This window comes from Rhodococcus sp. NPDC019647, assembly GCF_044389235.1.
GTDB lineage: Bacteria > Actinomycetota > Actinomycetes > Mycobacteriales > Mycobacteriaceae > Rhodococcus_F > Rhodococcus_F oxybenzonivorans.
The window spans coordinates 113,109-170,510 of sequence record NZ_JBIRXS010000013.1; the positions used below are offsets into that span (position 1 = coordinate 113,109).

At 66.7% G+C, this 57,402-nt stretch carries 52 protein-coding genes and 3 tRNA genes (1 of these 55 cut by a window edge); 30 read left to right on the plus strand and 25 right to left on the minus strand.

Annotation, left to right across the window (positions count from 1 at the left end):
* The 10 genes from ACH49N_RS22565 to ACH49N_RS22610 form a co-directional block, all read left to right on the plus strand.
* Positions 1 to 2,395, plus strand: the 3' portion of a protein-coding gene (locus tag ACH49N_RS22565) for an ATP-binding protein (protein ID WP_358274682.1). It extends 473 nt beyond the left edge of the window; 2,395 of the gene's 2,868 nt are visible here — the last part of the coding sequence; its start codon lies off the left edge, out of view; its stop codon occupies positions 2,393 to 2,395.
* On the plus strand, positions 2,392 to 2,808 hold the full coding sequence (locus ACH49N_RS22570; protein ID WP_109325319.1) for a roadblock/LC7 domain-containing protein: 417 nt from the start codon (positions 2,392 to 2,394) through the stop codon (positions 2,806 to 2,808). Before ACH49N_RS22565 ends, ACH49N_RS22570 begins: the two co-directional genes overlap by 4 nt.
* 7 nt (positions 2,809 to 2,815) lie before the next feature.
* Entirely contained in the window at positions 2,816 to 3,190 is a 375-nt protein-coding gene (locus ACH49N_RS22575) for a DUF742 domain-containing protein (protein ID WP_159918452.1), read from the plus strand.
* A gap of 13 nt (positions 3,191 to 3,203) precedes the next feature.
* Positions 3,204 to 3,755, plus strand: coding sequence for an ATP/GTP-binding protein (locus tag ACH49N_RS22580; RefSeq protein ID WP_109334763.1), 552 nt, complete (start codon positions 3,204 to 3,206; stop codon positions 3,753 to 3,755).
* Between the two features lie 11 nt (positions 3,756 to 3,766).
* Entirely contained in the window at positions 3,767 to 4,609 is an 843-nt protein-coding gene (locus ACH49N_RS22585; protein ID WP_358274679.1) for an MHYT domain-containing protein, read from the plus strand.
* A 149-nt stretch (positions 4,610 to 4,758) separates the two neighbouring features.
* Positions 4,759 to 7,281, plus strand: coding sequence for a DNA gyrase subunit A (gene gyrA, locus ACH49N_RS22590; protein WP_109325324.1), 2,523 nt, complete (start codon positions 4,759 to 4,761; stop codon positions 7,279 to 7,281).
* A gap of 248 nt (positions 7,282 to 7,529) precedes the next feature.
* Complete coding sequence (locus tag ACH49N_RS22595; RefSeq protein ID WP_397504776.1) at positions 7,530 to 8,630, plus strand: DUF3566 domain-containing protein; 1,101 nt, start codon at positions 7,530 to 7,532, stop codon at positions 8,628 to 8,630.
* Between the two features lie 108 nt (positions 8,631 to 8,738).
* Positions 8,739 to 8,812: transfer RNA gene (locus tag ACH49N_RS22600), tRNA-Ile, on the plus strand.
* Between the two features lie 120 nt (positions 8,813 to 8,932).
* Positions 8,933 to 9,005 (plus strand) — tRNA-Ala (locus ACH49N_RS22605).
* 152 nt (positions 9,006 to 9,157) lie between these two features.
* Complete coding sequence (locus ACH49N_RS22610; RefSeq protein ID WP_358274805.1) at positions 9,158 to 11,734, plus strand: AMP-binding protein; 2,577 nt, start codon at positions 9,158 to 9,160, stop codon at positions 11,732 to 11,734.
* Between the two features lie 15 nt (positions 11,735 to 11,749).
* Here ACH49N_RS22610 and ACH49N_RS22615 read toward each other — a convergent pair whose 3' ends face one another.
* The 5 genes from ACH49N_RS22615 to ACH49N_RS22635 form a co-directional block, all read right to left on the minus strand.
* The gene (locus ACH49N_RS22615; RefSeq protein ID WP_358274676.1) at positions 11,750 to 12,790 is read right to left on the minus strand and encodes an ABC transporter ATP-binding protein; all 1,041 of its coding nucleotides are present in this window, start codon (positions 12,788 to 12,790) and stop codon (positions 11,750 to 11,752) included.
* Positions 12,787 to 14,295 (minus strand): iron ABC transporter permease, encoded by a 1,509-nt coding sequence (locus ACH49N_RS22620; protein ID WP_358274803.1) that lies wholly within the window; start codon positions 14,293 to 14,295, stop codon positions 12,787 to 12,789. Before ACH49N_RS22620 ends, ACH49N_RS22615 begins: the two co-directional genes overlap by 4 nt.
* A gap of 80 nt (positions 14,296 to 14,375) precedes the next feature.
* Positions 14,376 to 15,407 carry an iron ABC transporter substrate-binding protein gene (locus tag ACH49N_RS22625; RefSeq protein ID WP_358274674.1) on the minus strand — a complete coding sequence of 344 codons (1,032 nt, stop codon included), beginning with the start codon at positions 15,405 to 15,407 and terminating at the stop codon, positions 14,376 to 14,378.
* Positions 15,408 to 15,880: 473 nt separating this feature from the next.
* Entirely contained in the window at positions 15,881 to 16,345 is a 465-nt protein-coding gene (locus ACH49N_RS22630; protein ID WP_109325329.1) for a hypothetical protein, read from the minus strand.
* Positions 16,346 to 16,502: 157 nt separating this feature from the next.
* Positions 16,503 to 16,940 (minus strand): hypothetical protein, encoded by a 438-nt coding sequence (locus tag ACH49N_RS22635; RefSeq protein ID WP_358274673.1) that lies wholly within the window; start codon positions 16,938 to 16,940, stop codon positions 16,503 to 16,505.
* A 102-nt stretch (positions 16,941 to 17,042) separates the two neighbouring features.
* On the opposite strand from ACH49N_RS22635, the gene ACH49N_RS22640 reads away from it, so the two are divergent.
* Positions 17,043 to 17,570: a peptidylprolyl isomerase gene (locus tag ACH49N_RS22640; RefSeq protein ID WP_159918460.1), complete on the plus strand. Its 528-nt coding sequence runs from the start codon at positions 17,043 to 17,045 to the stop codon at positions 17,568 to 17,570.
* A 12-nt stretch (positions 17,571 to 17,582) separates the two neighbouring features.
* Entirely contained in the window at positions 17,583 to 18,524 is a 942-nt protein-coding gene (locus ACH49N_RS22645; protein WP_358274672.1) for a rhomboid family intramembrane serine protease, read from the plus strand.
* Here ACH49N_RS22645 and ACH49N_RS22650 read toward each other — a convergent pair.
* A complete protein-coding gene (locus tag ACH49N_RS22650) occupies positions 18,518 to 18,973 on the minus strand; it encodes a PH domain-containing protein (RefSeq protein WP_159918462.1) in 456 nt (151 codons plus the stop codon). The genes ACH49N_RS22645 and ACH49N_RS22650 overlap by 7 nt on opposite strands.
* A gap of 73 nt (positions 18,974 to 19,046) precedes the next feature.
* On the minus strand, positions 19,047 to 19,310 hold the full coding sequence (gene crgA, locus ACH49N_RS22655; RefSeq protein WP_109325346.1) for a cell division protein CrgA: 264 nt from the start codon (positions 19,308 to 19,310) through the stop codon (positions 19,047 to 19,049).
* Between the two features lie 120 nt (positions 19,311 to 19,430).
* Between crgA and ACH49N_RS22660 the strand changes: the two genes are divergently transcribed.
* Complete coding sequence (locus tag ACH49N_RS22660) at positions 19,431 to 20,132, plus strand: DUF881 domain-containing protein (RefSeq protein WP_358274671.1); 702 nt, start codon at positions 19,431 to 19,433, stop codon at positions 20,130 to 20,132.
* Positions 20,133 to 20,186: 54 nt separating this feature from the next.
* On the plus strand, positions 20,187 to 20,840 hold the full coding sequence (locus ACH49N_RS22665; RefSeq protein WP_159918464.1) for an aminodeoxychorismate/anthranilate synthase component II: 654 nt from the start codon (positions 20,187 to 20,189) through the stop codon (positions 20,838 to 20,840).
* A gap of 60 nt (positions 20,841 to 20,900) precedes the next feature.
* Here the strand turns inward: ACH49N_RS22665 and pknB are convergent, their stop codons facing one another.
* The 7 genes from pknB to ACH49N_RS22700 form a co-directional block, all read right to left on the minus strand.
* Positions 20,901 to 22,820, minus strand: coding sequence for a Stk1 family PASTA domain-containing Ser/Thr kinase (gene pknB, locus ACH49N_RS22670; protein WP_109325350.1), 1,920 nt, complete (start codon positions 22,818 to 22,820; stop codon positions 20,901 to 20,903).
* The gene (locus tag ACH49N_RS22675; protein WP_358274670.1) at positions 22,817 to 24,193 is read right to left on the minus strand and encodes a serine/threonine-protein kinase; all 1,377 of its coding nucleotides are present in this window, start codon (positions 24,191 to 24,193) and stop codon (positions 22,817 to 22,819) included. Before ACH49N_RS22675 ends, pknB begins: the two co-directional genes overlap by 4 nt.
* Before the next feature lie 2 nt (positions 24,194 to 24,195).
* Positions 24,196 to 25,683: a penicillin-binding protein 2 gene (locus ACH49N_RS22680; RefSeq protein WP_358274668.1), complete on the minus strand. Its 1,488-nt coding sequence runs from the start codon at positions 25,681 to 25,683 to the stop codon at positions 24,196 to 24,198.
* Positions 25,680 to 27,134: an FtsW/RodA/SpoVE family cell cycle protein gene (locus tag ACH49N_RS22685; protein ID WP_159918467.1), complete on the minus strand. Its 1,455-nt coding sequence runs from the start codon at positions 27,132 to 27,134 to the stop codon at positions 25,680 to 25,682. The genes ACH49N_RS22680 and ACH49N_RS22685 overlap by 4 nt, the downstream gene beginning before the upstream one ends.
* Entirely contained in the window at positions 27,134 to 28,585 is a 1,452-nt protein-coding gene (locus ACH49N_RS22690) for a PP2C family serine/threonine-protein phosphatase (protein WP_358274666.1), read from the minus strand. The genes ACH49N_RS22685 and ACH49N_RS22690 overlap by 1 nt, the downstream gene beginning before the upstream one ends.
* Positions 28,582 to 29,046: an FHA domain-containing protein gene (locus tag ACH49N_RS22695; RefSeq protein ID WP_358274664.1), complete on the minus strand. Its 465-nt coding sequence runs from the start codon at positions 29,044 to 29,046 to the stop codon at positions 28,582 to 28,584. Before ACH49N_RS22695 ends, ACH49N_RS22690 begins: the two co-directional genes overlap by 4 nt.
* Positions 29,047 to 29,371: 325 nt before the next feature.
* Positions 29,372 to 30,661 carry an FhaA domain-containing protein gene (locus ACH49N_RS22700; RefSeq protein WP_159918470.1) on the minus strand — a complete coding sequence of 430 codons (1,290 nt, stop codon included), beginning with the start codon at positions 30,659 to 30,661 and terminating at the stop codon, positions 29,372 to 29,374.
* A gap of 256 nt (positions 30,662 to 30,917) precedes the next feature.
* Here ACH49N_RS22700 and ACH49N_RS22705 point away from each other — a divergent pair.
* From ACH49N_RS22705 to ACH49N_RS22715, 3 genes are all read left to right on the plus strand, one after another.
* Positions 30,918 to 31,003: transfer RNA gene (locus tag ACH49N_RS22705), tRNA-Leu, on the plus strand.
* Between the two features lie 235 nt (positions 31,004 to 31,238).
* On the plus strand, positions 31,239 to 31,679 hold the full coding sequence (locus ACH49N_RS22710; protein WP_358274663.1) for a DUF6292 family protein: 441 nt from the start codon (positions 31,239 to 31,241) through the stop codon (positions 31,677 to 31,679).
* Positions 31,680 to 31,711: 32 nt separating this feature from the next.
* Positions 31,712 to 32,392, plus strand: a complete 681-nt coding sequence (locus tag ACH49N_RS22715) for a helix-turn-helix domain-containing protein (protein WP_358274662.1) — start codon at positions 31,712 to 31,714, stop codon at positions 32,390 to 32,392.
* Here the strand turns inward: ACH49N_RS22715 and ACH49N_RS22720 are convergent.
* On the minus strand, positions 32,379 to 32,780 hold the full coding sequence (locus ACH49N_RS22720; RefSeq protein ID WP_358274661.1) for a VOC family protein: 402 nt from the start codon (positions 32,778 to 32,780) through the stop codon (positions 32,379 to 32,381). The genes ACH49N_RS22715 and ACH49N_RS22720 overlap by 14 nt on opposite strands.
* A gap of 109 nt (positions 32,781 to 32,889) precedes the next feature.
* Between ACH49N_RS22720 and ACH49N_RS22725 the strand changes: the two genes are divergently transcribed.
* The 3 genes from ACH49N_RS22725 to ACH49N_RS22735 are packed head-to-tail and all read left to right on the plus strand — an operon-like array spanning position 32,890 to position 34,321.
* Positions 32,890 to 33,285 (plus strand): SRPBCC family protein, encoded by a 396-nt coding sequence (locus ACH49N_RS22725; protein WP_250774132.1) that lies wholly within the window; start codon positions 32,890 to 32,892, stop codon positions 33,283 to 33,285.
* Between the two features lie 56 nt (positions 33,286 to 33,341).
* Positions 33,342 to 33,716, plus strand: coding sequence for a metalloregulator ArsR/SmtB family transcription factor (locus ACH49N_RS22730; protein ID WP_358274659.1), 375 nt, complete (start codon positions 33,342 to 33,344; stop codon positions 33,714 to 33,716).
* Complete coding sequence (locus ACH49N_RS22735) at positions 33,713 to 34,321, plus strand: SRPBCC family protein (protein WP_358274657.1); 609 nt, start codon at positions 33,713 to 33,715, stop codon at positions 34,319 to 34,321. The genes ACH49N_RS22730 and ACH49N_RS22735 overlap by 4 nt, the downstream gene beginning before the upstream one ends.
* Positions 34,322 to 34,451: 130 nt before the next feature.
* On the opposite strand, the gene ACH49N_RS22740 is transcribed toward ACH49N_RS22735, so the two are convergent.
* The 4 genes from ACH49N_RS22740 to ACH49N_RS22755 form a co-directional block, all read right to left on the minus strand.
* Positions 34,452 to 35,246 carry a hypothetical protein gene (locus ACH49N_RS22740; protein WP_358274656.1) on the minus strand — a complete coding sequence of 265 codons (795 nt, stop codon included), beginning with the start codon at positions 35,244 to 35,246 and terminating at the stop codon, positions 34,452 to 34,454.
* Positions 35,243 to 35,965 carry a hypothetical protein gene (locus tag ACH49N_RS22745; RefSeq protein WP_358274654.1) on the minus strand — a complete coding sequence of 241 codons (723 nt, stop codon included), beginning with the start codon at positions 35,963 to 35,965 and terminating at the stop codon, positions 35,243 to 35,245. The genes ACH49N_RS22740 and ACH49N_RS22745 overlap by 4 nt, the downstream gene beginning before the upstream one ends.
* A gap of 73 nt (positions 35,966 to 36,038) precedes the next feature.
* On the minus strand, positions 36,039 to 36,884 hold the full coding sequence (locus ACH49N_RS22750; protein WP_397504777.1) for a glycoprotein: 846 nt from the start codon (positions 36,882 to 36,884) through the stop codon (positions 36,039 to 36,041).
* A gap of 326 nt (positions 36,885 to 37,210) precedes the next feature.
* A complete protein-coding gene (locus tag ACH49N_RS22755; protein ID WP_159918477.1) occupies positions 37,211 to 38,233 on the minus strand; it encodes an FAD-dependent monooxygenase in 1,023 nt (340 codons plus the stop codon).
* 55 nt (positions 38,234 to 38,288) lie between these two features.
* On the opposite strand from ACH49N_RS22755, the gene ACH49N_RS22760 reads away from it, so the two are divergent.
* From ACH49N_RS22760 to ACH49N_RS22780, 5 genes are all read left to right on the plus strand, one after another.
* Positions 38,289 to 38,837, plus strand: a complete 549-nt coding sequence (locus tag ACH49N_RS22760; protein ID WP_159918478.1) for a TetR/AcrR family transcriptional regulator — start codon at positions 38,289 to 38,291, stop codon at positions 38,835 to 38,837.
* Between the two features lie 306 nt (positions 38,838 to 39,143).
* Positions 39,144 to 43,742 (plus strand): glutamate synthase large subunit, encoded by a 4,599-nt coding sequence (gene gltB / locus ACH49N_RS22765; RefSeq protein ID WP_358274650.1) that lies wholly within the window; start codon positions 39,144 to 39,146, stop codon positions 43,740 to 43,742.
* On the plus strand, positions 43,735 to 45,186 hold the full coding sequence (locus tag ACH49N_RS22770) for a glutamate synthase subunit beta (protein WP_159918480.1): 1,452 nt from the start codon (positions 43,735 to 43,737) through the stop codon (positions 45,184 to 45,186). The genes gltB and ACH49N_RS22770 overlap by 8 nt, the downstream gene beginning before the upstream one ends.
* 184 nt (positions 45,187 to 45,370) lie before the next feature.
* Positions 45,371 to 46,285 carry a cutinase family protein gene (locus ACH49N_RS22775; protein ID WP_358274801.1) on the plus strand — a complete coding sequence of 305 codons (915 nt, stop codon included), beginning with the start codon at positions 45,371 to 45,373 and terminating at the stop codon, positions 46,283 to 46,285.
* Between the two features lie 33 nt (positions 46,286 to 46,318).
* Positions 46,319 to 46,753 (plus strand): thioesterase family protein, encoded by a 435-nt coding sequence (locus ACH49N_RS22780; RefSeq protein ID WP_358274648.1) that lies wholly within the window; start codon positions 46,319 to 46,321, stop codon positions 46,751 to 46,753.
* Between the two features lie 73 nt (positions 46,754 to 46,826).
* Here ACH49N_RS22780 and ACH49N_RS22785 read toward each other — a convergent pair whose 3' ends face one another.
* The gene (locus tag ACH49N_RS22785) at positions 46,827 to 47,735 is read right to left on the minus strand and encodes an SDR family NAD(P)-dependent oxidoreductase (RefSeq protein WP_358274647.1); all 909 of its coding nucleotides are present in this window, start codon (positions 47,733 to 47,735) and stop codon (positions 46,827 to 46,829) included.
* 31 nt (positions 47,736 to 47,766) lie between these two features.
* On the opposite strand from ACH49N_RS22785, the gene ACH49N_RS22790 reads away from it, so the two are divergent.
* The 3 genes from ACH49N_RS22790 (at position 47,767) to ACH49N_RS22800 (ending at position 49,328) form a co-directional block, all read left to right on the plus strand.
* The gene (locus ACH49N_RS22790; RefSeq protein ID WP_358274645.1) at positions 47,767 to 48,264 is read left to right on the plus strand and encodes a hypothetical protein; all 498 of its coding nucleotides are present in this window, start codon (positions 47,767 to 47,769) and stop codon (positions 48,262 to 48,264) included.
* Between the two features lie 61 nt (positions 48,265 to 48,325).
* Positions 48,326 to 48,619 carry a putative quinol monooxygenase gene (locus ACH49N_RS22795; protein WP_358274644.1) on the plus strand — a complete coding sequence of 98 codons (294 nt, stop codon included), beginning with the start codon at positions 48,326 to 48,328 and terminating at the stop codon, positions 48,617 to 48,619.
* Between the two features lie 10 nt (positions 48,620 to 48,629).
* Positions 48,630 to 49,328 carry a dienelactone hydrolase family protein gene (locus ACH49N_RS22800; protein WP_358274642.1) on the plus strand — a complete coding sequence of 233 codons (699 nt, stop codon included), beginning with the start codon at positions 48,630 to 48,632 and terminating at the stop codon, positions 49,326 to 49,328.
* Here the strand turns inward: ACH49N_RS22800 and ACH49N_RS22805 are convergent.
* Positions 49,306 to 49,875, minus strand: a complete 570-nt coding sequence (locus ACH49N_RS22805) for a dihydrofolate reductase family protein (protein WP_358274799.1) — start codon at positions 49,873 to 49,875, stop codon at positions 49,306 to 49,308. The two genes, ACH49N_RS22800 and ACH49N_RS22805, sit on opposite strands and share 23 nt — an antisense overlap.
* 37 nt (positions 49,876 to 49,912) lie before the next feature.
* Between ACH49N_RS22805 and ACH49N_RS22810 the strand changes: the two genes are divergently transcribed.
* Both ACH49N_RS22810 and ACH49N_RS22815 read left to right on the plus strand, forming a co-directional pair.
* Positions 49,913 to 50,437 carry a class I SAM-dependent methyltransferase gene (locus ACH49N_RS22810; RefSeq protein ID WP_358274640.1) on the plus strand — a complete coding sequence of 175 codons (525 nt, stop codon included), beginning with the start codon at positions 49,913 to 49,915 and terminating at the stop codon, positions 50,435 to 50,437.
* A 58-nt stretch (positions 50,438 to 50,495) separates the two neighbouring features.
* Positions 50,496 to 51,857 (plus strand): Hsp70 family protein, encoded by a 1,362-nt coding sequence (locus ACH49N_RS22815; RefSeq protein ID WP_159918485.1) that lies wholly within the window; start codon positions 50,496 to 50,498, stop codon positions 51,855 to 51,857.
* 38 nt (positions 51,858 to 51,895) lie between these two features.
* On the opposite strand, the gene ACH49N_RS22820 is transcribed toward ACH49N_RS22815, so the two are convergent.
* From ACH49N_RS22820 to lysX, 4 genes are read right to left on the minus strand one after another with little or no spacing between them, the layout of a single operon-like run.
* The gene (locus ACH49N_RS22820; protein ID WP_358274637.1) at positions 51,896 to 52,495 is read right to left on the minus strand and encodes a histidine phosphatase family protein; all 600 of its coding nucleotides are present in this window, start codon (positions 52,493 to 52,495) and stop codon (positions 51,896 to 51,898) included.
* Between the two features lie 5 nt (positions 52,496 to 52,500).
* Entirely contained in the window at positions 52,501 to 53,337 is an 837-nt protein-coding gene (locus ACH49N_RS22825) for an alpha/beta fold hydrolase (protein WP_397504772.1), read from the minus strand.
* The gene (locus tag ACH49N_RS22830; protein WP_358274635.1) at positions 53,334 to 54,014 is read right to left on the minus strand and encodes a DUF998 domain-containing protein; all 681 of its coding nucleotides are present in this window, start codon (positions 54,012 to 54,014) and stop codon (positions 53,334 to 53,336) included. The genes ACH49N_RS22825 and ACH49N_RS22830 overlap by 4 nt, the downstream gene beginning before the upstream one ends.
* Positions 54,011 to 57,346: a bifunctional lysylphosphatidylglycerol synthetase/lysine--tRNA ligase LysX gene (gene lysX, locus ACH49N_RS22835; protein WP_358274634.1), complete on the minus strand. Its 3,336-nt coding sequence runs from the start codon at positions 57,344 to 57,346 to the stop codon at positions 54,011 to 54,013. The genes ACH49N_RS22830 and lysX overlap by 4 nt, the downstream gene beginning before the upstream one ends.
* Between the last annotated feature and the right edge of the window lie 56 nt (positions 57,347 to 57,402).

The following is a 57,402-nucleotide window of genomic DNA, read 5'->3' on the forward strand; positions in this document are numbered from 1 at the left end:
CGTCCGCCCCATCGACGACAGCGAAGTGGTCGACAAGGGATACCTGCTCAGTAACGCCTGGCAGGCGCAGCGCCGGCTGTTCGACCAGGCCATGGGGCTCGTCGCCGTCAAGGACGTCTACGCCACCCCTCAGGGTCGGGAAAAGGCCCGGACCGGTGACATTCCCACGTCGGCCGTCGTCGCCGCGGCGGGTGCCGAATCGAGCCTTCTCGACGTCCTGAACCGGTACTACCCGGAGGGTGATGCTCGGCTCACGACCTTGCGTGACAACATCGCCGCCCGCAACGCGCTCATCGATCAGGGTCTCGCCGACGCAGCGCGCGGCGGGGTACTCCCCATCCTGCAGTTGCGTTCCTCGCTGATCGGCAGCCGTGACGTCTACCAGGAGCTGACGAGCGAGGTCGCGCAGGACATCGCCGCCACGGTGCAGACGCGGGCAGCAGAAACTCGGTCCGCCGCGCTGCGTGATACGGCCATCGTCCTCGGCACACTGCTCGCCGCTCTCGTCCTGGCACTGTTGGTATCGCGGTCGCTGATCGGTCCGATTCGACGACTGCGGTACGGCGCCCTGAAGGCGGCCCGCCGCGACCTGCCGGAGGCGATCGAGCAGATCAAGTCGAGCGACGATCCGAGAGACCTGTCATTCGATCCGGTGGCCGTCCACTCGACGGAGGAGATCGGGCAGCTCGCCCGCGCCGTCGACGACATCCACGGTCAGGCCCTCAAACTCGCCGGTGAGCAGGCGCAACTGCGCCTCCAGATCAATGACATGTTCGAAACTCTCGCCCGCCGAAGCAAGTCGCTGGTCGACCAGCAGCTCGGACTCATCGAAAACCTCGAGTTCGAGGAAAAGGACCCGAAGAGACTCGAGAGCCTCTTCCGGCTCGACCACCTGGCCGCGCGTATGCGCCGAAACGGTGAGAACCTCCTCATCCTGGCCGGTACCCGGGTGCGTCGTTCCCAGGCGGCGCCCATTGCTCTCGGTGACGTTCTGCGCGCCGCGATCTCCGAGGTGGAGGACTATCAGCGCGTCCAGATGGGAGCAACGCCGGAAGGTGCCCTCAGCGGTGCCGTCGTCACCGACGTCGTCCACCTTCTTGCCGAACTCGTCGACAACTCGCTGCGGGCCTCACCACCCGACACGGTGGTCACGTTCAGCTTCGCCCGGGCGGTCGACGGCGGAGTGCTCCTCGAGATCGCCGACCGCGGCATCGGTATCCCGGCCGACGACATGCGGGACATCAACGAGCGGCTCGCATCCGGCGGCGAGGTCGGTCCGGAGACGGCACGCCACATGGGCCTCTTCGTGGTGAGCCGCCTCGCCAAGCGGCACGGTCTCACCGTGCGGCTGCGGTCCACTTTCGACACCGCACGCAACCCCGGCGTGACCGTGAGTATTCACATTCCCAACGCACTGATCGTGTCGCAGGCGGCTCGCCAGGACACCGGCTCGCAGCGCAAGATCAACCAGGCGCCCGTCCGAGCGGCCATCCCGGCGCCCGCGCCTCGGCGGGACGACGCGCAGCAGCCCTCTACCCGGGGCGCTCTGCCGACCCGCACGCCGCAATCTCGGCCGGACCCGACGCCCACCGCCGCACCCGCCGTCACCACTGCGTCGGGGACGAGCCTGCCTCGTCGTCAGCCCGGCGCGAGCGGTATCGCCCGCGACCCAGGTACGACGGCCGCGGCACCGAACGGTCAGTCGCCGGAAACCGTGAACGTCCGCGGAACCGGCGCCATGCCGAAGCTGCCCGTGCGACGACCGCAGGCGGCTACCCCGACAACGCCGGCTACCCCCACAACGCCGGCTGCCGGACCTCGGTTGCCGCAGCTCCCGCGGCGCGAAGACCGGCCCGTGCCGGATCGCTCGGCGTCTACGACGACGCCGCCCCCCGCATCCGGGGATCAGGCACCCGTGCGGCACCGCTACCGCACCGACCCGGCCAAGACGGCGTCGTTCTTCCAGTCCCGGATCGACCCGCCTCCGGCGGAGGCAGTGCAGCGGCCCGGCGGTGGTACTCCGATCTTCGCCGACATGGTGTCCGACTGGCTCACCGATCCGACGGGAGACGAAGGCGCTCCCGGTGTCTGGCAGTCCGCCGGTGACGCGGGCTGGTCCGCCGTCGAGCGGGTCACGTCGGCCCCCGTCGAGGTGGACCCCGAGATCGGCCTGCCGAAACGTCGGCCCGGCGAACGCCTGCTTCCCGGCACGGTCGAGGGCGCGCACAATACGGGGACGCTGCGACGCGTGCGCGATCCTGAGACAATTCGCGCGAATCTCAGCCGTCACCAGCAGGGCGTCCGAAACGGCAGGGCCACGAGGCTCGCGCAACGCAACAGCCTCGCGGAACGCAACAGCCTCGCGGAACGCAACAGCATTGAAGGAGACCGATGAACACCGCTCATGGATCCGACGTCACGCGACCTCTCGACTGGTTGGTGTCCAACTTCGCCAGCGACGTACCCGGCGTCTCCCATGCCGTGCTCGTGTCGGCGGACGGCCTCCTCATGGCGGCCAGCGCCCACCTGCCGATCGACCGGGCCGAGCAGCTCGCTGCGGTGACCTCCGGGCTCGCCAGCCTGTCGGCGGGGGTGTCACGCCTTTTCGAAGGTGGTGGAGTGCTCCAGTCGGTGGTGGAGATGCAGCACGGCTACCTGCTGTTGATGAGCGTCGGTGACGGATCTCATCTCGCCACCCTCACGGATGCCGAATGCGACATCGGGCAGGTCGGGTACGAGATGGCCATCCTCGTCGATCGCGTCGGCGCGTCGGTCGAGGCGACGCCGCGCACTCCGCAGGGCCTCTGACTTCGAGATGGCCATGGACGACCAGCACTTCGAGCATCCGGGACCGAATATCGTTCGCCCGTACTCGCTGACGTCGGGGCGAACCCGGCCGGCGGTCGAGCTCGCTCTCGAAGCTTTGATCCAGGCGTTGCCGCAGTCGGTGGACCGGCAATGGGAACTCGACGACGTCAACGCGGCCATCGTCGCGTTGTGTCAGCAGTCGCCGTCGGTCGCCGAGATCGCCGCCCGGGTCGGGGTGCCCTTGGGGGTGGCCCGCGTTCTGGTGGCCGACCTCGTCGAGGCTGGTCATCTGAAGATCCTGGCAACCCTGAAGGAAGATTCGACCGACTCCGAACGTCGTGAACTCATCGAAAGGGTCCTCAGTGGACTTCGCGAAATCTGAACCCCGCAACCGGGTGACCTCGACCAAGATCGTGATCGCCGGTGGGTTCGGCGTCGGCAAGACCACGCTGGTCGGTGCTGTCTCCGAGATCGTCCCCCTGCGGACCGAGGCGCTCGTCACCAACGCGAGCGACGGCGTCGACAACCTGGCTGCCACCCCGCAGAAGGGCACGACCACGGTCGCGATGGACTTCGGTCGCATCAGCCTGGCCGACGACCTGGTCCTGTACCTATTCGGAACGCCGGGTCAGCACCGGTTCTGGTTCATGTGGGACGACCTCATCCGCGGCGCGATCGGGGCGATCGTCCTGATCGACACCCGCCGGCTGGACGAGAGCTTCGCGGCGGTCGATTTCTTCGAGGCTCGTCGCCTGCCGTTCCTGGTCGCGATCAACGAGTTCGACGACGCGCCGCGTTATCCGATCGAGGACATCCGGGCGGCGCTCGCGATTTCCGAGGATGTGCCGATCATTCCCATCGATGCCCGCGATCGGGAGTCGGCGAAGCAGGCGCTCGTGGCGATCACCGAATATGCACTGACCAAGCTTCACACGGCCGTGTACTGAGGATTCGAACAATGTCGGACGAGTTACAGCAGTTCTCCATGGGCACGTGGGTGGTCGGTCTTGCCGTGGTCACGGCGTTCATCGGCCTCTTCGTCGGTATCGCCAGTGGCCGCAAGGCGAAGACGGCGACGAGTCCGCGCCAGCGCTACCTCTGGCTGGCGTGGGGTGCAGTGTCGATCGGTGGCATCGGGGCGTGGCTGCCGCACTACATCGCAATGGTCGGGTTCGAGGTCGCGGGCAGCACCCTGCGTTACGACGCCGTGTGGATCGTGGTGTCGTTCGCGGTACCGGTGCTCGCAGCCGGCGTGGCGTTGCTGATCGTCAGTCCGCCGCCGAGTAAGCATCGGCGGCCGACCACCTCGGTCGAGATCAGCAGGCTGGCCGCAGCTGCCGTGATCCTCGGTGTCGGTCTCGCCGGCATGCACCTCGCCATCGTCTCCTCGCTCGTGATCCAGGGATCCGTGAGCTTCGACCCGGTGCTGACAGGCGCCGCCGCGGTAGTCGGCCTGGTCATCGGTGCCGCGATCATGTGGTCGATCTCGATACTCGACTCCCGGGCGCTGCGTCTGGTTGCGTCGCTGGTACTGGCGGCCGCCCTGGTGGCCATGCACTACACGGGCGTGTTCGGGCTGAGCGTGACGGTCGATCCGGAGGCGCCACGCCCCGACGGTCTCGAGGTGTTCTCCATCCTGTTCCCCGTCTTCGTGCTGGGCATGCTGGCAGTGACGATCCCGATCACGGCGCTGCTGATGGCGCCCGACCGGGTGGCCGCCGAACTCGAACTCGAGGCCGACATGCTGGCCGCCGAATCGCTCGCGGCCGAAAGCCGTGGTAGGGATTTGGAACTCCGGTAGCGGACACGCGGAACCCGCCCTGTTCAAGAGTGCATCCGAGTCCTTCACCGTTCCAGCTGACCTGCACCTATAGACTCGGGTGGTTGCGTGACGTCGTGCAGGACCACTCGTCCGCGAGGAGACGTCAAGCCGAGTAGAAGAAGGAGCTCATGACTGACACAACGTTGCCGCCGGAGGGACCGGGGCACGACCGCATCGAGCCCGTCGACATTCAGCAGGAGATGCAGAGCAGCTACATCGATTACGCCATGAGCGTGATCGTGGGCCGTGCGCTGCCCGACGTGCGGGACGGCCTCAAGCCGGTGCACCGGCGTGTCCTGTACGCAATGTACGACAACGGTTACCGGCCCGACCGCGGTTATGTGAAGTCTGCGCGACCGGTGGCCGAGACCATGGGTAACTACCACCCCCACGGTGACGCTTCCATCTACGACACCCTCGTGCGCATGGCGCAGCCGTGGTCGCTGCGCTACCCGCTCGTCGACGGTCAGGGCAACTTCGGTTCCCGCGGTAACGACGGCGCCGCAGCCATGCGGTACACGGAGTGCCGCCTGACTCCGCTGGCCATGGAAATGCTGCGCGAGATCGACCACGAGACGGTCGATTTTGCTCCGAACTACGACGGCCGGACGCAAGAGCCGACAGTTCTCCCCAGCCGTATCCCCAACCTGTTGATCAATGGTTCCGGTGGCATCGCCGTCGGTATGGCTACCAACATCCCGCCGCACAACCTGCGCGAGGTGGCCGAGGCGATCTACTGGGCTCTGGAGAACTGGGAAGCCGACGAGGAGTCCACCCTCACGGCCGTCATGGAACGGGTCAAGGGACCCGACTTCCCGACACACGGCCTGATCGTCGGTGGTCAGGGCATCCACGACGCGTACACCACGGGTCGCGGATCGGTGCGGATGCGCGGTGTGGTGGAGATCGAGGAAGACGCCAAGGGGCGCACCACGATCGTCATTACCGAACTGCCGTTCCAGGTCAACCCGGACAACCTGATCACGTCGATCGCCGAACAGGTCCGCGATGCCAAGATCGCCGGCATCTCCGACATTCACGACGAGTCCTCGGACCGTGCGGGTATGCGCATCGTCGTCACCGTCAAGCGTGACGCGGTCGCGAAGGTCGTCCTCAACAACCTGTACAAGCACACTCAGCTGCAGACCAGCTTCGGGTGCAACATGCTGTCCATCGTCGACGGTGTGCCCCGCACGCTGCGCCTGGACCAGATGATCCGGCACTACGTCGTCCACCAGGTCGAGGTCATCCGCCGTCGTACCGAGTACCTGCTCCGCAAGGCCGAAGAACGCGCGCACATCCTGCGCGGACTCGTCAAGGCGCTCGACGCCCTCGACGAGGTCATCGCCCTGATCCGCGCCTCGCAGACGGTCGACATCGCGCGCGCCGGCCTGATGGAACTCCTCGACGTCGACGAGATCCAGGCCGATGCGATCCTGGCCATGCAGCTGCGTCGTCTCGCGGCTCTGGAGCGGCAGAAGATCGTCGACGAACTCGCCGAGATCGAACGCGAGATCGCCGACCTGCAGGACATCCTCGCCAAGCCCGAACGCCAGCGTGCGATCGTGCGGGACGAGCTGAAGGAGATCGTCGACAAGCACGGCGACGATCGACGCACCCGCATCGTCGCGGCCGACGGTGACGTGGCCGACGAAGACCTCATCGCCCGCGAAGACGTCGTCGTCACCATCACCGAGACCGGCTACGCCAAGCGCACCAAGACCGACCTGTACCGCTCGCAGAAGCGTGGCGGCAAGGGTGTGCAGGGCGCCGGCCTCAAGCAGGACGACATCGTGTCGCACTTCTTCGTCAGCTCCACGCACGACTGGCTGTTGTTCTTCACGACGAAGGGCCGCGTGTACCGGGCCAAGGCCTACGAGCTTCCGGAAGCGAGCCGCACGGCGCGCGGCCAGCACGTGGCCAACTTGCTGGCCTTCCAGCCGGACGAGCGGATCCAGAGCGTCATCAAGATCAAGACATACGAGGACGCGCCGTATCTCGTCCTCGCCACCCGCAACGGCCTGGTCAAGAAGTCGAAGCTCACCGATTTCGACTCCAACCGGTCCGGCGGCATCGTCGCCGTCAACCTGCGCGGTGAGGACGAACTCGTGGGCGCCGTGCTGTGTTCCGCCAACGAAGACCTTCTGCTGGTGTCGGCGAAGGGGCAGTCGATCCGTTTCTCGGCCACCGACGAGGTGCTGCGCCCGATGGGCCGCGCCACGTCCGGTGTCCAGGGCATGCGGTTCAACGAGGACGACGAGCTGCTGTCGCTCAACGTCGTGCGCGAAGGCACCTATCTGCTGGTCGCGACGTCGGGCGGGTACAGCAAGCGCACCCCGATCGAGGATTACGTGCCACAGGGACGGGGCGGAAAGGGCGTACTCACGATCCAGTACGACCCGAAACGTGGCACCCTGGTCGGAGCGCTCATCGTGAACGATGACGACGAGCTCTACGCGATCACCTCGGGCGGTGGCGTCATCCGCACCGCCGCCAAGCAAGTCCGCAGGGCCGGTCGGCAGACCAAGGGCGTTCGGTTGATGAACCTCGGGGAAGGCGACACCCTGCTCGCGATCGCGCGCAACGCCGACGAACCCGACGAGCCCGAAGACAACGCCGAGAGCAGCGGCAAAGGAGCTAAGGAGTCCTAGTGAGCACTCCCAACCAGCCAGGCGGTGACAAGCCGAGCGCGGGTTCTGCCGGGTCGGCGGCCTCCGAGCAGCACGCCACCCGCACGCCCGAGAACGGCTCTGCCCGGTCGAACCCCACCTCGGGTTCGACCCCCGGTCAGGCGCCTGCGGGTCGTGGGCCCGGCCCCGCGGCAGGTCCCGCTGCCCGGCCCGGTGCCGCGCCGCCGCAACATCAGGGGCCTCGTACGCAAGCCCAGCAGGGTCGGCCCTTGCCGCCTCAGCAGGGACGGCCCGCTGCGGGTGCTCCCGGCCGTCAGGGACCGCCCCAACAGGCGCCTGCCGACCGTGCCGCCGGCAACCAGGCGCCCGCCCGCAGCCAACCGCCCGGCAACCCTGCTCCCGGTAATACGGCTCCAGCCGATCCGGCCGGCAACCGGGCACCCTCGTCCGGCGCTCCCGTCGACGGTGCACAGCCCGTTCGGGGAAGTCAGGCACCGCCGTGGCAGCGGGGGATGCAACGAGAGCCGCAGACCAACCTGAAGCGGCCGCTGCAGGGACAGCCGGGGCAGCCCGGTTCCCAGCAGCGCCCGCGTCCCGACTCCCCGTCGTCCGCTGCGGCTGGTGCGGGCACCGCTGCTGCCGCAGCAGGGGCGCCGGGTGCGCAGAAGCCGTCCACCACGCCGCCGGGGGCGCCGACTCAGGCCGTTCCAGTACAGAAGGGACCCCCGGCCGCGCCGAAGGGGCAGCCCGCTCCCACCCAGGGGCGGCCGACCGGCGCTGCTGCCGCCGCCGCCGGAGGTATCACCGGTACCGCTGCTGCGGCCGCGGTGTCGCAGCGGGAATCGGCCAAGGCCAAGGCGTCCGCGATCGACGGGCCCACCCGGCACATCAATCGTGACGTGCTCCCCAAGGACATGCCCGACCTCTCCGAGGCGAAGCACCCGCTGCCTGCGGCAGCGGCCACCGGGCAGCAGCCGAAGGTGGCCGCCGCCCCCCAGCGCGTCGAAGAGGGCGAGGCTCTGCGGGCGACGGTGCAGATCCGCAAGGTCGACCCGTGGTCGACGCTGAAGATCTCCTCGGTCATCTCGGTGTCGCTGTTCTTCGTGTGGATGGTCGCGGTCGGCCTGCTGTACGTCGTGCTGGACGGTATGGGCGTCTGGGACCGGCTGAACAACGCGTTTACCGACATCGTGGCGGAGTCGAGCTCCGAGGGGCTCGTGACGGCCGGCCAGGTCTTCGGTTATGCCGCGGTCATCGGACTCGCGAACATGGTGTTGTTTACGGCGCTCGCCACCATCGGGGCGTTCATCTACAACCTCTGTTCCGACCTCGTCGGCGGTGTCGAAGTGACGCTCGCCGATCGAGACTGAACTGGGAAAAGGCCGTCTCACCGGACCGGTTTTGGTATCTGCCGGTCCGGTGGGGTAATCTTCCGACTCGGTTCAGGGAACTGCGCAAGACTGGTTTCCAGACTTCAGGGGCCTATAGCTCAGGCGGTTAGAGCGCTTCGCTGATAACGAAGAGGTCGGAGGTTCAAGTCCTCCTAGGCCCACTCCTGGTGCCGGTGAAAGGTCATTCGCATGAAGGTCCTCCTGTACGTGGGAGCCGGAGTGCTGGTGACGATAGGACTCACCAAGTTGCTGCGCAGCAACGAGGTGTGGCACGAGGTAACGGGGCCTTAGCTCAGTTGGTAGAGCGCTGCCTTTGCAAGGCAGATGTCAGGAGTTCGAATCTCCTAGGCTCCACAGAAGAATGCACGTAAAGCCACCTCCCGAATCCGGGTAGGTGGCTTTCGTGCTTCACTGACCTGCACCGGGTCCCGCCTGCCGTGTACCTCGTCACGGGTGAGGCAGGGCCGCGCTTCTACACTGGGTCGGTGCCGCGTCCGTTCGACCGTATGGAACGTCCCGGCGTGCCCTTCGCGCGTCGTCTGGACGAGTATGGCGACGCCCCGGCACTGATCACGCCGGACGGTACGGTGACGTACAGCGAGCTCGCCGCGCGGGTCGAAGCTCAGGCTCGTCAGCTTGGCGGCATCCGGCGCCTGGTGTTGATCTGCGGTGTCAACGACGTCGAAACGATTGCCACCTACCTGGCGGCCTTGGCAGCGGGCCATCCCGTCCTGCTCGCGCCGGGCGACAAAGCGGCCGGCGCCGACGCGTTGATCGCCGCCTACCGGCCCGACGTCGTCGTACGCAGGGACTGCAGCGGTCGGATGGCTGTCGAGGAACTGCATGCTGGGTCCGCGCACGTGCTGCACCCCGACCTCGCGTTGTTGCTGAGCACCTCCGGTTCGACCGGGTCGCCGAAACTCGTCCGCCTTTCCCATAGCAATGTGCAGAGCAATGCGGAGTCGATCGCCGAGTATCTCGACATCAGGTCGAGCGATCGGGCGGCGACAACCCTTCCCATGCACTATTGCTACGGCCTGTCGGTCATTCACAGTCATCTGCTGAGCGGTGCCGCCCTGCTATTGACGTCGCTGTCGGTGGCCGACGCCGATTTCTGGGAGCTGTTCCGCGCACATGGCGGCACGAGTTTCGCGGGCGTGCCCTACACGTTCGACCTCCTCGACCGTGTCGGGTTCGACGCGATGGATCTGCCCGGCCTGCGATATGTGACGCAGGCCGGTGGACGCCTCGCGCCGGACCGCGTGCGGAAGTACGCCGAATTGGGTCGGCGCCGCGGCTGGAAGTTCTTCGTCATGTACGGGCAGACGGAGGCGACTGCCCGGATGGCGTATCTGCCGCCGGAGCTCGCCACGTCCCACCCGCACACCATAGGCCGGGCGATCCCCGGCGGATCCTTTCGGATCGAGGCCGTCACCGACGCGCCCGAAGACACCGGCGAGCTGGTCTATTCGGGCCCCAACGTGATGCTCGGCTATGCCGAGGGGTGTGAGGACTTACGTCTCGGTGACGTTCTGGGTGGCGAACTGCGCACGGGTGACCTTGCCCGCTGTCGCCGAGACGGGTTGTACGAGGTGGTCGGGCGACGCAGCCGCTTCGCCAAGGTCTACGGGCTGCGGATCGATCTTGCGTTGGTCGAGTCGACACTGATTGAGCACGGCCACCGCTCGTGCTGTGTCGGCGGGGCGGAAGAACTGATCGCGGCCGTTGAATTCGGTAGTGATCTGGACGGCGCGAGGCAGGTCGCTGCGCGGTCCGCCGGGCTGCCGGTCGGAGCGGTTCGCGTGTGCGCCGTGGACGAGCTGCCGCGGACCGCCACGGGCAAGCCCGACTATTCGGCGGTGACCGCGCTCGCGCGGCGGCCGGAGCCGACCCAGAGTGCCTGCCCGGATGGGCGCGCCGATGCGGACGCACTGCGCGCGCTGTATGCCGAAGTCCTCGGCTCCCCGAAGGTCACGGATGACAGCTCGTTCGTCAGCTTGGGTGGAGACTCGCTCTCCTACGTCCGCATGTCGTTGCGGCTCGAGCAGTTGCTCGGCTACCTCCCGGAGAACTGGCACACCACACCGATTCGCGACTTCACACCGCGCCGCGGACGCCGACGACCGTCAGTGGAGACCAATGTTCTGCTCCGCGCGGTCGCGATCGTTCTCATCGCCGGCTCACACATTCATCTGTTCACGCTTCTCGGTGGGGCGCACGTGCTCCTTGGCGTTGCCGGTTACAACTTCGCCCGGTTCCACCTGAGTTCGGCGGGGCGTAACGAGCGGCTACGCCATACTCTCGTGAGTGTCGGCCGGATCGCCGTTCCGAGCATGGTGTGGCTCGGGTGTGTCATAGCCCTGACCGGGGAATACAGCATCACCAGCGCATTTTTGCTCAATGGAATTCTCGGTCCGCCCGGCTGGACGATCGAGTGGCGATACTGGTTCGTCGAGGCGATTGTGTACATCCTCCTCGCCGTCGTCGTGCTGCTCTGTATTCCGGTGGTGGACCGCACCGAGCGCACCTATCCGTTCCTCTTTCCGATGGGACTCGTCGCGGTCGGCCTGCTCACTAGGTATGGGGTGATCGACATCGACGACACCCGCAACCGCATCCTCACCGCTTCGGTCGTTTTCTGGTTCTTCGCGCTGGGCTGGGCTGCCGCCAAGGCGACAACCATGTGGCACCGCATCTGCGTCACCGCGGCGATCGTGGCAACGGTGCCCGGATTCTTCTTCGGCGACACCAGGCGCGAGATCATCGTCATCGGTGGGCTGTGCCTGCTGGTGTGGCTACGGTCTGTGCGCTGCCCGACAGTGCTGAGCCGAGTGGCCGGGGTCCTGGCGAGCGCCTCCCTCTACATCTACGTGACGCATTTCCAGGTGTACCTCCCGCTTCGCGACGACCACCCCTGGCCGGCGCTGGCGCTCTCGCTGCTCGTCGGCGTCCTGTACTGGCAGGCGGTCACCTTCGTGCTTCAGCGGGACCGCCGCGCCGCCCTCCGGTCGGCAGCACGTCGGGTACTGCGATGGGAGAGACCACCGATTCCGACGATGTCGACGCCGGATACGGCTCGATAGAAGGCTCGGCCATTTTCACTGCTGGTAGGCCACTCCCGTACCGAGAACCCGTATTCCGACGCGCTCGCCGGGCGTGAGTGCGGTGGCACCGAAGCGGCGCACCGTGACCCGTTCGGAGACGACGCCGTCCGCGGTGTCGAGGCGGATACCGAGCAGCATCTCCGAGCCCAGATACTCCACGTCGACGACCGTCCCGGCCACGCCGGCGCCGTCCGCAGTCACTTCGATCTGCTCCGGCCGCAACATGACGCGGGCCTCGCCCTGTACACCGTTCGCGATCACGGCCACGTCACCCAGCGCGCACCGGGCTCGCTCGCCCTCGACGTGCGCGGACAGGACAACGGCGTCACCGATGAACTCGGCGGTGGGAACGTCGATCGGTGCGGAATAGATTTCCCGGGGAGTGCCCACCTGCGCGAGCCGGCCGTCGCTCATCACGGCCACCCGGTCGGCGAACGAGAGCGCCTCGGGCTGGTCGTGGGTGACGAGGATGGTGGTGATGCCGGCCTTGGCGAGCACATCGGCGACGATCCTCCGGGTATTTGCGCGCAGGCCGGCATCGAGCGCGGAGAACGGCTCGTCGAGCAGCATGAGCTCCGGTTCGCGTGCCAATGCCCGTGCGAGCGCCACCCGTTGCTGTTGTCCGCCGGACAGCTGGTCGGGGCGCCGGGATGCGTACGAGTAGTCCAGCGACACCATCTCGAGCAACTCGGTGATTCTGGCTCGGGTGCGGGAGCGCCGGGGCAGCCCGAACCCGACATTCGCCGCCACCGTGGCGTGCGGGAACAGTGCGCCGTCCTGGGCCACGTACCCGACCGACCGTCGATGCGCGGGAATCCACTCGGCGCCCGCAACAACCCGGCCACCCAGGGTGATGGTGCCTGCGTCGGGTCTTTCGAACCCCGCGACGAGGCGGAGCAGCGTGGTCTTGCCGCAGCCGGACGGACCCACGATTGCCGTCGTAGATCCTGCCTCCACCGAAAAGGCGATGTGCCGGAGGACGTTCGTGGAGCCGAACGACTTGTCGAGTCCGTTTACCTCGAGCGCGTATGTCATAGCCCGGCAACCTTTTTCGACTGAGCGAAGAGCACATACGTGACGGGCAGCGACAGAACGATCATGAGCAGCGCGTACGGTGCTGCGCCCGCATAGTCGATCTCACTGCTCAGCGACCAGAACTGCATGGACAGGGTGCGAGTTCCGGTGGGCGCGAGCAGGAGAGTGGCAGTCAGCTCGTTCACCACACCCAGAAAAACCAATGCCCCGCCCGCCGCGGTTGCCGGCGCGGCCAGCCGCAACGTCACGCGCAGGAGTGTCCACAACGGCGAGACGCCCAAAGACCGTGATGCCTCCTCGAGCCCGACCGGGGCCTGGGCGAGGCCCGCCCGCACATTGACCAGGGCGCGCGGCAGGAACAACAGCGTGTACGCCGCGATCACGACTGCCACGGTTTGGTACAGGGGACGGAAATAGTGGATCGCGATCGTGACGAACGCCAGCGCCACCACGATGCCCGGCAGGGAACTGGAAATGTACGCGGTGCCCTCGAGGAACCTGCTGAACCCTCCGCGGTAGCGAATCGAGATCCAGGCGATGGGAAAGGCGAGCACGCACGTGACGACGGCGCCGGTCACCCCGAATGCGAGCGTTTGCGCCAGCGCCGACACAACGGCGTCCAGCTCCCATACGGCGGCACCGCCGACGACGAGCCATCGCACGACACTGATGACGGGCACCCCCAGAGACAGCGCGATCACCATCCCGAGGAACAACAGGGCAAGGGGCTCGTAGCGGAAGCCCAGGTCGGCGGGCACCATTGCACGCGGCGCACCCGCTCCCACCCGGGCATATCGGGCGCTGCCCCGGACGACAGCTTCGATCACCAGCAACGTGAGGCAGAGCAACACGAGAACCCCCGCCAGCATCGTCGCCGCGGCGCCGTTGAAGGTCGACTGGTACTGCTCGAAGATGGCCGTCGTGAAGGTGTCGAACCGGATGAAGACGAAGGCGCCGTACTCGGCGAGCAGGTGCAGGGACACCAGGAGCGCTCCGCCCGCGATGGCCAGTCGCAGCTGCGGCACCACCACTCGGAAGAACACCGCCCACGGTCCGAGCCCGAGTGCACGCGCGGATTCCTCGACGGCGGGGTCCAGCCTGCGGAGAATCGCCGCAGTAGGGATGTAGACCAACGGAAAATAGGACAGGGTCGCGATGAGAACGCCGCCGGGTAGCCCGCCGAGCGACGGAATTGCCGTCACCCAGGCGTAACTGTTGACGAAAGCCGGAACTGCCAGCGGGGCCGCCAGGAGCACTGCCCACACCTTCGCCCCCGACACCCGCGTGCGCTCGACGAGCCACGCTGCGCCGACGCCGACGGCGATGCAGATCGGCACCGTCGCCACCACCAGAAGCACGGTGTTGCCGATCAATTCGCGTACCCGGGGTCGAAACAGCAGTGCCGACGCGGTCGCCCAGCCGGTGTCGATGCTCTGCGCGATCACGTAACCGAGCGGGACGAGCGACACGGCGACGACGACGAACGCAGCGAGGGCGAGGGGGATCGAGGGCCGGCCGGAACGGGCAGTCGGACGCCGCCTCGTGTCCGGGTCTCCCGACTGCGCTCGGCCGATCGGTGCAAGGTTCAGAGCAGACCGGCTTCCGTCATCAGTTCGGTGACCTTCGGGCTGTTGAGCTTCGCGGGGTCGACCGCCGGGGCCTGCAGGTCTGCCAGCGGAACCAGCTCGGGGTTGGCGGGCACGTCACTGGCCACCGTGTACTCGAACGATGTTCCGGTCTGCAATACTTCCTGCCCCGACTTACCCGTGACGAACTTCAAGAACTGCTGCGCCGCATCCTGATTCGAACTGGACTTCAGAACTCCACCGCCGGAGACGCTGACGAATGCACCCGGATCCTCATTCCTGAAGTAGTGCAGAGCGACGTTGTTGCTGTTCTCCCCGGTCTTGGCCTGGTCGCCGAACCAGTAGTAGTGGTAGATCACTCCGCCCGGGATTTCTCCGGCATTGACGGATTTCATCACCGTGTTGTTGCCCTTGTAGGTGCGGACGTTCTCCTTCATCCCGGCGAGCCACTGACGGGTGGCGTCCTCGTCCCTCAGTTCGAGCAGCGCACTGACGATGGCCTGGAAGTCGGCCCCCGACGGCGACGCCGCCCAGCGGTCTTTCCACGCGGGGTCCTGCAGGTCGAGCAGCGACTTCGGGAGTTGGTCCTGGGGCAGTTGGTCCTTGTTGTATGCGAAGACCGTGGACCGCGCGGCGATACCGGTCCAGGCACCGCTCGACGGCCGGTACTGGCTCGGCACCTGATCGAGGACGTCCTGGTTCACGCCGGCGAACAGGCCGGCGTTCTCCACGAGGGTCATTGCCGGTGAGTTCTCGGTGAGGAACACGTCGGCGGGCGATTGATCCCCCTCCGCGACCAGTTGGTTGCCGAGTTCGGTGTCGCTCCCGTTGCGGAGTTCCACCTCGATGCCGGTCTCGGCAGTGAACGCGTCAGCCCATTCCTGAGTCAGCGACTCGTGCTGCGCGTTGTAGACAGTGAGCGTGTCGGCGTCGGACGAGGACTCCGAGCCGGAATCAGAGCACGCTGACACTGCCATCATCGCGGCGGTGGCGAATGCGATCCCCGCCATCAGTCGGATCTGCTTTCTCATGACATCCACCCGTCCTGTGTGTACGCCGGACCGCGCCTGGCCCTCGCGATGATCGTACTGTCAGGCATGGCAATCCTAAGGGGATTGGGAACCTGGTCGTCGGGCATCTTTCGGCAGCGTGAGGCGGATTCGGTCGATACATTGAGTCATGCGGTTCCGCGTCCAAGTGGCGAAGCAATGCACCCATCGACGATCCGGCCCGCGAGGAGCAGGTCCTCGCGTCGGTCGCGGCGCAGGTGCGTCCGGTGATCGACCGGCAGAACACGCGGATTCTCGATCAGATGCGGGAGCAACAAGCAGTGCTGGCCGGAACCGGCTGTCTACCCGCACTTCTCGACGCCGCTGGTGCAGTCGGGCCGACTCTCGGCCCGCTGCACCAAGCGACGTTGGCGCGTGCACTCGTCTCTGCGGTCCGGTGGCACCGTAACTGGGGCCTACACAACCGCTTCGAGAGATCGGCGCCCGTCAGCCCGTCACGCGATGAACGTTCCGATCGCCGGATTCGCCTGACAGATCGGGCTGCTACCGAAGTTGATCGACCCGAATGCCGTCGCGATCACGTTGCCCACGCCGGTGTTTACCGTGGCCGACAGGAACGGGTACACGCCACGCAGATCGACGATCCCGGAGCGGCCGTTGTCCGTGTTCACCCAGGCGACGGTGATCTGCGCGGCGGCGGGAATCGGAGGAGCCGCCGGCCGCGACTCGAAACGGATGTCGCCGTCGGCGATCGGCGGCGATGCCTCCGGTCCGGACTGCCCCGTGAGCGCCGTGAGCGACATCAAGCTGCCCTGGTTCGGGCACCCGATGGTGAGGGCGGGCCCTCCGAACGGATGAGGCGGGTCGGCCGCAGCGGTTCCGGCGGAGAGCACGGTGGCGCAGGCGGCGACCGGAAAGGTGATGGCGGCGATGCGGTGGACGAAACGTGCGACGGTCATGGCGACTCCTCGGAACGGTCCTCGCGGATGATTCGCTTGGGGATACCCCTGGTACAACGCATGAAACAAGGTTGCCCGAAAGGGATCCTTCAGCCGCCCGACTGGAGTCCCGCCGACCTCCACCGGATACGCGCGGTGGTGGTCGGCGAGTGACGCGTCAGTTCGTGGTGGGTGCCGACGTGATGTCGGGGGAGGCGAGCTTGGCCGAGTTCTGCTCTTCGAGATCCTCGAGGCGCGGCGGAGCGGTAGCGATCGGCGGGTGTTCCCGGCGGCTGATCTTGAACAGCACGGCGCCGCCTGCGATGAGGGAACCGATGAGGACACCGATCGCGAGGCGACGTCCCCGCGTCGACTTCGTTCGCGTCGCCGTCGAGTCTCCGGGGGTCAGCGACCCCACGACGCCCTGCGCTGCCTTCTTCACCGGGGCGGTTCGCGCGCGGGTGTAGCCCTTCTTCGCCAGCGAAACGCCCTGGCGGCCCAGGAACAGGCCGGCCGTTCCGGTTCCGGTGGCCGCGGTGAGAGCGGCCGAACGTGCCACACGCAGGGCCTGATCGACAGCCTCTGATTTCGTCGAGTACTCCGTCGCTCGTGTCATGTCCCCACTTTGTCACAAGACGGGGGCCCGCGAACGGATCGAAAGGCGCCCGATCCCACCGCGGAGGAACCAGCGGCAACCGCACAATGGCACGATGGTGGGGTGACTTCACCACATCAGACCGCAACCGCAACGCTGCACACCAACCGCGGCGACATCAAGATCGCGCTCTTCGGCAACCACGCTCCGAAGACCGTCGAGAACTTCGTCGGCCTCGCGCAGGGGTCGAAGGAGTACACCACCGCCAACGCAGGCGGCACCAACTCCGGCCCGTTCTACGACGGGGCCATCTTCCACCGCGTCATCGACGGCTTCATGATTCAGGGCGGTGACCCCACGGGCACCGGCGCCGGTGGTCCGGGCTACAAGTTCGGTGACGAGTTCCACCCCGAGCTGCAGTTCGACCGCGCCTACCTGCTGGCCATGGCCAATGCGGGCCCGGGCACCAACGGCTCGCAGTTCTTCATCACCACCGGCCCGACGCCGCACCTCAACCGTCGCCACACCATCTTCGGTGAGGTTGTCGACGAGGAGTCGAAGAAGGTCGTCGACGCCATCTCCTCCACCGCCACCGACCGGTCCGACCGCCCGCTCGAGCCGGTCGTGATCAACAGCGTTTCCATCGCGTAAGGAACACCAGACATGACCAACCCCGGCTGGGGCGGTGCTGCGAACGAGGGCACCCCGCCCCAGCCGCGGTGCGTCCGGCATCCCGACCGCCCCACCGCGTTGTCCTGCAATCGGTGTGGCCGCCCGTCATGCCCCGACTGTCTGCGTGAGGCCGCGGTCGGTTATCACTGCGTCGACTGTGTCGCCGCCGGTCGGCGCGACGTCCGGCCCGTACGGGGCGTCGCCGGCAACACGGTGGTGCCCGGCCGTGTGACGCCGATCGTCACGTACACGCTGATGGGCCTCAACGTTCTCGCTTTCCTCGCAACTGCGGCGCAGTCACGCACCATCCTGCACAACGAGAGTCCGTCGCCGCTGTTCTCCGACTGGGCGCTCAATCCCGGGTTGGTGGCCGACGGCCAGTGGATCCGGTTGATGGGCAGCGGCTTCCTTCACTTCGGCCTGATCCATCTGGCCGTCAATATGTTCGCCCTCTACATCTTGGGCCGGGATACCGAACTGATCCTCGGACGCGCCCGCTACACGGCGGTGTACCTCGTGTCGCTTCTGGGCGGGTCGGCGTCCGTGATGGCGTTTCAATCCGTCTTCTCTTCGGGTGGCGGATTGAGTTGGACTGCCGGCGCATCCGGCGCAATCTTCGGCCTGATGGGTGCCCAGGCCATCATCTTGCTCCGCTTGCGTCGCAGCCCCGCCCCGATCGTGTCGGTGATCGCCATCAACGTGATCATCAGCCTGTCGATCCCCGGAATCTCGTTCTGGGGGCATCTCGGTGGTCTGGTCGCCGGCGCTCTCGCCACCGCCGGAATTCTCTACGGTCCGCAGGTGCTCGGTGTCGGCAACAACCGGGAACGCGCCGTCACCGTCGGCTGGCTCTGCCTCGGCGCGGTCCTCATTGCGACGCTCGGCGTGATCGCCGTGCGCATCGTGCAGCTGCGCGCCCAACTCGGCTACTGACGGGACTCCGGGCCTACCAGGCGGTGAACGGACAGGGCATCGAACACATCTTCCGGATTGGTACCCAGATCCCACCGCCCGAAGATCAGCAGGCGTTCGGTGCCGTCGGGGGCCCGGACGTCGATCTCGAGCATCGGCACCCGGCGTCCCAGCCGCGGGTAGCGAACGATTCGCGCGCGCTCGATGTCAGACCGATGGTAAGTGCGGCGACCGCTCAATCGGCCCACCACGATGCGTCCCGCGTTCCGATCCACCGCGAGCCGGGGGCGCTGGCGTCCCGCGGACGCCGCCGTCAGGAGGAGGCCGAGGGCGGCCACGGACACGAGAAGTCGCCCCGCCGGTTCCGTCGACACCAACAGGCCCGCGGCGCCCAGCACCACTCCGCCGATCGCGAGGGCGGCAACAGCGCTGAGCGGAGTGGACCACTGCAGCGGCGCGTCTTCAGTCATGGTCGGCCGACCTGCGGTTATCCACAGGGGTTGTCCACATTGGGGATGAATGACATCGGTGTAATTGGCTGTCTCAGCGCCAGCGCATCGTCATGATCAAACCCACCACCATGAAGCCGAACCCGATGAGGAAGTTGTAGGCCCCGAGGTCGTTCATCCAGGTGAGCTGATCGGCGGCCAGGTAGTAGACCAGCAGCCACACCAGCCCGACCAGCATGAAGCCCAGCATCACCGAGACGTACAGGGTGCTCGACGGACCTGCCTTCACCTTCACCGGCGTGCGGCTCGCAGGGTTGATCGTGTAATCGGTCTTCTTCCGGACCTTCGACTTCGGCATGACGTCCTCGTTCGTGCGGTTCTACAGGAATGTGTGCAGGTAGATTCGAACTACCTGCGTTGCTGTACACGCTAACGTAGCCGCGATTCACAGGGCGAGGACGAGGGGACGGAAACACCGGTGACCAGGTCCAACTTGTGGCGGATCGCCGTGCTGGTGGTGTGTCTGGTCGCCGGGTTGCTGGTGGCCACCACCAGGCAGGTGTCGCACGGCAACGAAATTCGCGCCGGGGACTCCACTCGACTGTCCGACCTCGTCCGCAACGCCCAGGCCGAGACGGACGACGTGGCCGAGACCCGCGACCGGCTGGCAGCCGAGGTGGAGTCGCTGCAGCAGGAGGCCGCCGCCTCCGACACCGGGGTCGCGCAGGTTCTCGCCGACACCAAAGCTCTTGCCACGGACGCCGGACTCACCCCGATGACCGGGCCAGGAGTCACCGTCACTCTCACCGACGCCCCCCGCGACGCCGACGGCAAGTATCCGGTGGACGCAGCACCGGACGATCTCGTCGTGCACCAGCAGGATGTCCAGAGCGTGCTGAACGCTCTGTGGGTGGGCGGTGCCGAGGCCGTCGGCATGCAGGACCAGCGGATCGTCAACACCTCCGCGCCGCGGTGTATCGGCAACACGCTGCTACTGCACGGACGCACCTACAGCCCGCCGTACGTGATGTCGGCGATCGGTGACCCGGCCCGCCTCGAGGCGGCGTTGGCCAACGAGCCGGGCATCCGGGTGTTCAAGCAGTACGCCACGCGGTTCGGCCTCGGCTATTCGCAGACGGCGTCCGGCCAGTTGACCGTGCCCGGATACGCGGGGCACTGAGTTTCAGCGGTCCCGGGTGCGTACCGAACGAAGGGCGCAGAATACCCTGGTCCCATGAGGATTCTCGTCGTCGACAACTACGACAGCTTCGTGTTCAACCTGGTCCAGTACCTCGGGCAGCTGGGAACACGGGCCGTGGTCTGGCGCAACGACGATCCGAACCTCACCGGGCCGGAGGCGATAGCGGCCGCAGCAGCCGACTTCGACGGCATCCTGCTCAGTCCCGGACCCGGCACACCGCAGCGGGCGGGCGCCACGATGGACCTCGTAAAGGCCTGCGCCGACTCCCGCACCCCGCTGCTCGGAGTCTGCCTCGGCCATCAAGCCATCGGAGCCGCGTTCGGTGCCACCGTGGACCGGGCACCGGAACTGCTGCACGGCAAGACCAGCGTCGTCCACCACAGCGGCAACGGTGTCCTGGCCGGCCTGCCCGATCCGTTCACCGCCACGCGCTATCACTCACTCACCGTTCTCGAGGACACCATCCCGGACGAACTCGAGGTGACGGCCCACACGGACAGCGGCATCGTCATGGCCATGCGACACCGGGAGCTTCCCATCCACGGTGTGCAGTTCCACCCGGAGTCCGTGCTCACACAGGGTGGGCACCGGATGCTGGCCAACTGGCTCACCGTGTGCGGCGACGCCCCGCAGGACTCGCTGGTCGACACCCTCGAGGCCGAGGTCGCGGAGGCGTTGGGGGCGTAGCCCCCGTGCGCCTTTCTGGTAGCTACTGCAACCAAAAAGGCGCACAGGCGGCGGAGCCGCCTATCGCGGGATGCCGAGCGTGCCCACACCGACAGACACGACCGCGTCCTTGGCGATCTCGGATCCCGGCGGCTGCTGCTGAGTGAGAACCTTCCCGACCATGTCGGGGTCGAGCGTCGACGTCTGCGTCTGGGCGAGTGAGCTCGACGAGCCGCTCCAGCCCGCACTGCGGAGAGTGGCCAGCGCCTGCGACACCGTTTTGCCCGTGAGGTCGGGCATCGCGATGTTGTCGCCGTTCGACACGCGAATCGTGATGGTGTCGCCCTTGGCCGCGGTCGAGCCGCCGACGGGATCCGTGGACACTACTTCGCCCTTGGGTTGACCGGAGTCGATCTGCTGGATGACCGCGGTGAATCCGGCGCCCTCGATGTTGGCCTGCGCCACCTCGACCTTCTGTCCGGTCACGTCGGGAATACGAATCTGCTCCGGCCCGCTGCCGAGGGTGATGGCGACCACGGAGTCGAGTGCGATGCTCGCCCCCGACGACGGGTTCTGGTCGATCACCGTGTCGATCTCCGACGGCGACGACGGCGCACGGGCGACCGCGGTATCGAGGCGTAGCCCGACTGCGTTGAGTTCCTGCTGCGCTTCCTGCTGGCTCAGGCCCGCGAGTCGCGGCACCTTCACCTGTTCGGGACCGCTCGACACCTCGAGTGTGATTGTGCTGCCCTCGTCCACCTGGACGCCTCCGACGGGACGGGTGGTGATGACGTTGCCGGTCGCCACGACAGCGTCCGGTTTCTGCTGCCGGGCTACCCGGAAGCCGAGGTTCTGCAGAGTCGTCTCCGCCTCGTCCGCGTTCTGGTTCGTCACATCCGGCATGGTCACCTGGTCGGCCTCCGAACCCGGTCCGACCGACCACAGGAAGGCGCCGACGATGCCGACGACGATCAGGCCTGCCAACGCGAGCAGTGCCATGCGCAGCGCGTTGTTCTTCTTCTCCGGTTCGGCCGGCTCACTCCTCGTGGCGGGACCCGGTACCGGTGCGGGCGGGCGGCGGTAGTGCCCGGCGCCGGTGTCGACGGCACCGAGGATGGTGGTGCGATCTTCGTCGCTCATCACCATCGGTGCGCTGGGACGCTGCCCGCCGAGGACCCGGACCAGGTCGCTGCGCATGTCGGCGGCCGTCTGGTAGCGGTTCGCCGGATTCTTGCTCATCGCCTTGAGAATCACCGAGTCGAGCTCGCGCGGAATGTCCGGGTTGATCTCGGACGGTGTCTGTGGATCCTCCCGCACATGCTGGTACGCCACCGCGACAGGTGAGTCGCCCTTGAACGGCGGCTGCCCGGTCAGGATCTCGAACAGCACGCAGCCGAGTGAGTACACGTCGGAACGGGCATCCACCTGCTCACCGCGGGCCTGCTCCGGCGACAGGTACTGGGCCGTGCCGATCACCGCGGCGGTCTGCGTCATCGGGCTGGAGGCGTCGGAGATCGCGCGGGCGATGCCGAAGTCCATCACCTTCACCGCGCCCGCACGGTTGATCATCACATTGGCGGGCTTCACGTCGCGGTGCACGATGCCGTTGCGATGACTGAAGTCCAGGGCGGCGCACACGTCGGAAATGATCTCCATCGCGCGGCGCGGGGCCATCGGACCCTCGCTCCGGACGATGTCGCGCAACGTGTCGCCGTCCACGTACTCCATCACGATGTACGGCAGCGGCCCGGCTTCGGTTTCGGCCTCACCGGTGTCGTAGACGGCCACGATCGCCGGATGGTTGAGCGCGGCCGCGTTCTGCGCCTCACGGCGGAACCGGAGGTAGAACGTGGGGTCGCGGGCAAGGTCGGCGCGCAGCACCTTGATCGCCACGTCGCGGCTGAGGCGAACGTCACGAGCGAGATGGACCTCGGACATGCCACCGAAGCCGAGAATCTCACCCAGCTCGTAGCGTGAGGAGAGGTTACGCGGTGTCGTCATGGCAATCCTTGTGAAGTCGAAGTAGCTGACTCCTCCGACGTGGTCGTCGTGGTCGTCGTCGGTTCGGTGGTGGTGGTCGTCGTCGTGGTCGTGGTTGTCGGCGGTTCGGTGGTGGTCGTAGTCGTTGTGGTCGGAGGTTCCGTCGTCGTGGTCGTCGTCGGCGGTTCCGTGGTGGTCGTGGTGGGCGGTTCGGTGGTGGTCGTCGTCGTGGGACGGGGTGTCGTCGTGATCGTCCGCAACGACGAGGTGACCGCCGGAACCGTCGGATCCTTCGTGTCACCACCGTCGAACAAGATCAATGCCAGGGCGATGATCGCCGCCAGCAGCAGAATGCCGCCGGCGCCCCAGGCCACCGCCTTCTGACCGTTGGTCAGGCCGCCGCGTTTCCGGTCGTCGTCGTCCGGGTCGGGAACCTGCCCGGTGACCGGGCCCAGGTATGCCGCCTGCGAAGGGGGCATCATCTGAGTGGCCCCCGTCAGAGGAGGAGGCGGCAGCACGCGTGCCGTTCCACCAGCGACCGCTCCGGGCGGCGGCGGACGCCGGCCCGCCCGCACAGCAGCGACCGCGTCCGCGAACTCGCCGCCACTGGAATAACGGACCGTCGGGTCCTTCGCGATGGTGATCTCGATCAATTCGCGAATGTTCGGCGGCAGGTCTGCCGGCAGCGGTGCGGGAGCCTCCTGCACGTGCTTCATCGCCACGGTGATGGCGCCGTCCCCGATGAATGGACGCCGCCCCGACAGGGCCTCGTAGCCGACGATGCCGAGCGAATACACGTCACTCGCCGCAGTCGCGTCCTGCCCGAGCGCCTGCTCCGGAGCGATGTACTGGGCGGTGCCCATCACCATGCCGGTGCGGGTCACCGGCGAGTTCTCGACGGCCTTGGCGATACCGAAGTCGGTGATCTTCACCTGACCGGTGGGGGTGATCAGGATGTTGCCCGGCTTCACGTCACGGTGCACGACCCCTGCGTCGTGCGCCACCTGCAGTGAACGGCCGGTCTGCTCGAGCATGTCCAGCGCATGGGGGACCGCGAGCCGGCCGACCCGCGCCAGGACGGCATTGAGCGGTTCACCGTTGACGAGTTCCATCACCAGGTAGGCGGTCGAATCACCGGTGCTGTCCCGCACCTCGCCGTAGTCGTAGATACCGGCGATTCCGGAATGGTTCAGCTGCGCCGTGGTTCGAGCCTCGAAACGGAAACGTTCGAGGAACTCGGGGTCCGACGAAAACTCGGACTTGAGGACCTTGACGGCCACGCGCCGGTTGAGCCGGTTGTCCGTCGCCTCCCAGACCTGTCCCATTCCGCCCGTTGCGATGAGGCGGATCAGGCGATATCGATTGGCGATCAGCGCGCCGTTGTTCAGTGCCACAATCAGCCCCCTTGTAATCCGGCTGCGATGACGGCACGGCCGATAGGTGCAGCCACCGAGCCGCCGGTTGCGGCCAGTGCTCGATCTCCGCCGTCCTCGACGATCACCGCGATGGCGACTGTCGGGTTCTGTGCGGGTGCAAAAGCGATGTACCAGGCGTGAGGCGGTGTGTTGCGCGGGTCGGTTCCGTGCTCCGCAGTTCCCGTCTTCGATGCGATCTGCACTCCTGGGATCTTGCCTGTACCGCTGGTGTTGTTCTCGGAGCCGATCATCAGGTCGGTCAAGGTGGCGGCCACCTGCGGCGACATCGCCTGCCCCTCGGACACCGGGTTGGTCGTCGCGAGGTTGGACAGGTCGGGTCCCTGCAGTTCCGATACCAGCTGCGGCTGCATGCGCACCCCGCCGTTGGCCACGGTAGCGGCGATCATCGCGTTCTGCAGGGGTGTCAGCGCCACATCTCGCTGGCCGATACTGCTCTGACCGAGTGCGGCGTCGTCGGGAATCGACCCCACCGTGCTGTCCGCGACCGGGAACGGGACACCCGGCATCTGACCGCCGACGCCGAGCGCCGCAGCCTGATCGGTGAGGGCGTCGGCCCCGGTCTTGATGCCGAGTTCGACGAACGCCGTGTTGCACGACCTGGCGAGTGCCTCACGCAGCGACGCCGTCGGTGCGCCGCCGCAGGTGGAACCGTTGTAGTTCTCGAGTGTCGTCGCAGTATCGGGGAGGGTGATCTGCGGCGCCGCCGTCAACTGATCTTCCGGGGTGGCTCCGGCACCGAGCGCGGCCGCGGTGACGACCACCTTGAACGTGGAGCCCGGAGGGTAGGTCTGCGATACGGCCCGATTCAGCAGAGGCTTGCCGGGGTCGGCGTTGAGAGCCTCCCACGCCTGCGTGGTCTCGGTGCCGTCGTGGCTCGCGAGGACGTTCGGGTCGTAACTCGGGGTGCTCACCATCGTCAGGATCCGACCCGTGCTCGGCTCGATGGCCACGACGGATCCCGTGTAGCCCTTCGACGACAGTTGGTCGTAGGCGACCTGCTGCATCACCGGATTGATCGTGCTGACGACGTTGCCGCCGCGCGGATCACGCCCCGACACCAGGTCGAAGAACCGGCGGCCGAACAGCCGGTTGTCCGAACCGTTGAGTACCGGGTCCTCGGCACGCTCGAGACCCGTGCTGCCGTACTGCATGGAGTAGAAGCCGGTGACGGGTGCGTTGGCCAGCGGGCTCGACGGCGCCGCCGGGTTCGGCGGGTAGGTCCGCAGGTACTTGTAGCGGTCCTCGGTGGGCACGGACGCCGCGAGCACCTGTCCCGCGGCGGAGATCTGACCGCGCTGGCGGGAGTACTCGTCGAGGAGGACGCGCGAGTTCCGCGGATCGGCTCGAAGGTCGTCCGCCTTGATGACCTGCACATAGGTGGCGTTGGCGAGGAGGGCGACCACCATGACCATGACAGCGATCGCGACGCGGCGCAGTGGTGTGTTCATGTGCGCGGCACCATTTCGGTGGGAGCGTCGGCGATGGGGGCGGGACCCTTCTTCTTCGGGACGGCCGGCTCGCGGGCGGCGTCCGAGATCTTGATCAGAATGGCGAGCAAAAGGTAGTTGGCCAGCAGCGACGACCCACCGTACGACATGAACGGCGTGGTCAGCCCCGTGAGGGGAATCAACTTGGTGACACCGCCGACGACGACGAACACCTGCACGGCGATGGTGAACGACAGTCCGGCCGCGAGGAGCTTGCCGAAGCTGTCCCGTACTGCGAGCGCGGTGCGCAGGCCGCGGATGACGAGGATCAGAAACAGCATCAGTACGGCGGCGAGACCGATCAGGCCCAGTTCCTCGCCGATCGTGGCCACGATGAAGTCGGTCTTCGCGAACGGCACCTGCGCCGGCCGGCCGCTGCCGAGTCCGGTTCCGGCGACACCACCGGTTGCGAGCCCGAACAACGACTGCGAGATCTGGTATCCGGTGTTGTTGTAGTCGGCCAGCGGGTCGAGCCACGTGCTGACGCGGACCCGTACGTGACCGAACAGGTGATAGGCGAAGAAGAAACCGATCGCGAGGAGCCCACCGCCGATGAGCAGCCAGCCGACGCGTTCGGTGGCGATGTACAGCATCACCAGAACGGTGCTGAACAACAGCAGTGACGTGCCGAGGTCCTTTTCGAACACCAGCACGCCCACCGACACCATCCAGGCGAGGAGGATCGGGCCGAGGTCACGGGCACGGGGCAAATCCATCCCGAAGATGTGCTTGCCGGCGGTGGTGAACAGGTCACGCTTCGCGACCAGGACGGACGCGAAGAAGATGATCAGCAGAATTTTGGCGAACTCGCCTGGCTGAATGCTGAAACCGGGAAGCCGGATCCAGATCTTTGCGCCGTTCACCTCGGAGAAGCTCGACGGCAGGATGGCGGGAATGGCAAGGAAGACCAGTCCCGCAAGACCCAGCGTGTAGCTGTAGCGGGCGAGCAGTCGATAGTCCTTCAGCAACACCAGGACAGCGACGAAACCCGCGATGGCCAGCGTCGTCCACAGCACCTGCTGGTTGGCGTCGGGCGAGGGGACGGGCAGCCCGAAGTACTGGGCCGACTGGGCGTCGGCCAGATCGAGGCGGTGAATCAACACCAGCCCGAGGCCGTTGAGCAGCGCGACGATGGGAAGGATCAGCGGATCGGCATACGGCGCGAACCGCCGGACCGCGAGGTGCGCGATCAGGAACAGTGCTGCGTACGCTGCGGCGTATTTGCCGAGATCCCAGGTGATGCTCTGTTCCTGGCTGGCCTCGACCAACACCAGTGACAGGGTCGTGATCAGAATCGCGAGACCGATGAGGATCAGCTCGGTGTTGCGACGCGTCGATTGGACGGGGGCTGGTGCGAACCCGCCCGGTGGACTGGGAAACTGCGCCCCCGGTGAAGCACTTGCGACGGACATCAGCTAGCCGTCCTGCAGTTCTGACCGGGGACCTGAGTCGTGGTCGGCGTCGGTGTCGGTGTCGGGGTCGGCGGTACAGCCGTCTCGGGAGTGGGCGCCGGCGGAGCAGGTGTCGGCGCCGGGGGAGGCTCCGGAGTGGGTGACGGCACCGGAACAGGGGTAGTGGTGGTCGTGGCCGGCTGCGATTCGCAGACGGGCAGGAGATCGTTGTCGGCCAGCCGTGCCATCTGATTCCGGACATCGTCGAGCTTGCCCGACGGCAAACCGGCGCGGACCTGTTCGCGGGCCGACGGCTGGAGGTCGTCGACCTGGAGAATGGTGCACCCGTTCGGGGAGTCGGTGGGCGACATCAGCGTGAGCGAACCGGTGTCGGTGACACAACCGACGAGGTTGGCCTCCTGGAGCGAGTAACCCAGCACCGAACCCGGGACGCCACGCAGCACGGTCACACGTTCGCCGTCGGCGCCGACGTAGTAGTTGTTGCGGATCAGAGCCCGCCCTACGAAGGCAGCGACGGCGACGACGACGATGAGACCGAGCGCCAACGCCGCCCACCACATACGGTGGCGCGTCTTCTTCGTCGGCGCCTCCTCCACCTGCGGGACGACGCGTTTGGGCGTCGCGCGCGGCGGCCGCATAGCTGCGGCACGGCCTGCGGCAGTGTTCGGCGGCGGGGCGTCATCGTCGTCGTCGGCGGATGCCGCCCCGGCCACGATCGGGTGGCTCTGCCCGTAGTCGAGGTCGATGACGTCGGCGACCACGACCGTCACGTTGTCGGGACCACCGCTGCGCAACGCGAGTTCGATGAGCCGGTCGGCGCATTCGTCCTGGCTGCCCTCACGCATCGTGTTCTCGATGGTCTCGTCACTCACCACATCCGAAAGCCCGTCGGAACACAGCAGATAACGGTCGCCGGCGCGGGCCTCCCGGACCGTGAGGGTGGGCTCGATCTCGTTGCCGGTGAGCGCCCGCATGATGAGGGAACGCTGCGGATGGGTGTGCGCCTGTTCCGCCGTGATCCGTCCCTCGTCGACGAGGGACTGCACGAACGTGTCGTCCCGCGTGATCTGCGTCAGGGTGTTGTCGCGCAGAAGGTAGGCGCGGGAGTCGCCGATGTGAACCAGTCCGAGTTTGCTCCCGGAAAAGAGGATCGCGGTGAGCGTGGTGCCCATGCCGTCGAGCTCCGGATCCTCCTCGACATGGTCGGCGATGGAGTCGTTGCCCTCACGCGTGGCCGCCTCGAGCTTGCCCAGAAGGTCTTCGCCCGGCTCGTCGTCGTCGAGATGCGCGAGCGCCGCAATCATCAACTGGGACGCGACCTCACCTGCCGCATGACCACCCATACCGTCCGCCAGCGCCAGCAGTCGCGCACCGGCGTAGACAGAGTCTTCGTTGTTGGATCGGACGAGGCCACGGTCGCTGCGGGCGGCATAGCGGAGTACGAGGGTCACGGGCGCAACTCGATTACCGTCTTGCCGACGCGTACGGGAGTACCGAGCGGCACGCGGACAGATGTGGTGACCTTGGCGCGGTCGAGGTAGGTGCCGTTGGTGGAGCCGAGGTCTTCGACGTACCAGTCGGCGCCCCGCGGAGAGAGCCGGGCGTGTCGGGTGGACGCGTAGTCGTCGGTGAGTACGAGGGTGGAGTCGTCGGCCCGCCCGATCAGAACCGGCTGGGTACCCAAGGTGATGCGAGTGCCCGCCAGGCCACCCTGCGTGACCACGAGATACTTGGCCGCCTTCGTCTTACCCAGAGAAGGCAGAACGTTGCCGGTGCGCGAGTACCTGGGGGGAACCCGGACGCCGGAACCTGCGTAGATGTCACCCCGGAGCGCTCTGAGTACAGACCACACGAAGAGCCACAGCAGAAGCAGAAAGCCTGCTCGCGTGAGTTGCAGAATCAAACCTTGCACGGCAGTCCACCTCCTTCTGTTGCCGAAACGGTCGAGTCTCCGGCGTCTTTTTCTCGCAGCATCATAGGGGCAATCCGCACCCTGCGATCAGGATACGGACAGCCCCCAACGATACGGAGTCGCCACCGTGTTACCTCCGACACGGCCTCCGACGGGGTGTCGGTCGAGCATCGAACGCGTCTCGAAAGGGTCTCGGTACGCGGTCCGGACAAGTTGTGTCGGGCCCGCCTCAGGATCTCCGGTCGGCTGCGCCTCAGGTCGCTTGGTCGGCTGCGCCTCAGGGTCTCCGGTCGGCTTCGCCTCAGGTCGTTTGGTCGGCTGCGCCTCAGAGGATTCGAACCAGGATCTCCGAGTGCCCCGCCCGGATGATGTCGCCGTCGGCGAGCTGCCAATCCTGGACCGGCGCACCGTTGACCGTGGTCCCGTTGGTGGATCCCAGGTCGGACAGCATCGCGACCTGACCGTCCCAGCGGATGTCGATATGGCGACGTGACACCCCGGTGTCGGGCAGACGGAACTGTGCCTCCTGGCCGCGACCGATGATGTTGTTGCCTTCGCGCAGCTGGAAGTGGCGTCCACTGCCGTCTTCGAGTTGCAGCGTGGCGGTGTACGTGTGCCCCTCGGGCGGGTAGGCCTGCTGGTTGTAGCCGCCCTGGTCGTAGTCCGAGTAGCCCTGGTCGTACGCCTGCTGGTCGTAGCCGCCCTGCTGGTAGCCGCCACGGTCGTACGCCTGCGGCTGCTGGTAGCCGGCTTCGGCGTAGGTGCCGTCCGGGTAGCGCGCGGGAGCGCCCTGGTCGTAACCGCCCCGGTAGTCCTGGGCGTATCCGGCCTCGCGGTAGTCGTAGCCGTCGTCGGCGGGCTGCTCGTAGCCGGGCGCCTGCGGTGCCTGCTCGTAAGCCTGGCCGTAGGCCTGCTGATCCTGCGGGTACCCACCACGTGGCGCCTCGGGGTAAGGCTGCTGCTGGTCGTAGCCGGCCTGCGGGTAGCCGCCCCGGTCGTAACCGTTCTGGTAACCAGGCGGGTATCCCTGGTCCTGGCCCGCATGGGCGTGACCGTTGCGCGCGTACTGCGGATCGGGCTTACGGTTGCCCGCTGGTTCGCGGCTGGGGTCGTAGCCTGAGTTCTGCGTCATGGGGCCAGCTCCTGGATTCGACGTGACGGGTACAAACGGTGCCTGTGGTCGCGGTGCGGGACCGCGCGGCGGTTCGGGTCGCCCCGGTGGGGTCGCGCCCGGGCGACCCGCATCCGGATCCACCGAACCCCGGGTGCGGAACTGCCCGGTGTGCAGTGAAGGCGATGGTTCGAACGCGACATGAATGGGACCATACGTCTGCCAGCCCTGGTCGCGAATGAAGTCTTCGAGGTGACGAGAGAAGGCTTTGACCGTCAGGTCTCTGTCGGCGGCAAGGCCTTCGTGATCCGAGTTGTTGATGGCGATGACGTAGCTGTTCGGAGCAAGCAGGTGGCCGCCCTCGAGCTCCTGAATACGATCGGCAGCCTCCTGCTGAAGTGCCGCCTCCACTTCCTGCGGCACCACGCCGCCGCCGAAGACCCGTGCGAACGCGTCACCCACTGCTCCCTGGAGCTTCCGCTCGAAACGTTGCACTATCCCCATCGGAACCTCCTTACAGTGTCTCGCTCGTCGGCCTGCGACATGTTCGGCGCGTCGGTCGTGCCGTGACCCCGTTCGTGTCGCGACACTTCCATGCGTATATCCCACGGTACTGTCACTGCATCGAGCCGCGACACGGGTCTACGCACTAGCATGATATCGGTCTTTGTCCGGACGAGGGTTTTTGTGGGCATTTTCGGGCTTGACCTGCACGAATCGCGATTTCCGATGGCCTCGTGATAATGTTCTCCAGTCGCTCGGGCGAGTGGCGGAATGGCAGACGCGCTGGCTTCAGGTGCCAGTGTCCTTCGGGACGTGGGGGTTCAAGTCCCCCTTCGCCCACCACAGCGGTTTCGAACCGCGACAACGAAAGCCACGAACTCGAAACGAGTTCGTGGCTTTCGTCGTTCCCGGCGGAAAGTCGATCCCGTCCGCAGCCGGTTCTGCGCCGAATACCTGACGAGAGGGACCCGATCAGCGGGTTCCGTCCCCGCTCAGCAGCGCAGCGGGTAACTGAAGGCTGAGGCGCACGAATTCGCCGGCCTCTGCGCCGCCGGATTCGTCGAAGGTGGGTCGAATCATGAACAAAGCGCTCCGGGTTGCCGGTGCTACGCATGTCGTCGAGTACATCCGGTCCGTTGCTGCGACGGTGGAAGCGGACACGGTGGAGTGGTGGCAGATACCCGCATTCGACGCGGTCCTGACACTGTCCTCGGAAATCCCCTGCTACCCGGGACGGAAGGTCGTTCTGGCCTGGAACCGCCACTTCGGGTGGTCGGTCGGAGTACGCGGACTCACGGAGGGGAACGTGGTGATCATCGAGAGCCTCGGGATCGGACGGGTGCCGGAGGCCGCCCGATGTGCCGACCGCGTCGTCGAAGCGGTCGCCGATCTCGGCGAGTGGGTGCCCGGGGCGTCCAGGTGCCCCGCGGTCGGCGATCTGCGTCTGCGGGCGCTCCGAGAACTCCACCACGGGGTCCAGCCTGCACCGAGAGTCGTGCGGGGATTCTTCGGGGAATAGTCCGGGTCGGACCCACTGCCTAGCATGAGCGCATGTACTCGGAGCGGAGCTCTATCTTCGCCGGCGCCGTGGTGTGGGAAAAGACCGCAGCGGACGGTGACGGCGCGATTCTGCCCGACGGATGCATGGATCTCATCTGGATGAACGGCGACGTCGTCGTGGCGGGTCCGGATTCTCGTCCCTACATTGCCCGCACTCGCCCCGGCGATCACCTCGTGGGATTGCGATGTGCGCCCGGCACCCTGCCGGCGTTGCTCGGGACGCCGGCGGAGGCTTTGGCGAACGCGCGGGTGCCGCTCGCCGACGTGCTCTACGACGACGACACCGCCCGGCTTCTGTCCTCGATCGCCGAGCACGGTGACCCCGCCACCCAACTCGAGAAGTTCGCCGCCCGTCGCCGACTTATTGCGAGGCCGGACCGCAGAATCGCGGTGACCGTGAGCCTGCTTGCACGTCAGTGCCCTGTCCGGGAGGTGGCGGATCGTGTGGGTATGAGTGAACGCCAACTGCACCGGCTGTGTCGACGGGATTTCGGCTACGGGCCGAAGGTGCTGGCGCGCATTCTCCGGCTGCAGCGGGCCAGGGAGTTGGTGGGGTCGATGTCTGCCGCGGAGGCGGCAAGCTTGGCGGGGTTCGCCGACCAAGCTCACTTGATCCGCGAGTCGAACGAGTTGACCGGCCGCTCCTTCGGCCGATTGGTCACGTCGTCGTGAGTGGCGCGAACAGGTCGACCGGATTGCCGTCCGGGTCGTCGATCGTGGCGTAACGCTGACCCCAGGGCGCGTCCCAAGGGGCATGTCTCTCGCGGTGGCCGGCGTCGGTCAGGTCAGTGAATACCTTGTCCACGACATCCGGACTACCGCAATCGAACCCGAGTGCCACCCGATGTCCACCCTGAGGCGTCGTCCAGTCCGGCTCGAACGACCGGACGGTCTCGACGGTGTCCCACAGCAGTCGTATTCCGCCGGGAAGTTCGAACTCGACATGTGGCGCCTCCTCAGACCCGGCCGGGATGTCGAGGCCGATGCGACGGTAGAACGCCAATGATGCGGCGAGGTCGTGAACCACCAGTTCGATGGCGGCAAAAGTAGGAATCGTCATGCCGCAAAGCTAGCTTCGGACGACGTCGTGGAAATAGAAGATTTCGGACATCCGACGCGCCGTCCGATTCCTTCAATCAGGTTTGCGGAACAACGGGGATGCTGGAGCCATGACCCGCGAATCCACCCATGTCAGTGTGTTCATCGCTCGCAGTGCCGCCGACGTCTACGCCTATGCGAGCGACCCAGCCAATCTGCCGGCCTGGGCTGCCGGTTTGAGCAGCAGCATCGCCCGCGAGGGCGATCATTGGGTCGCCGACTCGCCGATGGGGCAGGTGTTCGTCGCCTTCGCGCCACCCAACGACTTCGGAGTGCTCGACCACCACGTCACCCTCCCGGGCGGAGACACCGTCTACAACCCGGTTCGCGTCATCCCCGACGGCGAACACAGCGAAGTCGTCTTCACCCTCCGACTAAGAGAAGGGATGGGCGTCGACGAGTTCACCGCCGACGCCGCGGCCGTCACCGCGGACCTGCAGCGGTTGAAGGGGCTGTTGGAACGGTGAGCCGGCGCGCTTCATCGGGTCTTGCCTATATTGGTTGATACCGATATAAAGGGATTGTGCACGCGTTCGATGTTCTCGGCGACCCCGTCCGGCGGCGGATTCTGGAGCTCTTGGCAGAGGGGGAGTGCTCGGCCGGCCAGGTGACCGAAGTTGCTGCGGCCGAGTTCGGTATCTCGCAGCCGACGGTGTCGGGACACCTGCGGGTTCTCCGGGAGAACGGGTTCGCCACGGTCCGGCGCGAAGGCACGAGACGCCTCTATGCGGTCCAGCCGGCGCCGCTGCAAGAAATCGATCAGTGGCTCGAAGGGTTCCGGCGGTTCTGGACCGGACCGCTCGACGCGTTGGCCACCGAACTCGCTCGCGGACGCCGGGAGCGCCGAACGAGCCGACCGTCATATCCCGACTCATCCAATGAAGGAGACCGACAGTGAACGAGATCGCCAGCCAAGACACCAGCCTGACGGCTGTGAAACGGGCAATGGGCAACCGGGAAATTGCTGAAGGCTCAGCGCGAACGGCGGTGCTCGAGCGTCGATACGAAGCGCCTATCAAGGACGTGTGGGACGCCATCACGACCCCGGACCGTGTGAACCGCTTCTTCCTCCCCGTCAGCGGCGACCTGCGCGCAGGTGGTTCCTATGCGTTCGAGGGGCAGGCCAGTGGGAAAATTCTCGTCTGCGACCCCCCGCATCTGCTGCGGCTCGAGTGGACACCGCCCGGCGATCGTGGCTACAGCGACCAGGTCGAGGTCCGGCTGACTCCCGACGGTCCCGACGCCACGTGGCTGGTGTTGGAGCACGCTTCTGTCGCCGACGTGTTCCGCAACGATCCAGACACCGGCTGCTACGGCGTCGGAACGGGATGGGAAGGACCACTGCACTACCTCGGCGAATACCTGCGAGGAGTCCTACCCGACCGCCCCAGCACCGAGTGGTACACCTTCGACGAAGCCGAAGAACTGCGTCTCGCCAACCACCGCGGCAGGGAATGGGCCAAAATCGAGGCACAACACGCAGGCGGCGCCGACAACGGGTGACTTGATGGCGCTGGGCTTCGGGGCAGCGGGGGCAACCTCACCAGGTGCCTGTTTGCGCACCAATTAGTCCGTTGCACAGGCAATTTGGTGCGCAAATGGCCAATACCTGCGCATCTGTGGATTCGCTGGATTACTCCGACACCGGCGCGGGCACCGGTTCGCGGTGCCCGTCGGCGAGCGCCGAGGCGATGTCGAGGAGCCGTTCGTAGGCCGCGCGGGTGTCGGCGGCGAGGTGATCGTGGCTGATGACGACCCCCATGCCGAGGTGCTCGTCGTACGGGATGGTCTCCACACCCCACACCTGCCCGCCGAGGTAGTCGCGCAGCAGATCGACGTCCACTTGCCATCCGGTGTTGTCCTGATTCGACACGGTGACGACTGTCCGGGACAGACCGGGTTCACCGAGTGTGTCGCCGATCGACTGCAGTGCGGCGCGTAGTCGGTTGAACGCGTCGGCACGGCAGGGCACGACGAGGATGATCGGCGTCGGTGCGGCCAGCAACGGTGACAGGTAGGAAGCGCGCAATCGGTGGCCCAGGTCGTATACGGAGCTCGCCCCGCGCGCGTGGAGAGCTTCTGCGAGCAAGGACATTTCGCTGTCGGTGGCCGTCTGAGTGCCGAGCCGATTCAGGATCCGGGCGTCCACGATTGTGCGCGAGCAATACCCGTCGAAGACGTCGTCCGGGACGGCTCCGGACGCTGCCACTGTCACCACGTGTTCGAGGCCGCTCACGGAGAGCACGGCGTCGGCGCCCCGCTCGGCGATGTCACCACCCGCCGGAGTTGCGTCGACTGCGACCGCTGTAGTCCCGTGTACTGCCGCGGTGTTGGCGAGTCCGAGGGCCGTCGTGGTGGCGCCCGCACCTCCGCACGCGCCCAGGACGAGCGTGGAAAATGTTGTGTTCCAGCTGGTTCGGTATGTCACTGAGCGTCTCCAATGGATGTGATGTAGGTGCGGCCGTCACGGTCGGTGGTGGTCACGACCTGCCGATACTGGTGGGTCGACCCGTCCGGTCGCTGCTCGGTGAGTGTGACGGCATAGCGGCCGGGTTCGATGGGGCTGATCGTGAGGCAATGTTCGGTGCCCTCCGGCAACGAGTCGATACCCCGCTGAATTGTCTCGGCCGACCCCATCGGCGCGTCGGCGGTGACCACGTCGCGGGCCTTCGCTCCGCTTCGCTCCACGTAGTAGGCGTGGTCGAAAGCCAGAATCACTTCGGTGCCGTCCGCCGTACCGCCGGGACCGTTGCCGGTGACCGCGCCGTCGTTCCGGGATTCGTCGCACCAGTCCGGATCCACGGCCGCGACGGGACTCCCGGTCTCGTTGGAGGACCCGAAACTCGAAACGACTAGGACACCGACGATTACTGCTCCGAGGGCCGCAGCGGCGCCGACGAGAGTGAGTCTCTGTTTTCCGCGCCCGCCGCGGACGACGGGCGTGGTGTCATGGTGGTCGCTCGGCGCCAGCCAGGTGGGGACAGGCGGCGGAAGCTCGGGCTGTGAATCTCGAACTTCCTCGGTCGAGGCCGCAGTACTCGAAGACGCAGCACGCAAAGACGCGGGGGTAGGTGTGAAGGGCGGGAACCAATGTGCGAAGCGATCGCGGGTAGCGCTGTCGTCGTTCCTGCGGGGCGGTTCTGTCACAGGTGAATCCTCCACACCTCATTCCGCCGGGCGGAGCCGGCCCTGTAGCCGGTGCCGCCCGGAGGATCACCGATCAGACGTGCAGCGTTGCCTGGCTGCGCACGTTGATGCCACCGATCGTGACGGTGCTCGGCCCGCTGTCCGTGGACTGCAGTTGCGGTAGCTGCGGTGCCGGCAGGGCGGCGACCGCGTCGACGAGCGAGCCGAAGGCCGGGTACCGGTCTGCTGCATCCGAGATGGCGGCGGCGATCGATGTGACGTCGACCGGCACCGACCAGTTGATCGGGTGATCGGCCTGGGAATCCGCGACGAACGCCGACACGGCGGCGGCGGTGGGGGAGGAGGGGTCGATCGCGATGCCCGCGGTGCCGGTGGCGTCACCGATGCGCCAGCCGACGGTGCCGGCGTATCCCTCGGGGTTGCCGTACTGGCGACCGTTGACAGCCACCGGAAGGGCACCGATCAGGGTGTCGGCGGCGGCGTTCACCTCGACCACCGGCTTGGGCACGGGAAGGGTGGGGGCGACGGGTGCCTGGTTGGTTTTCGGCATGTCGTCCGGATCGATCCACACCGCAGCGGGTTGGGCAGGGGCAACCTCGACGGCGTCCGGGGCGGCGGACGGCGGGGTGTCACCGCTCGGTGCCGGGCCGGGGGTGGCCGCGTCGCCTCCGGGTACGGCCAGGGGTGCCTGCGGGGGAGCGGGTGTCGTCGGGGCTGCGGGGCCGGTGACTCCGGGCTGTGACGTCGTGGGCGGGCCGGCCGGATTCGCCACTCCCGGCTGGGATGTGGTGGGTGGTGTCGACCGGTCGGTGACGCCGGGCTGCGACGTCGACGGGGCGGTGCTCGGAGCGGCGTGTGCGGTCGCGGCGCCGAGCACTGCTGCAGCGGATACCGACAGTGCGGCTGCCACTGCATGCATGCGGATCTTCACGTGGTTACTCCTGATGTCGAGTGAAAGTGGATGCAGGCAGGTGCCGCATCCGACGAGCAGAGATCGATGCAGATCAGGGGTACCGCGAATGGAAAAGGTGCACGCCGGCGGCAGGGCAGTACGCCCCCGCTGCAGAGAAAGGTGTCACCACCGACGAGGTGGATCTGGTATTCCCCCGATGAAAATTCTCGGTTCTGCCGACCGCATCACTGCAGCCGTCGTCCACCGCCCCCATGACCGCCCCCGGTTCGTCTCGTCCCCCTACCGCGGGAAAGTACCAGACGGGCAGGCATTGCTGCGCACCCGGATTCTCGTCAGGCCAGGGCTGCGGCCAGTTTCATCGTCCGATCGCGGACCGGACGCAGATGCCTGGTCATCGCGATCGACGCCATGGCACGTGAGCCGAGAACCAGTCGCTGCGTCACCCGACGGCGTGCGCGGTCATATTTTCGCAGCGAATCGCGAATGTCGTTCTGTGAGGCCAGGAATCGGCCGAGAGTGACCGCGTCGACGAGGGCCTCGCACGCTCCACGTCCGAGATTGGGGGCCATCGCGTGGGCGGCGTCGCCGATCAGTGCCGTGTGTCCCGACACGTACGAGGGCAGGGCCGGTGACTCGTAGAGGTCGTGATGAAGCAGGGCGTCGGGGGTGATCGCATCGAGGACGGCCCGGACGTCGGCGTGCCAGCCCCCGAACCGCCACCGCAGGTAGTCGAGTCCGTCCTCGGATCCGGGGTCGGTGCGGACGCACGCGAACCAGTTGACGAGGTTGCCCTCGCGCGGTGTGATTCCGAAAAGCGCACCAGCGTCCCAGGTTTCGCTCACCGTGTCACGTCGGCCGGGCACCCATCCCCGCCACGCGGTGGCGCCCGTGTAGACGGGCTCGAATCCGTCACCGAACAAGCGACGCCGGGTGGCGCTGCGTAGGCCGTCCGCACCGATCACGACGTCGTAGTCGGAGAGGGCGTCCGCGGGAGGGGCGGGGGTGCCGAACGAGACCATCCCCTCGGGCAACGATGTGGCCAGCTCGGCAAGGAGGGCGGGCCGCGACAGTAGGTAGGCGGTGCGCGCGGTGCTGTCGACGGTGCCGATGACGGACCCGTCCGGTCGCAGGAACGACCCTCGATGCTGCGGAGATCCGAGAGCGCGGACTCGGTCGCCGAGTCCGATCGTGTCGAGCGCGTCGACGGCCTGGGGCCACATGCCGAGGGCGGTACCCGACGTCGGCAGGTCCGCGGAGCGCTCGAAGACGTCGACGTGCCAGCCGGCGCGGAACAGGAAGCGGGCGATGGCCAGGCCGCCGATGCCGCCGCCGAGGACTGCTGCCGAGTGCGTCATGGCCTCAACGCTACTACGCCTGTAGTGGAATTACTACGGCTGTAGTGTGGAGTGCATGACAGGGAGGCGAGAACAGCTGCTCGACGCAGCTATCGACGTGCTCGGCCGGAAGGGGGTGCGCGCCCTCACTCATCGAGCGGTCGACGAATCGGCGGGGATGCCGCAGGGCTCCACCTCCAACTACTTCCGCACCCGCGGCGCCCTCCTCGAGGGAATGGTCACCCGCCTCGCGGCCCGTGACGTAGACGACTGGGAGAAGTTCGCCGACCTCCGGCCGGACGGGATGGAGGCGCTGGTGGAGGCCCTGGCCGCGTTCACCCGGTACGCCGCGGGACCCGACCGGATCCGCTCGAGCGCCCGCTACGCCCTTTTCGTGGAGGCCTCGGCGGTCCCGGCCCTCGGGGAGATCATCGGCTCTGCTCGCGCGGGACTCGTAGAATGGGGCGCGAGCATGCTGGACCTCGCCGGATCGAGGAATCCAGCGGCCGACGCAGTGGTTGTCACCGACTATCTGGATGGAGTGATCCTGCATCAGCTGACCGTTCCCGACCCCGATTTCGACCCGACTCCCGGAATCACAGCAGTACTCGGCGCACTCACTTAATATGTACTGGACGTTCTCGGCCGAGGTCTGCCCTCGAGAAAAGGCCTGTTCACGGGATGAATAGGCCAACCTAAGTTGTGTTTCTTCGGGGGGTCTGAATTATCGTTTTCGTTACACGTTGGACCCACGAAAGTCCGACCCGACCGAAAAGCCACGTCGCCTGGTGCGAGGACCACACCCAGCGTGCTGCAAAGGGCGATAGCCGATCGGTGGTGCCGATCACATCCTGACGGTACTTGCATTGCAAGGTGATGGCCATCAGCGCTGCTGGTCGTCGGTGCATCTTTTGGCATACGAAGGCTAGGTATGAAGCAACTTCCAGGCCCCCAGGGGCTGTATCACCCGGCGAACGAGCACGACTCCTGTGGCGTCGCGTTCGTCGTGGACATGAAGGGTCGCCGCAGCAGGGACATCGTCGAGAAGGCGATCACCGCTCTGGTCAACCTCGAGCACCGTGGTGCCGCGGGCTCCGAACCCAATACGGGTGACGGCGCCGGCATCCTGATCCAGGTTCCGGACGCGTTCTTCCGCGCTGTGGTCGACTTCCCGCTGCCCGCCGCGGGCACCTATGCCACGGGCATCGCATTCCTGCCGCAGAGCAAGGCCGACGCGCAGCGTGCGTCCGACGCCGTCGAGAAGATCGTCGAAGCCGAGGGACTGAAGGTCCTCGGCTGGCGCGAGGTCGCGACCGACGACTCGTCGCTCGGCGCTCTGGCACGCGACGCGATGCCGACGTTCCGGCAGATCTTCATCGGCAGCGAAGGTGACTCCCTCACCGGCCTGGACCTCGAGCGCAGGGCGTACGTCGTCCGCAAGCGCACCGAGCACGAGCTGGGTAGTGAAGGCGCCGGCAAGGACGGGCCGGGTCGCGAGACCGTCTACTTCCCGAGCCTGTCGAGCCAGACGTTCGTCTACAAGGGCATGCTCACCACCCCGCAGCTCAAGGGTTTCTACCTCGACCTGCAGGACGAGCGCGTGGAGTCGGCGCTCGGGCTGGTCCACTCCCGCTTCTCCACCAACACGTTCCCGTCGTGGCCGCTGGCCCACCCGTTCCGACGGGTCGCGCACAACGGTGAGATCAACACCGTCACCGGCAACGAGAACTGGATGCGTGCCCGCGAGGCGCTCATCGACAGCGACGTCTTCGGTGGTCGGGAAAACCTCGAGAAGATCTTCCCGGTCTGCACCAACGGGGCCAGCGACACCGCGCGCTTCGACGAGGTGCTCGAGATGCTGCACCTCGGTGGTCGTAGCCTGCCGCACGCGGTCCTGATGATGATCCCCGAGGCGTGGGAGCATCACGAGAGCATGGACCCCGCCCGTCGGGCGTTCTACCAGTACCACTCCACGCTCATGGAGCCGTGGGACGGCCCGGCGTCCGTCTGCTTCACCGACGGCACCGTCATCGGCGCGGTCCTCGACCGCAACGGGCTGCGTCCCTCGCGGTTGTGGGTCACCGAGGACGGCCTGGTCGTCATGGCCTCCGAGGTCGGCGTTCTGCCGATCGATCCGGCCACGGTCGTAAAGAAGATCCGGCTCCAGCCCGGCCGCATGTTCCTGGTCGACACCGATCAGGGCCGCATCATCAGCGACGACGAAATCAAGTCGGAGCTCGCCGCCGAGCACCCGTACCAGGAATGGCTCGACCAGGGCCTGACCCACATGGACGACCTGCCGGAGCGCCCGTACACCTACATGTCGCACGAACGTGTGGTGCTGCGTCAGCAGATGTTCGGGTTCACCAACGAAGAGGTCAACGTCCTCGTCAAGCCGATGGCGGCCTCCGGTGCGGAAGCACTCGGCTCGATGGGTACGGACACCCCGATCGCGGTGCTGTCCTCCCGGTCGCGGATGCTGTTCGACTACTTCTCGCAGCTCTTCGCGCAGGTCACCAACCCGCCGCTCGACGCCATCCGCGAGGAGGTCGTCACCAGCCTCGGCGGAACGATCGGCCCCGAGCACGATTTGCTGCACCCCACGGCGGAGTCCTGCCGGCAGATCTACTTGCCGCAGCCGATCCTGCACAACGACGATCTGTCGAAGCTCATCCACGTCAACGACGACGGCGGATTCCCGAGCTTCCGCAGCGTCATCGTCCGCGGTCTGTACCCGGTGGCCGAGGGCGGTGCGGGTCTGCGCAAGGCGCTCGACGACGTTCGCTACCAGGTCTCCGAGGCCATCGCCGGTGGTGCGCGCATCATCGTCCTGTCCGACCGTGAGTCGAACGAGACGTACGCACCCATCCCGTCGCTGCTGCTGACGTCGGCCGTGCACCACCACCTGGTGCGCGAGAAGACCCGCACCAAGGTCGGTCTCGTCGTGGAATCGGGTGACGCCCGCGAGGTGCACCACATGGCGCTCCTCATCGGCTTCGGTGCAGCGGCCGTCAACCCGTACATGGCGTTCGAGACGGTCGACGAGCTGTTCCGCGGCAACGAACTGCAGGGCCTGAGCCTCGACAAGGCCATCCAGAACTACATCAAGGCCGCGGGCAAGGGTGTGCTCAAGGTGATGTCCAAGATGGGCATCTCGACCCTCGCCTCGTACACCGGTGCGCAGCTGTTCCAGGTGATCGGCCTGTCGCAGGATCTGGTGGACGAGTACTTCTCCGGCCTGAACTCGAGCCTCGGTGGTATCGGTCTCGACGAGATCGCCGCCGACGTCGCGGTCCGGCACTCCAACGCGTACCTCGACCGTCCCGAAGAGCGCGCGCACCGCGAGCTCGAGGTGGGCGGCGAGTACCAGTGGCGTCGTGAAGGCGAGTACCACCTGTTCAACCCGGACACGGTGTTCAAGCTCCAGCACTCCACGCGCACCGGCCAGTACGAGGTGTTCAAGGAGTACACGAAGCTGGTCGACGACCAGTCCGAGCGCCTCGCAGCGCTGCGCGGCCTCTTCGAGTTCAAGAAGGGTGTGCGCGAGCCCGTCCCGCTGGACGAGGTCGAGCCGGCCACCGAGATCGTCAAGCGCTTCTCGACCGGTGCGATGAGCTACGGCTCCATCTCCGCCGAGGCGCACGAGACCCTGGCCATCGCCATGAACCGCCTCGGTGGCCGTTCCAACTCCGGTGAGGGCGGCGAGCATCCGTCGCGCTTCGAGCCGGACGAGAACGGTGACTGGCGCCGGTCCGCGATCAAGCAGGTCGCGTCGGGACGCTTCGGCGTCACGTCGCACTACCTGACCAACTGCTCCGACATCCAGATCAAGATGGCGCAGGGAGCCAAGCCCGGTGAGGGCGGCCAGCTGCCGGCGCACAAGGTGTACCCGTGGGTGGCCGAGGTCCGGCACTCCACACCCGGTGTCGGCCTGATCTCGCCGCCCCCGCACCACGACATCTACTCGATCGAGGATCTCGCACAGCTGATCCACGACCTGAAGAACGCGAACCCGCAGGCGCGGGTGCACGTCAAGCTGGTGTCCGAGGTGGGTGTCGGCACGGTCGCCGCGGGTGTCTCGAAGGCGCACGCGGATGTCGTTCTGATCTCCGGTCACGACGGTGGCACCGGAGCCACCCCACTGACCTCGGTCAAGCACGCCGGCGCGCCGTGGGAGCTCGGCCTCGCCGAGACCCAGCAGACGTTGCTGCTCAACGGCCTGCGCGACCGCATCGTGGTGCAGGTCGACGGACAGCTCAAGACCGGCCGTGACGTCATGGTCGCCGCGCTCCTCGGCGGCGAGGAGTTCGGTTTCGCGACCGCTCCGCTGGTGGTGTCGGGCTGCATCATGATGCGGGTCTGCCACCTCGACACCTGCCCTGTCGGTGTCGCGACGCAGAACCCGGTGTTGCGCAAGCGGTTCAACGGCAAGCCGGAGTTCGTGGAGAACTTCTTCCTCTTCATCGCCGAAGAGGTCCGCGAACTCATGGCCGAGCTCGGCTTCCGGACACTCGACGAGGCCGTCGGCCAGGTCGGCGTGCTCGACACCACCAAGGCGCTCGAGCACTGGAAGGGCAGCAAGGCCGGCAATCTCGACCTGTCGCCGATCCTGCACCAGGCCGAGTCCGCGTTCATGGATCAGGACCTGTACTGCACGGGTACCCAGGACCACGGTCTCGACAAGGCGCTCGATCAGCAGCTGATCGCCCAGAGCCGCGACGCTCTCGACAAGGGCGCCAAGGTGTCGTTCGAGTCGCCGATCACCAACGTCAACCGGACGGTCGGCACCATGCTGGGCCACGAGGTGACCAAGGCGTACGGCGGTGAGGGACTGCCCGACAACACGATCGACATCACGTTCACCGGCTCGGCCGGTAACAGCTTCGGTGCTTTCGTGCCCAAGGGTATGACCCTGCGGCTGCATGGCGACGCCAACGACTTCGTCGGCAAGGGTCTGTCGGGTGGACGCATCGTGGTTCGTCCTCCGCTGGAAACCGCGGCCGGGTTCGTCGCCGAGGACAACATCATCGGCGGCAACGTGATCCTGTTCGGCGCGACCAGCGGTGAGGCTTTGCTGCGCGGCGTCGTGGGCGAGCGGTTCGCGGTACGTAACTCCGGTGCCACCGCGGTGGTCGAGGGAGTCGGCGACCACGGCTGCGAGTACATGACGGGCGGCAAGGTCGTCATCCTCGGTGCGACGGGACGCAACTTCGGCGCCGGCATGTCCGGTGGCGTGGCCTATGTCTTCAACCCCGACAAGGCGTTCGAGGACAACCTCAACACCGAACTGGTGGACCTCGAGGATCTGACGGGTGACGACTTCACCTGGCTGAAAGCCGCTATCGAGCGTCACCGCGACGAAACCGGTTCGGAGGTTGCCGCGCGCATCCTGTCCGACTGGTCACAGCAGGTCAATCACTTCGCAAAGGTGATGCCCCGCGACTACAAGAAGGTGCTCTTGGCCATCGAGGCCGCGAAGAAGGATGGAAAGAACGTGGACGAGGCAGTAATGGAGGCAGCTCGTGGCTGATCCAAGCGGCTTTCTGAAGCACCCGTCACGCGAACTGCCCGTTCGCCGTCCGGTGCCATTGCGTCTGCTCGACTGGAACGAGGTGTACGAGGAGTTCCCGAAGGAAAACCTCCGCACCCAGGCGAGCCGGTGCATGGACTGCGGTATTCCGTTCTGCCACAACGGCTGCCCCCTCGGGAACCTGATTCCCGAGTGGAACGACCTGGTATACAGGGACCGTTGGCACGACGGCATCGAGCGGCTGCACGCCACCAACAACTTCCCGGAATTCACCGGGCGGCTGTGCCCCGCACCCTGTGAGGCGTCGTGTGTCCTGGGCATCAACCAGGATCCGGTCACCATCAAGCAGGTCGAGGTCGAGATCATCGATCGCGCATTCGACGAGGGCTGGGTCACGCCGGTGCATCCCACCCGGTCGACGGGCAAGAGGGTGGCGGTCGTCGGTTCCGGTCCTGCGGGTCTGGCTGCAGCGCAGCAGCTGACGCGTGCCGGTCACCTGGTCACCGTGTTCGAGCGGGCCGATCGTATCGGCGGTCTCCTCCGCTACGGCATCCCCGAGTTCAAGATGGAGAAGCGCCACATCGACCGCCGTCTGGACCAGATGGAGGCCGAGGGCACCGTCTTCAAGACGAATGTGAACGTGGGCGTCGACATCTCCGCCGACGAGCTGCGCGAGCAGTTCGACGCCGTTGTGTTGGCGGGCGGTGCCACCGCGGCTCGTGACCTGCCGATTCCCGGGCGCGAATTGGACGGCATCCATCAGGCGATGGAGTACCTGCCCATCGCCAACCGTGTGCAGCTGGGTGACCTCGAGGAGCCCACCATCACCGCCGAGGGCAAGAAAGTTGTCATCATCGGCGGCGGCGACACCGGCGCGGACTGCCTGGGCACCTCACACCGTCAGGGTGCGGTCAGTGTTCACCAGTTCGAGATCATGCCGCGTCCGCCCGAGACCAGGGCCGAGCAAACCCCGTGGCCGACGTACCCGCTGATGTACCGGGTCGCGTCCGCGCACGAGGAAGGCGGCGAGCGCCTGTTCTCCGTCAACACCGAGAAGTTCGTCGGTGTCGACGGCAAGGTGACGGCGCTGCACGCCCACGAGGTCGAGATGAAGTCGGGCCGCTTCGAGAAGGTGGAGGGCTCGGATTTCGAGCTCGAGGCCGATCTCGTGCTGTTGGCCATGGGCTTCGTCGGCCCCGAAAAGCCGGGACTGCTCACCGATCTCGGTGTCGACCTCAACGAGCGCGGCAACGTCGCCCGCTCTGCGAAGTGGGCCACCAACGTCGACGGCGTCTTCGTGGCCGGCGACATGGGACGTGGACAGTCGCTCATCGTGTGGGCCATTGCCGAGGGTCGCTCCGCCGCTGCGGCGGTCGACGCCTACCTAGAGGGTGAGACGGCCCTGCCGTCTCCGGTCGAGACCACCAGCGCACCCCAGCGCTAGTTCAGTTCGTTATCCACCAGCACCCCGGCGTTATATTTTTCGCCGGGGTGCTGGTTTCGGGTGCGCCGGTCGGTTTTGCTCGGTAACGTTCATTTACCGATCGTGCATCTTCAGGTCACGTCGGCCTGGCAGCATCCCGTCTGCAGGTCGACGAAGGGGAGAAGAAGAGTTGAGGGCCATGGCAATGAAACGGGTTATCGCAACTTTGACCGCAACGGCTGCAGCGGTGGCCATTCCGGTGGTCTCGGGCGTGGTCGGCACCAGCGCGGTAGCGAACGCAGACCCGTGCCCGAGCCTGTACGTGGTGGCGATTCCGGGAACGTGGGAGACGTCCACCAAGGAGAACGTCCGGCCCACCCCCGGCCTGCTGTCGGCGGTCACGAACGGGTTACCGTCGAATATCCGCACCGACTACGTGACCTACGCCGCCACTGCCTTCCCGTGGGAAGGCGATGTGTACGGGCGTTCGAAGGCTCAGGCGGTAGACAACGCCCGCGGGATGCTCGTCAACATGTCTCAGCAATGCGCCGGAACCAAGCTTGCGCTCATCGGCTACAGCCAGGGCGCTGATGCTGCGGGTGACCTCGCGGCCGAGATCGGCACGGGCCTCGGCGCGGTGCCTGCCGACAAGATCGCTGCCGTCGGACTCGTCTCCGATCCCCGTCGTTCGCCCACCGACGCGCTGGTCGGTCCTCCCGTCGCCGGTGGGGGCGCCGGCGGACCTCGCATCGGCGGTTTCGGCTGGGTCAGCCAGAACACCCGAACCTTCTGCGCATACGGCGACCTGTACTGCTCCACCCCGAAGGAAGACTTCGTGACCCGGCTCGCCGGTTTCCTCGCGCAGACGTCGGACCCGACGCCGTCGCTGCTCGGGCGGTACCAGGCGGAGGCTGAAGCCATTTGGCGTGACCTCCTCGACGCCGGCGGTGTCCCCACCCTGATGGCTCAGTTGGACGAACAGGCCAACCAGAGGCGGATCGACGAGCTCGAGCAGTTCTACAAGTCGCAGGCCCATCAGGATTACACGCGATACGCGGTCGACGGTGCCGGAACGTCGGCCACCAACTGGCTCAGGAACTGGTTGCGCGACGTGGCGTAGGTCGAGCCGGGCGCGGCAGGAGAAGATGATCCGATGACGGACACTCCTGCCGCGCCCGGTTACGACGCTTTCGTCACCGTTCGGTGGTCCGATATGGACGCCTTTCAGCACATCAACCACGCCAGGATGGTGACGTTGCTCGAAGAGGCGAGGATCGACTGGTTGCTCAGTGAGGGCACCGAGAATTCGTCTCTCATCACCAGCGCGTTCATCGCCGACATCCACGTCAAGTACCGGGCTCAGCTGACGCACTCGGACAGTCCGTTGCGGATCACCATGTGGATCGCGAAGCACAGGGCCGTCGACTTCACCATCGGTTACGAGGTCCGGGGTGCGCGGGCCGGCCGTACCGATCCGCCCGCGGTCACCGCCACCACCCAGATGGCCGTCGCCGACGTCGACGCGCAGCGGCTGCGGCGTATCAGCCCCACCGAACGCGAGTACCTCACCCGCTGGTCCCGTGCGTGACAGTGCCGAGCGCGGGTGCACCTGGGCGTTACACGCGGCGGCGTGACCGTGTGGGAACCGCTACCCGTGACGATCAGCCCAAGTCGAAACGCGCACCGAGTCGCATGCTGCCGGGCGCCAGCCGGCTCAACGCGCGGCCGAACTTGGCCTCGGGGGTGACCGGGACCACCGCCCTGTTCGACCTGACGGCTTTCAGGATCTGTGTGGCCACCCGATCGGGTGTGAATCCACGCTTGCGGTAGAACCTGTCGGATCGGGACCGCATCTCTTCCTGTTTCTCGGGGGTGGTCCCGGCGACGTCGGTGTTCCTGACGATGTTGGTGTGGACGATGCCGGGGCAGATGGTGCTGACGCCGATGCCGTGGTCCACCAGTTCGGCGCGGAGACAATCGGAGAGCATGTAGACGGCGGCTTTGCTGGTGGCGTAGGCGGTGAGTCGTTTCTGCGGGGTGAAGGCCGCCGCCGAGGACAGGTTGACGATGTGTCCGCCCGTTCCGCGCTCGATCATCTGCTCTGCGAAGACCCGGCAGCCGTAGACGACTCCCCAGAAGTTGACGTCCATCACGCGCTCGAATTCGCTCTGTGGCGTCGCGGTGAAAGTGCCGGAGTAGCCGATTCCCGCATTGTTGACCACGACGTCGGGGGTGCCGTGCTGTGACTGCACCTCCTCGGCGAACCGCCGCACCTCCTCTTCCACCGCCACATTCACCCGGTAGGCATGCGAGCCACCGCCGAAGATCGCGACTGCGCCGCCCCCCTTCATCTGCGCCGAATTGATGAGGTCCGCTGTGTGCTGCGCCGATTCGAGGTCGAGGTCACCGACCACGACCACCGCACCCTCGGCGGCGAACGCGAGTGCGGTTTCGCGGCCGATTCCGCTACCGCCACCGGTGACGACGACGAGCATGCCGTCGAGATCACGCAGTCGACGGTGCTTTCGCGAACCGGTACGCCAACCCTTGACCTCACTGAGAAGACTCATGGAACCATCTTGTCCGAGTACCGTCGATCGTGTGCTGATCTGGTACGTCAGTTATGGGTCGAACATGGCGACGACGCGTCTCGCCTGCTACCTGCGCGGTGGTTGCCCGCCCGGCGGCAACCACTCTCATCGCGGTGCGCGCGACACCAGCGAACCTCGCGAATCGATCCCTGTGGTGATCCCCGGCTCGGTGTTCTTCGCGGGGGAGTCGCGCATTTGGGGCGGCGGACGCGCCTTCTACGACCCGGATGCGCCCGGGACCGTCGCGGCGCGCGCCTTCCTCGTGACGCAGGAACAGTTCGAGGACATTCGCGCCCAGGAACCGGCCTGTTACGACCGGCTGGTTCCTCTGGGAACTCGCGACGGCATCGTCATGTGCACGTTCACCACCCGGGCCCGGGGTGACGTGGTCACGCGGAATGCACCAGCCCCCGCCTACCTCGCGACCATTGCGGACGGACTTCGTGAGGGCCACGGCTGGGATGATCCGCGCGTCGAGGATTATCTGACGCGGCTCCGGGTTTCCTAGCAACAACATGTGTGCTTACGTGATACGGGCCACATCCGGTGGCCGTCACGAAAGGAAGTCGATGTCCGATCTGTATGTCGTAGCGACCATTCCTGCCAAGCCGGGCTCCGAGGACACGGTGCGAGACGGCCTGTCCTCTCTCGCGGCGGAGAGCCGCAAGGAGGAGGGCTGCGTCTCGTACGAGTTGTTCGAATCTGCCGCGCAACCCGGGACCTTCGTCACCGTCGAGGTGTGGGCGAACCAGGCGGCCGTCGACGCGCACATGAAGTCGCCGCACTTCCAGTCCGCGGTCGCCGTTTTCGGTGAGCATCTCGCGGGCGCACCCGCAATCCATCCGCTGAAGCCGGTGTCCTAGAGTCCGTTCGGTGACCACACCCCTGACCAGTGTTGTTCCCGAAGGCCGTAGTCGGGGAGGCGTCATCGTCATCCAGGAGGCCTTCGGGATCACACAACACATCGTCGACGTCTGCTCCCGATTCGCCGACGTCGGCTACCACGCCGTGGCGCCCCATCTCTTCCACCGGGCCGGTGACCCGGTGCTCGGCTATGACGACCTGAAAACGGCCATGCCGCTGCTGGGCACGCTCACGTCGGCACAGATCGACGAGGACGTCGATGCCGCCGTTGCCGCTCTGTCGGATGCCGGGATCGACGCGGGAAACACGGCGATCGTCGGATTCTGCATGGGTGGCACGGTCGCCTTCCACACCGCGGCGCGCCGGAAACTCGGCGCCGCGGTGAGCTTCTACGGTGGCGGCGTCGAGAAGGGACGGTTCGGCTACCCCTCGCAGCTCGATGCCGCGGGACAGCTGTCGACTCCCTGGCTGGGGCTGTTCGGTGATCGTGACACGGGGATTCCGTCCGAGCAGGTCGAGGAGTTGCGGAACGCTCTGTCGCAGGTACCGGTGGACACGGAGATCGTGCGGTACCCCGACGCCGAGCACGGATTCAACTGCAACGACCGCCCGGCCGTCTACAACGAGGCAGCCGCCCGGGACGCGTGGTCACGGACGGTCGACTGGCTCGGCACCCACCTGCAGGTCAGCAGCGGCGGAATCGGCTGACCGTGGCCCCGCTCGGGTAGCCCTTCCGGTCGGTGAGCTCGAAGGCCGTCGGCTCGAAGTCGGTGTCGAACATGGGCGTTCCGCGACCGGCCACCACCGGATATTGCTTGATCACCAGCTCGTCGATCTCCGGAAGCAGAGCGCCCGCAAGCTTTCCGCCTCCAGCGAGCCACACACCGAAAGTGCTGTCCTCGGCCTTGAGCTGCCGGACCTTCGCGAGTGGGTCGGTAATCACTTCGACGGCGGGGTCGGAACTGGCGCCGAGCGTGCGTGAGACGACGTACTGGCGCAGGTGCGCGTACGGACTGGTGATTCCGGCTGCGAGCGCCGGCTCGTAGGTCGAACGGCCCTGGATCACGGTGTCGAAATGCTTGTTGACCCCGTCGACTGCGAACTGCTCCCGTAGGTGGGTCGGAATCGTTTCCGGGTAATCCTGCGCCATGAAACCGATGATGTCGTCGAGCATCGGAAAGAAGCCGACGTCGCCGTCCGGGGCGGCGATGAAACCGTCGATGGTAATGCCGACGAAGTAGGTGAGTGCGCGCATCATGTCCTTACTGTGGTAGCCGTCGAAGGGTGGTGAGATGGCAGTTCCCAACATTCCTGCCCGGATCCGTTGTGTCGTCGAGCGGTTGAGGGTGGATCCGTCCGATCGGATCCTAGAGGTGGGCTGCGGACCCGGCGTGGCAGTTTCTCTCGTGGCCGACAAACTTCTCGACGGGCGGATCACGGCAATCGACCGGTCCGCCACCGCGATAGCACGAGCTCAGCAGCGTAACGAGGCCCTGTCGGCGCTCGGCAGAGTGGAACTCCAGAAGACCGAACTGGCCGGATTCCGCTGCGCCGATGCGTCGTTCGACAAGGCCTTCGCTGTCAACGTCAATGCCTTCTGGACACGCGACGCGACCGAAGAGGTCCGGATTCTGTGGGAGGCCCTGCGTCCCGGCGGCATCCTGCACCTCGTCTACGACGGCACCGAAGCGATGCACGACGACGCTAAGTCGCATCGCATCGTGAACGCTGTGACCCAGGTTTTGCGGCGAGAGGGGTTCGAGGTGAGTGCTGACACGGGAAACCCGCTGTGCATCACCGGGAAGAGGCCGGACTGACCTGCGAACACCCCTCTACCTCAGCGCGGCTCGTGACCGAACCGTTATAGTCGGTCTCATGACTTCGGTTCTGGGTGTGTCGGTCGGTGCCAGCGCTGTGCGCGTCGCGTGCCGTGACGCAGCCGACTCGGTTGACGCGACCGGGCCGATCTTCCGCTCGACAGCGGTAGCCGCAACCCTCGAACGGCCCGAGGACGTGGCTGCCGAATCCATTGGAACTGCCCTGGGAGACGGCGAAGACCTGGGAGAGGTACAGGCCATTGGCGTGGCCTACCAGGACGAGGCGCAGGCCGATGCCGTCGAGGCCGCTTTGGCCCGCGAACACATCGGCAACGTTCATCTCGTGCCTGAAGTGACCGCCGCACTCGAGATGCTCGAGGTGTCGGGTGACCTCGGGAACCATTCGACGCTGGTGTTCTACGACCTCGGCAGTTCCGGACTCACCGTTACCGTCGTCGAGCGCTCCACCGGGACGGTCCTCGACAGTGCCCGCACGGACGAGATCAGCGGTGACCTCGTCGACCGCTTGATTCGCGACCAGCAACTCGAACTGCAGAAGATCGCGCAGCCCGCCGACGAAGCTGCGGCACTCGAACTCGACGCCCGGTGTCGCCTCGCGAAGGAGCAGCTTTCCAGCACAGGTGCGGTGTGCGTGCCTGGTGACGGGGGCCTGCTGCTGCTGTCGCAGGACACCTTCGAGTCGCTCATCCAGGGACCGGTCGAGACTTCCGCTCGGATCACTCGCGATGTGATCCACCGGTCCGGGCGTATGCCTGACGCCGCGGTCCTCATCGGTGGTGGCGCGTACATTCCGCTCGTCACCTCGGTGATGGAGTCGTGGCTGAAAATTCCGGTGATCGTCCCGGAGCAGCCGGAACTGGTGGCGGCTGAAGGTGCCGCACTGTTGGCCCAGCAGGCACCCGCCGAGGTGGTCGCAGTGCCCGAGCCCCCGAAATCCCGCCGCCGCGGCGCCGTCCTCGCCGGTGGAGCCCTCGCCGCGGTAGCAGCCCTCGGGCTCGTCCTCGGGGTGGGCGCCGACGTCTTGGAGGGGTCGGAGAAGGACCCGCAGCCGGACCCGACCGAGCCGGAAGCTCCGGCCCCAGTCATCGAGAACGCGACACCACCCGCAATGACGTCGGCCACGGCCGCCGACCTTCCGTCGCCCGTGCCGCCGCAGGTGGATACCGAAGCGGAGGCGCCTACGACGGGCGCTGCCCGAACCGAGGCCTACAACACCCCGTATGTGCAGCCCCCGACCGCCGCGCAGCCCGACAGCGGGACGCAAACCGATGTGAGCAGGAACGAGCCGGCACCGGCCCCGTCCCCACCGCCGCTCATCCCCGGCCTACCGCAGCTTCAGCTGCCTGTTCTCCCGCCGCCGGCCCCGCTACCCGAGCTACCGCGAATTCCGGGTCTCTAGTCGCCGAACGCCCGGTGGCCGAGCCTCACACGTCGTCGCTAACGCCGCAGCATGTCCCGGACGTGGCCGGTCTCGTTCACCGAGGCCACCCGTCGCTCGCCGCTGCGCGAGACGAGAACGCGCGTAACCGAGACGTACTCGATGGGGAACACGAGGGGACGGTCCAGGCCCAGCAGCTCCTGCAGGTACACGTTGATGACACCGCCGTGTGCGAATATCGCGACGGTATCGCGGTGGTCGGACTCCTGGACGACCCGGCCGAGCGCATCGAACACCCGCGTGCGGAAGGCGTCGGCGTCGATCCCCGCGGGAAGTTGGCCCGCCCGGATGCGGGCGTACGCTTCGGGCGCCCGCGCCTCGGCTTCGTGGAACGGGATGTAGTGGTCGAGGTCGTAGTCGTACTCGGCCAGCCCCTGGTCCTGCGTGACGGGAAGGTTGAGCGCCTCGGCGAGTGGCGCGGCCGTCTCCAGGGCGCGGCGCTGCGGGCTGCTCACGATCCGGGCAATGCGGTACGGACCCAATGCGGCAGGCAGTCGCTTGGCCTGGGCCTGCCCGTCCTCGGTCAAGACGGGATCAGCTCGTCCCTCGGACGTGGTCACGAGCTCCGGTAGCGCATGTCGGATCAATAGCAATTGCACGACGATCAGCTTGCCAGTTCCCGGATCAGTGCCGCGACCTGGCCCGGTTGGTCGATCATGGCGTGGTGACGGGCGGGTTGCACGACGCGGAAGGTGGCGCCGAGACGCTCGGCGAACTGTCGTTGGCGCCGAACCCACTCCCACCCCCACGGGGTCCGATGACCGGTGTGTGCGGCGGCCACGAGCACGGGGACCGACATCGTGACGGTGGCGCGCAGGGCGGCAATCTCCTCGGCGAGGGCCGGATACGACGCGTTCTCGACCACTGACGACTCCAGATATGCGGGCTCACGGTAGATCCGGGCCACCCACTGCCGAGTCTCGGACGTTATTCCACCCGGCGGCGTCGACTGGTTCAGCACTGCTCGAACGGTCGGGCCCAGAAGTCGCTGCAGCCCGAGCCGGCTCGACGCGCGGGCCACCCACCGGCCGGTTGCCACCCTCCAACGGGTCGGAATGACGCGGTGGGGTCTCAGAGTGATGGTCGCGTCGAGCAGCATCACACCGCCCGTGCGCTGGGGAAACAGCCGAGCGAAGGCCTCGGCGTAGATGCCGCCGAGCGAGTGCCCCACCACGACGGCCGGTGCAGTGCAGCCGAGCGCGTCGAGTACCGCGACGATCCTCTCCGCTTCACCGCGGGCCGTGGGTGGTGTGGCGGAGGCGGGGCTGAGCCCGTACCCGGGTCGATCGATTCGCGCGACGAGGCAAGAATCGGAAAGCAGTGCGGTGACGTCATCCCAGTCGAACCAGTTGCCGCCGAGACCGCCGTAGAGGACGACGGGAAGTCCGGTGCCGTCGACGACGACGTGCACTCCCGCGACCATTTCCCCAGGACGTTTCACGTGGAACCATCATTTTCGCCGGTCACGTGCAGCACGCTGAGTGATACGAAGATCAGCCACCCGCTGAAAGCGAGCAGCTGCACACGCTGGCCCAGTCCCAGCCACAGGTCGTGCTCGCCGCGAATCGCGGCCGCTGCCAGGGTCCAGGCGGTGCCCACGACGACAACCGCCGACACTGCCGCCCCGGTCAGCGTCAACCAGCGCGGCCAACCGTAGAGACAGGCCGCCAGCGCGAAAGCGAGCGCCGACACCACACCGCCCGTCGACGCAGACGTACTGGTGACGGCATGCAGTTCATGCGACAGCGGCAACTGACCCGAATCCTCACGGGCAGCGCAGAGGGGATCCGAGGTGACCGCACAGCTCATCGGCATCCGCGAATCGAGGGCGGTGGCGACCCCGAACACGCACAACGCGAACCACCCGATCGCGGTCGCCCACCCTTGCGAGTACCGCCACAGTCCGAGGACGCCCGCCACCGCGACGGTGCAACCCGCCACCAGGTCACCCGTACGGAACAGGGTGCCGTGTCGTTGGTCGGTGGCCGCGAGTTCGCTCGCGAAACCACGCAGCGGGTCGATCTCGGTGTCCACGACGAACTCCAGAAGCCACGACGAGTAAGCCACTGCTCCAACGATCAGCAGGGCGGCCACCGCAACGCGGCCACGGGAGGTCACTGCTTCGGTTTGGCCAACGGAAAGGCGAGGGTCTCCCGGATACTGCCGCCGGTGATCAGCATGACCACGCGGTCGACGCCCACGCCGAGTCCGCCGGTCGGGGGCATGGCGTGTTCGAGCGACTGCAGGAAGTCTTCGTCGAGTTCCATCGCCTCCTCGTCCCCGCCGGCGGCGAGCATCGACTGCTCGGTGAGACGGTTCCGCTGGTCGACCGGGTCGGTGAGTTCGCTGTACGCGGTACCGAGTTCGACCCCCCACGCCACCAGGTCCCACTTGGCCGCGACTCCGGGAATGGTGGGATGCGGACGCGTGAGCGGCGACATCGACGTCGGGAAGTTGGTGTAGAAGGTGGGGAACTCGGTGTAGTCCTCCACCAGGTGCTCGTACATTTCCTGGGCCACGGCCCCGGCGTCCCACGTCGACTGGTACGGAATGTCGTGATCGTCGCACAGCCGTCGCAGCTCCACGAGCGGTGTCTCGGGCGAAACGTCGACCCCGAGTTTCTCGGCCACGGCCTGATGCATCGTCTTCACGGGCCATTCCCCGGAGATGTCGATCTCCACCATGGTGCCGTCGGGTCCCGGGCGCATGATGACTTCCCGTCCGTGGGCCGCGATCGCCGCCGTCTGGATGAGCTGGCGGCACAGCACCATCATCTTTTCGTAGTCGCTGTGCGCCTCGTAGGCCTCGAGGATGGTGAACTCGGGATTGTGCTTGAAGTCGACACCCTCGTTGCGGAAGACCCGGCCGATTTCGAAGACCTTCTCCATCCCGGCGACGCAGAGCCGCTTGAGGTAGAGCTCCGGGGCGATCCGCAGGTACAGGTCCAGGTTGTAGGCGTTGATGTGCGTGAGGAAGGGCGCCGCGTTGGCGCCGCCGTGTACCTGCTGCAGGATCGGTGTCTCCACCTCCAGGAAGCCACGCTCACCCAGCGAATCACGCAACGACTTCACGACGGCGCTGCGGGCCTCGAGAAGCCGACGGGCGTCGGTGTTGATCATCAGGTCCACGTATCGCTGGCGCACCCGGGTTTCCGGGTCCGACAAGCCTTTCCACTTGTCGGGAAGCGGGTGCAGGCATTTACCGGTCATCCGCCATTCGTTCGCCAGTAGCGACAGCGCTCCGCGGCGGCTGTAGCCGATGACACCGGCAACTTCGACGAGGTCGCCGAGGTCGAATTCGGCGGCGAACGCCCGGATGCGTTCGGTCCCCACCCGGGCTTCGTCGACGAGGACCTGGATGTCTCCGGACCAGTCCCGGACCGACGCGAACACCACACCGCCGTAGTCCCGCAGGCGGAGTACGCGACCGGCGATGCGGACGGTCGTTCCTTCGGGGGATTCCGCCGCGGCGGCCACCGTATGAGTGGGCGGATACGCGACCGGGTAGGGGTCGATCCCCTCCTGCGCGAGTGTCGCCAACTTGTCGAGCCGGACCCGAACCTGTTCGGGGCGTTTCGGTCCGAGGCTCGCCGCCGGACTACCGTCGCCGGGGGCGCTGCCGTCCGCGTGCAATCCCTCCGCGGCGACCAGACCTGCGGGCACGGCGGCGTGAGTTCCGGTGTGCTTGACGGCGTCGCCCGCTGTGGAACGCCCGAATCTGGGCAAGGTGACGAAGCCTTCGGCGATTGCCGACGCGAATCCGACGCGCAGCAATTCCCGGTTGTCCTCGAAGCACAGGTAGCGCGGGACCCATTCGGGTTGGTACTTCACGTTGGAACGGTAGAGGGCCTCGAGCTGCCACCACCGGGAGAAGAAGACGAGGATCGACCGCCAGATCCGCAGGATCGGTCCGGCACCGATGCGTGATCCCTCCTCGAACACCGACCGGAACACGGCGAAGTTCAGGGACACCTTCGTGATGCCGAATTGGTCGGAGTTGGTGGCCAGTTCGGTCACCATCAACTCCACGACTCCGTTGGGAGAGGTGGGTTTGCGACGCATCAGGTCGAGCGAGACTCCGGACGGACCCCACGGTACGAGGGACAGGATTCCGACGATGTCGTCGTCCGCATCGATGGCCTGCACCAGAAGGCAATCACCGTCGAGGCGGTCACCGAGCCGTCCGAGGGCCATGGAGAAGCCGCGTTCGGTTTCGGTGTCGCGCCAGGCGTCGGCGAGCCGGATCGTTTCGGCCATCTCCTCGGCGGGAACGTCTCGGTGCCTGCGAATCCGCACCGTGACGCCTTGGCGCCGCACGCGGGTGACGGCCTGGCGTACCTGCCGCATGTCGCGCCCGCTGAGGTTGAACTCGCGGGTGCGGAGAATGGCCTCGTCGCCGAGTTGCAGCACGGTGAGACCGGCCTTGGCGTAGGCGGTCGCGCCGGTTTCGCCCGCTCCCATGACGGCGGTGGCCCACCCGTATCGGGACGCGAGGGCCTGCCACGCCTCGATCGCGTGGGGCCAGGCCTCGGGGTCGCCGATGGGGTCGCCGCTGGCGAGGCAGACACCGATTTCCACCCGATAGGTGATCGCCGCCTTGCCGCTGGGAGCGAACACCACCGCCTTGTCGCGGCGTGTGGCGAAGTAACCGAGGGAGTCGTCGGCGCCGTACTGCAGCAGCAGTCCGCGCAGCGCCGACTCGTCGTTTCCGGTGAGTGCGTTGTGGGAGCGCTGGGCGCGGAACAAGGTCACCACGGCGGCCAGCAGGGCGGCGGCCCCGAACAAGCCGAGAAGGGTGTTGACGAAACCGTGTGGCCTGCCGGTGAACTGCTCGTTGTCGACGGCGGCGAGCGCGGTCACCCGGTTGAGAGACCACAGGAAGCGTTCCCCGGGTGGGAGGGTGCCGGGGAAGAGTTCGACCAGCCCCCACCCGACGAGTGTGCCCACGGTCAGGCCGATGAGCAGCACGCCGAGGGCTTTCCACCCGGCGCCGCGGCGGACGCGGGTGTAGAACTCCGAACGGGCAGCGACCAGAATCCCGATCACTGCGAGTTGCACGGCGGCCGCGACTCCGGCGTTCCAGTTGCGGTCGGTGATCGCGACCACGATGTTCGCCACCATGAACAGGCCCAGGTACACCGTGAGCAACCACCAGGCGATGCGTTTGCGGCTGGCGAGCGCGGCAGCGAGCAAACCCACCACCAGGGCCCAGGACAGGCTCGTGTCGGGAGCATCGAAGTAGTAGCTGTCGACGTACTCGCGCGGCACGTGCACGTAGTAGCGCAATACCGGCGACAGACTCCACAGGAACACCAGCACCGAGAAGACACCCAGAATCAGCCCCGCGACATGCGGAACCTGATGCAGGCGGCGGTTCCCGGAACCCGGGGCGGGACGGGCCCGCGGTGGGGCGGGGACAACCTCGGACGTGGTCTCGGTGCTAGCTGACATCGAGCGTTCCTTCCCGGCACGAGATGCGTACTGATCACTGCGGACAGGTGTGCTGT

Bases quoted from the DNA above. Each gene is read 5' to 3' on its own strand.
- ACH49N_RS22715 (WP_358274662.1), top strand. From the start codon at position 31,712: ATGTACTCGGAGCGGAGCTCTATCTTCGCCGGCGCCGTGGTGTGGGAA.
- ACH49N_RS22795 (WP_358274644.1), top strand. From the start codon at position 48,326: ATGTCCGATCTGTATGTCGTAGCGACCATTCCTGCCAAGCCGGGCTCC.
- ACH49N_RS22780 (WP_358274648.1), top strand. From the start codon at position 46,319: ATGACGGACACTCCTGCCGCGCCCGGTTACGACGCTTTCGTCACCGTT.
- ACH49N_RS22585 (WP_358274679.1), top strand. From the start codon at position 3,767: ATGTCGGACGAGTTACAGCAGTTCTCCATGGGCACGTGGGTGGTCGGT.
- ACH49N_RS22720 (WP_358274661.1), bottom strand. From the start codon at position 32,780: ATGACGATTCCTACTTTTGCCGCCATCGAACTGGTGGTTCACGACCTC.
- ACH49N_RS22635 (WP_358274673.1), bottom strand. From the start codon at position 16,940: ATGACACGAGCGACGGAGTACTCGACGAAATCAGAGGCTGTCGATCAG.
- ACH49N_RS22815 (WP_159918485.1), top strand. From the start codon at position 50,496: ATGACTTCGGTTCTGGGTGTGTCGGTCGGTGCCAGCGCTGTGCGCGTC.
- ACH49N_RS22630 (WP_109325329.1), bottom strand. From the start codon at position 16,345: ATGACCGTCGCACGTTTCGTCCACCGCATCGCCGCCATCACCTTTCCG.
- ACH49N_RS22665 (WP_159918464.1), top strand. From the start codon at position 20,187: ATGAGGATTCTCGTCGTCGACAACTACGACAGCTTCGTGTTCAACCTG.
- lysX (WP_358274634.1), bottom strand. From the start codon at position 57,346: ATGTCAGCTAGCACCGAGACCACGTCCGAGGTTGTCCCCGCCCCACCG.
- ACH49N_RS22725 (WP_250774132.1), top strand. From the start codon at position 32,890: ATGACCCGCGAATCCACCCATGTCAGTGTGTTCATCGCTCGCAGTGCC.
- ACH49N_RS22650 (WP_159918462.1), bottom strand. From the start codon at position 18,973: ATGACTGAAGACGCGCCGCTGCAGTGGTCCACTCCGCTCAGCGCTGTT.
- ACH49N_RS22755 (WP_159918477.1), bottom strand. From the start codon at position 38,233: ATGACGCACTCGGCAGCAGTCCTCGGCGGCGGCATCGGCGGCCTGGCC.
- ACH49N_RS22570 (WP_109325319.1), top strand. From the start codon at position 2,392: ATGAACACCGCTCATGGATCCGACGTCACGCGACCTCTCGACTGGTTG.
- ACH49N_RS22610 (WP_358274805.1), top strand. From the start codon at position 9,158: ATGGAACGTCCCGGCGTGCCCTTCGCGCGTCGTCTGGACGAGTATGGC.
- ACH49N_RS22700 (WP_159918470.1), bottom strand. From the start codon at position 30,661: ATGGGGATAGTGCAACGTTTCGAGCGGAAGCTCCAGGGAGCAGTGGGT.
- ACH49N_RS22680 (WP_358274668.1), bottom strand. From the start codon at position 25,683: ATGAACACACCACTGCGCCGCGTCGCGATCGCTGTCATGGTCATGGTG.
- ACH49N_RS22575 (WP_159918452.1), top strand. From the start codon at position 2,816: ATGGCCATGGACGACCAGCACTTCGAGCATCCGGGACCGAATATCGTT.
- ACH49N_RS22710 (WP_358274663.1), top strand. From the start codon at position 31,239: ATGAACAAAGCGCTCCGGGTTGCCGGTGCTACGCATGTCGTCGAGTAC.
- ACH49N_RS22760 (WP_159918478.1), top strand. From the start codon at position 38,289: ATGACAGGGAGGCGAGAACAGCTGCTCGACGCAGCTATCGACGTGCTC.
- ACH49N_RS22775 (WP_358274801.1), top strand. From the start codon at position 45,371: ATGAAACGGGTTATCGCAACTTTGACCGCAACGGCTGCAGCGGTGGCC.
- ACH49N_RS22805 (WP_358274799.1), bottom strand. From the start codon at position 49,875: ATGCGCGCACTCACCTACTTCGTCGGCATTACCATCGACGGTTTCATC.
- gyrA (WP_109325324.1), top strand. From the start codon at position 4,759: ATGACTGACACAACGTTGCCGCCGGAGGGACCGGGGCACGACCGCATC.
- ACH49N_RS22685 (WP_159918467.1), bottom strand. From the start codon at position 27,134: ATGTCCGTCGCAAGTGCTTCACCGGGGGCGCAGTTTCCCAGTCCACCG.
- crgA (WP_109325346.1), bottom strand. From the start codon at position 19,310: ATGCCGAAGTCGAAGGTCCGGAAGAAGACCGATTACACGATCAACCCT.
- gltB (WP_358274650.1), top strand. From the start codon at position 39,144: ATGAAGCAACTTCCAGGCCCCCAGGGGCTGTATCACCCGGCGAACGAG.
- ACH49N_RS22785 (WP_358274647.1), bottom strand. From the start codon at position 47,735: ATGAGTCTTCTCAGTGAGGTCAAGGGTTGGCGTACCGGTTCGCGAAAG.
- pknB (WP_109325350.1), bottom strand. From the start codon at position 22,820: ATGACGACACCGCGTAACCTCTCCTCACGCTACGAGCTGGGTGAGATT.
- ACH49N_RS22625 (WP_358274674.1), bottom strand. From the start codon at position 15,407: ATGAGAAAGCAGATCCGACTGATGGCGGGGATCGCATTCGCCACCGCC.
- ACH49N_RS22810 (WP_358274640.1), top strand. From the start codon at position 49,913: ATGGCAGTTCCCAACATTCCTGCCCGGATCCGTTGTGTCGTCGAGCGG.
- ACH49N_RS22615 (WP_358274676.1), bottom strand. From the start codon at position 12,790: ATGACATACGCGCTCGAGGTAAACGGACTCGACAAGTCGTTCGGCTCC.
- ACH49N_RS22750 (WP_397504777.1), bottom strand. From the start codon at position 36,884: ATGCATGCAGTGGCAGCCGCACTGTCGGTATCCGCTGCAGCAGTGCTC.
- ACH49N_RS22645 (WP_358274672.1), top strand. From the start codon at position 17,583: ATGACCAACCCCGGCTGGGGCGGTGCTGCGAACGAGGGCACCCCGCCC.